The sequence below is a fragment of the Streptococcus mutans genome, from assembly GCF_006739205.1.
GTDB classification, from domain to species: Bacteria; Bacillota; Bacilli; order Lactobacillales; family Streptococcaceae; genus Streptococcus; species Streptococcus mutans.
This window is the reverse complement of the sequence record NZ_AP019720.1, coordinates 1,499,460-1,557,130: the sequence shown is the minus strand read 5'-3', so window position 1 is coordinate 1,557,130 and position 57,671 is coordinate 1,499,460. Positions and strand designations below refer to the sequence as shown.

Here is a 57,671-nt window from a genome sequence, read left to right as displayed (position 1 = left end):
TGCCTTTCAATTCACTATTTAGTTTAGGGCACTTGTCCAATCTTTTGAAACTTATCTGGGTGTTTGGTCAAAATGTTGTTAATATCTTTTTGCTTTTTCCCTTGGTTTTGCAAGTTCTGTTACTCTTTCCAAACTTGAGAAATAAGAAAAAAATCTTGTTATTTAGTTTTTGCCTAAGTCTAAGTATTGAATGCACACAACTGCTTCTTGATTTCTTTTTCGATGTTAATCGTGTTTTTGAAATTGATGATTTATGGACCAATAGTTTAGGTGGTTTATTAGCCTTTTATTGTCACCTTTTTATTCAAAAGAAAATAAGAGCATATTATCAACAGAAATCTCAAAGTGGTAAGGCTTGACCTTTCCGCTTTTTGTATGTAATTTTTTGTAGGTTCAGAAAGTTCATTTTACTTGACTTAGAGTTGGCTTCAAGGTATATAATAAAAGAAATGTAAAAGAAGGTTTCCCTCAGATGAGAGGGAGTTTTTCTTGTCAAAATGAAAGAAAGGACAATAATGTCTGTTATAAAGAATTTATGGTGGTTTTTCAGGCTTGAAAAGCGCCGCTATTTAATTGGAATATCGGCACTGAGTTTGGTCAGTGTGCTCAATCTGATTCCACCCAAAGTGATGGGACATGTTATTGATCATATCACCAATAAGAACTTAAACAAAGAGATGCTTCTATGGGATTTGTTTTACTTGCTTTTATCCGCTTTTGCCATGTACGGCTTACGTTATGTTTGGCGGATTTATATTTTAGGAACATCTTATCGTTTGGGGCAAATTATGCGCTCTCGTCTTTTTGAGCATTTTACTAAAATGTCGCCTTCTTTTTATCAGAAGTACCGCACAGGAGATTTGATGGCGCATGCCACCAATGATATTAATTCCTTGACCAGATTAGCAGGTGGCGGTGTCATGTCAGCAGTTGATGCTTCCATTACTGCTTTGGTGACCTTAATGACCATGTTTTTCAGCATTTCTTGGCAGATGACCTTGGTGGCTATCATTCCTCTGCCTTTAATGGCTTTAGCAACCAGTCGTTTAGGACGTAAAACACATGAAAGTTTTAAACGATCACAAGCTGCCTTTTCAGAACTTAATAATAAGGTTCAAGAAAGTGTTTCAGGTATCAAGGTGACGAAATCATTTGGTTATCAAACCAATGAATTAGCTTCTTTTCAGGAAACAAATGACATGACTTTTGCTAAAAATATGATAACCATGAAGTACGATAGTATGTTTGATCCTCTGGTTCTTTTGTTTGTGGGAGCTTCCTATGCTTTGACGCTGCTCGTTGGTGCTTTTTTTGTTAAAAATGGTCAAGTAACTGTCGGAAGTTTGGTTACTTTTGTGACTTACTTGGATATGCTGGTTTGGCCTTTAATGGCGATTGGTTTTTTGTTTAATATTGTTCAGCGTGGTGCGGTTTCTTATGAACGCATTATGGATTTATTGTCTCAAAAATCAGATATTACAGATCCTAAGCATCCCTTAACAAAGATTGAAAATGGTTCTTTAGAATATGATATTGACCGCTTTGCTTATGAAAAGGAAGCAACACTTAAAGATGTTCATTTTGCCTTGAAAAAAGGTCAGACACTAGGCATTGTTGGTCAGACGGGTTCAGGAAAAACCAGTCTTCTCAAACTTCTTTTGCGAGAATACGATGTTAATCAAGGTACAATCAAGTTAAATGGACATGATATTCGTCAGTATCGTTTGGCTGATTTGCGCAGTTTAATTGGTTATGTTCCACAGGATCAGGTTCTTTTTGCCATGTCTATTTTGGATAATATTCGCTTTGGCGATCCTAATTTAACTTTTACAGCAGTTGAAGGTGCCACTAAGTTATCTCAAGTTTACGATGATATTGTAGCTATGCCGCAGGGTTTTGACACGATTATTGGTGAAAAAGGCGTCTCTTTGTCTGGTGGTCAAAAACAGAGAATTGCCATGAGCCGTGCCATGATTCTAAATCCTGATATCCTTATCTTAGATGATTCTCTGTCGGCAGTTGATGCTAAAACCGAGCATGCTATCATTGAAAATCTAAAAAAAACACGACAGGACAAGACAACCTTGATTACTGCTCATCGCTTAAGTGCTGTTGTGCATGCTGACCTGATTTTAGTGATGCAAGATGGACACATTCAAGAACGCGGTTGTCATGATGAGCTCATTCAGGCAGGCGGCTGGTATGCTAAAACTTATGAATCTCAACAATTAGAAATGAAAGGAGAAATAGATGAAGAATAATGAACACCAAGGCCATGTTTTTTGGCGTCTGATGTCTTATCTTAAGCCCTATAAATGGTTAACTTTCTTCGCCTTGCTTTTCCTTTTGTTAACAACAGTGATTAAAAGTTTCGTCCCCTTAGTGGCCTCTTATTTTATTGATCATTTTTTGACTCATTTCAATCAGACAGCAGCTTCACTTTTGCTGGGCTACTACTTGCTCTATGTTTTGCAGACGATTTTACAATATTTTGGCAATCTTCTTTTTGCGCGTGTTTCTTTTAGTGTTGTTCGCGACATTCGTAGGGATGCCTTTGCCAATATGGAAAGATTGGGAATGGCCTATTTCGATAAAACGCCAGCAGGTTCGATTGTATCGCGCTTAACCAATGATACAGAAAGTATTAGTGACATGTTTTCAGGCATCTTATCTAGTTTTATTTCAGCTATTTTTATTTTTAGTGTTACCCTTTATACCATGTTAATGCTGAATTATCATTTGACCTTTCTGGTCATGCTTTTTTTGCCTTTTATTTTTATTTTGGTCAATCTCTATCGTAAAAAGTCTGTTAAGGTTATTGCTAAAACGAGGAGTTTATTGAGTGATATCAATACCAATTTATCTGAAAGTATTGGAGGTATCAATATTATTCAAGCTTTTGGACAAGAAGAGCGTTTAAAAGCAGAATTTGAGGCAATCAATGAAGAACATTTTCATTATGCCAATCGTTCTATGGCCTTGGACAGTCTTTTCCTACGTCCAGCTATGTCGCTTTTGAAGCTTTTGGCTTATGCTCTTTTGATGGCTTATTTTGGATTTAATTGGCAGACTATTGGTATTTCAGCTGGGATGATGTATGCCTTTATTCAATATGTTAATCGCCTCTTTGACCCTTTAATTGAAGTGACTCAGAATTTCTCGACCTTGCAGACTTCAATGGTATCAGCAGGACGTGTTTTTGATCTGATAGATGAAAGGGATTATGAACCACATCAAGATGATAGTGACATTAGCATTTCAGCTGGTAATATTGAATTTAAGGATGTTTCTTTCTCATATGATGGTCAGCATCAAATTTTAGATCATATTTCTTTTAAAGTCAATCAGGGTCAAACGATTGCTTTTGTTGGTCCAACAGGGTCAGGCAAGTCTTCTATTATTAATGTTTTCATGCGCTTTTATGAATTTCAAAAAGGTCAAGTTACCATTGATGGACATGATATCCGTAACTATAGCCAAGAAGAATTACGCAAAAATGTTGGTCTGGTTTTGCAAGAGCCCTTCCTTTATCATGGGACAATCAAGTCTAATATAAAAATGTATCAGGATTTGACAGATGCGGATATTGAAGCTGCGGCAAAATTTGTGGATGCTGATCAATTTATTCAAAAATTGGCTCATAAATATGAGGAACCTGTTAGTGAAGGTGGTTCAAGTTTTTCAACTGGTCAGCGTCAGCTATTGGCTTTTGCCAGAACGGTAGCAAGTTCGCCTAAAATTTTAATTCTTGATGAAGCGACAGCTAATATTGACTCAGAAACAGAACAATTGGTTCAAAATTCTTTGGCTAAAATGCGTAGAGGACGGACAACCATTGCGATTGCCCATCGTTTATCAACCATTCAAGATGCCAACTGTATTTATGTTCTTGATAAGGGTAAAATTATTGAGTCGGGAACTCATGAGGAACTTCTAGCGAAAAAAGGAACCTATCACAAAATGTATCAACTCCAAGCAGGTATGATGGATTGAATAAGTTTTAACTCATAAAAAAAGTTGGATAATATACGTACACTTATCCAACTTTTTTGTAAATTCTTAGCCTTTATTAACAGCGACCTGCATTCTAATAAATATTTCTCTTTTGTTGTGATTTAAATTAGGATGTTCATAAATGACCTCGCAAATGTAATCTCCCTTAATTTGATAACCCTTATCAACAATCATTTGGTAGAAATCGTCTAATTTTTCAATCTCCTCTTGAAAAGAGGAACAATAAATTGAAGCATAAAAGGCAGAAGGGTAGGTCTTTATTTTAAACTTTTCCACAATATCATTAAAGAACATAAACATTTGATGAGATAACCAATTTTTATTTTTGAAATCTTCTTTCTCAATAATAGAACCAACACGAGAAAAGGTTGAATAAGAGAGATTATTTTTTCTCAAAGCTTGTTTAAATTTTCTTAGATTAAATTCATAAGCTTCATCAGTCATTTGATAAATATTTTCTTTAGTTTCATAAATAATCATTCGTCTAGCTGGTAAAGTCAAAATTTCCAAACCTTGGTTATGCTTTTTATAATCATACATAAAGGCACCTGCTTGATAGGTATTAATTTCTGCTAAGCGCTCTTCCAAACGTTGCTTTTCAAATAAAAGACACTGGCGTCGTTCATTAATGTAATGGTTGAGTTCAGTCAAATTTTCATGTTTAGAAAGTATTCCTTTAATTTCCTCCAGAGAAAAGTCAAGCTGTCTTAAATATTGGATTTCGTCTACTATCTGAGATTGATTGATATGATAATAACGATAATTCGTCTTTTGATCAATGCGATAGGGTTTTAAAAGACCAATTTTATCATAATAACGCAGAGTTTGAATAGGGATGTTATTAATGTAGGAAAAATCTCCAATTTTTAAAATAAACTCCATAACATTTCTCCTTGACTCTATAGTTACTATAGATATTATAATATATTTGTGACATAAATATGGCTGTTTAGTTTATCTTTTATAGAGTTGTTAATCTCCTTGTTTAACTCAAGTTATTCTGCAGTTCATTGCCGATAATGGTATTTTGGGAATTTTAATTTTCAAAGATATTAATTAATGCAGCTATTAGAGAAAATTCTATAGATCTCTTCTTGTTTGATGAAGGAATTTATTTGCCATTAAATTTGCATCTGCCTAGTACTAAAAGACTATAGCAATAAAAGGAGGAACCTCTCATGAGAAATACAAAAATTCGTGCTGTCCAATATGGCTGTGGTAAAATGTCAAAGGTCATTCTTAATTATCTTGTAGATCATGGTGTTGAAATTGTCGGTGCTATTGATAAAAATCCAGCAGTAGTAGGACAGGATATTGGTGATTTTGCTGGCTTTGGTCATAAGACTGGTATTATTATTTCTGATAAGGCTGACCAAGTGTTTGATAACTGTGATGCCGATATCGCTATTGTTACCATTTTTTCTTATATGCCAGAAATGTATGAATTTTATGAAATGGCTATCAAACATGGTGTTAATGTCATTTCAACCTGTGAAGAAGCCATTTATCCTTGGACAACATCCCCTTCTGAGACCAATCGTTTGGATAAGTTGGCTAAAGAGAATCATGTCACTATTATGGGGTCGGGCATGCAGGACATTTACTGGATTAACATGCCTTGTTTAGCAATGGCAGGAATGAATAAGATTAAAAAAGTGAGAGGTGTGGTCAGCTATAATGTTGAAGATTATGGATTGGCACTAGCTGAGGCACACGGCGCTGGTTATGATTTAGAACGTTTTGAACGTGACATTGCTTCTGCGGAAAGTTTACCATCTTATATGTGGAATGCTGCGGAAGCCATCTGCTCGAAAATGAATTGGACCATCCAATCTATTAATCAAAAAGGCGTTCCTTATATTTTAGATGAAGATGTCTATTCTGAAACCTTGGGACGCACTATTCCAGCTGGTCAAGTGACAGGAATGTCGGCAGTCACTAAGGTTCAAACGCATCAAGGCATTGACTTAGAGGTGGAATGTATTGGTAAAGTTTATCGACAAGATGATGGCGATATGTGTGACTGGGAAATTACAGGAGAGCCAGATCTCATCTTCTCAGTTAACAAACCTGATACGGTAGCACTCACATGTGGTACAATTGTCAATCGCATTCCAACTGTTCTTGATGCTCCAGCTGGTTATATCACATCAGAAAAGGCTCGCTTGATAACCTATCCGAGCTATCCTCTTCATACCTATGTTGAAAAATAAATCTAAAAAGGTTATATACTAAAGGAGTAGTAGGTTTCTCGCTTGAAATGATGAGATAAATGGTATGAGAAAGGGAGTGGGACGATAAGGTCGATTTTTAGGAAATCATGATTTGGTTCTACTCCTTTTCTGCTTAACCTAGCCTTCTGCCACTTTGATAATGGGTTCGGCTGAGCTGTACATTTTTAAGTTCTCCAGCAATTGAATCAATAAAGGGTTACTATTATGCTGATCGATGGCAGTTTGATCTTGCCATTCTTCAACCATCACAAATTGATTAGGAGTATCAATTGCTTCATAGAGTTGATAGCTGATGTTGCCGGATTCTGCTCTTGATGAACGAATTAAGGGCAAGGTGTCGGCTAAAAACTCTTCTCTTTTGTCTGCCTTAATAAAAAAGCTTGCATTAATTATTTTCATTGGTTAGTCTCCTTTCTGATGATAACCTAAGACATTTACATTTCTTTTATTATAGCATTTTAAGGTAAATTTTATAATTGAAAGGGGATTAAATTTTCAGATTGAAAACAAGCTCGTTTTTTTATATGAGCAAGTAAAAAAGCCAGATGTTTATCTAGCTTTTGGTATTAGAATTGATTTTAAGAATTAGACAGTTCCTGTTTCAATTTCTTGAGATAGAGATGCAATAGAATGATTTGCTATTTGACTGTCAATCAAATTTTGATAAAAGGCAGCATTGGTTGTTTCAATGTAAGGGGCGAGCCAAAGATAGCCAATACCAAAGGTAAGATTGGCTAAAATGGCCCAGCCAATAAAGCTTAACTGAAGGGCAAAGTATTCCCATTTATGACCGTTCATTAATTGACGGCTTTCAGTAATAGCCTGAGTGACAGTTACTGATTCGCCTTTTTCCAATTTGTCTTTAAGAATATAGTTGGTCATGGAGTAACTGTAAGTTTTAATGATTCCAGGGATAAGAAAGAGCAATGACCATAGGTAAAGCAAAATGACCATAAGCACATTGGTCCAGAGGAACTTCCAAAAGCGTTTTTCTTTTAAAAGATAGGTACTCGCTTCAGTATAAGTTGGACGTCCTCCTCTAAAGAAGTTCAGAAATCCTAAATTAACTCCGATTGTCACCGTGGATGAAACTACCAAAACTAGTAACCACAGAATAATGAGAAGTGGTAATGTTGCAAGAAAAGCAGTTTCCCCTATAGATAGGACAAGAGGGGCAGTCAGAGTAGCATATACGAGGATGCAAGCCAAGTAGATACCCATAACAGCTAAAACCGGCAAAATATATAAGCCAATGGCGTAACCCCAGTTTTCTTGCAGATGTGCTTTAGCTTCTGCTTTTAGCTCAGCTCTTGTTTTTGACATGAAAAATCTCCTTAATAAATAATGATAGCAACTATAACTATAGCATAATTTGAAGTTAAGAACAATTTAATCTATTAAAGAATTGTTTTTTATAACAATGTGTTTTATAGATCCTAAAAATTATCACTTTTCAATATTATAAAAAAGGTTATTTATCTCTCAGATTAGAAGTTGTTGTTATAAGGTCTTAGAAGTTATCGATTGGCTTATTTATTTTGCATCTTAAATGTTTTCAGATTCTAAGTCAAATAGCTTTAAACAGTGTAACAAGGGCAACTCAAACAATGATTTAGGACTTTAGAAAATTTTTCGAGGGAAACTTGACACAAACCAATGATAAAATACGCAAATATGCTTGCAATTCTTTTTTAGAAAGTGTATAATCGTAAGAAATAAATCAGAAAAGTACCAAACCTTTTGTTTTCAGGGAGTCTGTGGGTATTGTGAACAGGCAGCAGAATTTTGGGAAGTGGGCTGATTTTTAGAAAGCGAAGATAAACAATATTCTTCCGGTGAGCACACCTTATCGTGCAACTCCTTGTTAGAGGAGATTAAGATAACGGGGAAAGACTATTGGTTCCCGTTAATTGAGGTGGCACCGTGTTAGCTAGATTTAACGCCCTCACACAGATTTTCTGTGTGAGGTTTTTTGTTATCTTCATTCAATTTTAATGCAGGTGATAATTATGACAAGTATCCAGAATCTGAGAAATCAAATTGATCAGTTAGATCATCAATTATTAGTTCTATTAGCGCAACGTCAGCAAATTGTTGAAAAGATTGGTCAGCTAAAACCTATCAACAGTCAAGCAGCTGTCACTGCTCCTGATCGAGTGAAACAAGTCCTTTTAAATAGACAGCAAGAGGCAGAAAAGCTCGGTCTATCACCAGATGTTGCTCTGGCTATTTGGCAAACGATGATTGAGGCTTTCACAGCTTTAGAGCTAAAGATTAATAGTAATCATGACCTAAATAGAAAGTGAGACTGAATATGAAAAAGAAGATATTGAGTGCTGATATTTTGACCCCAATCCTTGCTTACATGCGTGTACAGGGCGACCATAAGGTGATTTTGGAGTCTATCCCTCGTGAAAAGGAAAATGCGCGTTTTTCAATTGTTGCTTACAATCCTGTTTTTGAAATCAAATTTGAAAATGGGCAATTGACAGAGAATGGCAAAGTTATTGAAAGTGATCCCTTAGATTATCTCAGTCAAATCACTGTCAAATCACAACTGTCTCAAGATTTACCTTTTAATGGTGGCGCTATTGGTTTTGTGGGCTATGACATGGTTGGTCTTTATGAAAATATTGGCAAGATTCCTCAAGATACGATTGGAACACCGGATATGCACTTTTTTGTTTATGAATCTTATCTTATTTTTGATCATAAGAAAGAAAAAATTGTCATTGTTGAAGATAATATTTACAGCGGCAGAGAAGAAGAGGAACAAAAGGCTGCCTTGCAGGAAGTCTTAGCAGATCTTAAAAAACAGGCGGTTGATGAATTTTCGGAACGCGATTTACACACTTTGACTTTTAGGAACCATTTGGAAGAAGCTACTTTTAAAGACATGGTTACCAAAGCAAAAAAATTTATTCGTCAGGGAGATATGTTTCAATGCGTGCTCAGCCAGCGTTTCTCAGCAGATATTAGTGGCAAGCCGCTAGATTTTTATCGTAATTTACGTATTACCAACCCTTCCAATTATCTTTACTTTTATGATTTTGGTGATTATCAGATTATTGGAGCCAGTCCAGAAAGTCTCGTTTCTCTTAAAAATGGTGTGGTTACTACAAATCCTATTGCAGGAACACGTCCTCGTGGTGCCAACGATCAGAAAGACAAAGACTTATCTGAAGAGCTCTTATCAGATGTCAAGGAAGTAGCAGAGCACCGTATGTTGGTAGATTTGGGCCGCAACGATATTGGGAAAATTGCTGAGGTAGGAAGTGTTCAAGTGTCTAAATACATGGAAGTCGAATTTTTTCGCTATGTTATGCATTTAACTAGTGTTGTCAAGGGTAAACTTCTGTCTGGTTTGACTGGTATGGATGCTCTTAAGTCAACATTGCCAGCGGGTACGGTATCAGGAGCACCGAAAATTCGTGCTATGAAGCGCATTTATGAGTTGGAAAAAGAAAAGCGCGGTATCTATGCAGGAGCAATTGGTTATCTGTCAGCAAGCGGAGATATGGACTTTGCCATTGCCATTCGTACCATGATTATCAAAAATCAAAAGGCTTATGTTCAAGCAGGTGCGGGGATTGTCTATGATAGCGTTCCTGAAAATGAATACTACGAAACCATTAATAAGGCCAAAGCAATGACTAGAATAGGAGAGATACAATGATTTTATTAATTGATAATTATGATTCTTTCACTTATAATTTGGCACAATTCATTGGTCATTTTACTGAAGTCAAGGTATTGAGAAATGATGATGCTGATCTTTATGAAACAGCTCAAGAGGCAGATGGTCTTGTCTTTTCACCGGGCCCCGGTTGGCCAGCTGATGCTGGAAGGATGGAAGCCTTGATTAAAGACTTTACAGGGGAAAAACCTATTTTGGGAGTTTGCTTAGGACACCAAGCCATTGCTGAAAGTTTTGGAGGGAAACTGGGATTAGCTCATCAAGTCATGCACGGCAAGCAAAGTCAGATGGCAATCACAAAATCGTCGCCAATTTTTAAAGAATTAGCAGAAAAACTCGAAATCATGCGCTATCATTCTATAGTAGTCGATAAGCTGCCAGAAGATTTTGAAGTAACGTCTAGAACAGTAGATGATGGCGAGATTATGGCTATTCAGCATAAGACGCTTCCGATCTATGGTTTACAATATCATCCAGAATCCATTGGCACACCTGAAGGATTAAAAATGATTGAGAATTTTGTAAGATTAGTCGGTTAGAATGCAGAGAGGACAAATAAATGAAAGACATTTTTGAAAAATTAGCTGCTCAAGAAAATTTAACAGAAGCTGAAATAACAGCAGTTGCTGAAAAAATTTTTAAAGGAGAATTGTCAGAAGCACAAATAGCAGCCTTCTTGATGGCTTTGAAAATCAAGGGGGAAACACCGGAAGAAATTTTAGGTCTCGTTAAAACGATTAAAAAAAATGCAGCTGTTATTCCTAGCCAAACAAGCGATGCTATGGATAATTGTGGTACAGGTGGTGATAAGTCCTTTTCTTTCAATATTTCAACGACTTGTAGCTTTGTCCTCGCTGCTGGTGGCATCCATATTGCTAAGCATGGTAATCGTTCTATTTCTTCAAAATCAGGTTCAGCCGATGTCCTTGAAGAATTGGGAATCAATGTTGTCCTAGCTCCTGAAAAATTGGCCCAAGTTCTAGATGAGACAGGTATTGTCTTTCTCTTTGCTCAAAAGATGCATCCAGCCATGCGTTATATTTCACCGGCTAGACAGGCCTTAGGTATTCCAACGGTCATGAATCTTATTGGGCCACTGACACACCCCATGGATTTGGAAACGCAGCTGTTGGGCCTTTATCAGGCGGACTTACAAGATGATTTAGCTCAAGTTCTTAAACTTCTTGGTCGCAAACGTGCAGTTATTATCACTGGACCAGATAATATGGATGAAGCAGCACTTTATGGTAAAAATCATTATACTCTGTTGGATAATGGTCAGATTTCACAAGGTAGTTTCACTTTTGAAGATTTTGACATGCCAAAAGTTACGCTTGAGGATATCAAGGGTGGTGATGCTAAAGAAAATGCTCAAATCCTTGTTAGTGTTCTCAAAAATGAACCTAGTCCTTATTTAGAGACAACGCTTTTAAATGCTGGTCTTGGTTTTTATGCTAATGGTAAGGTGGATTCGATTAAAGAAGGCATTGACCTAGCACGTGAAGTCATTGCATCAGGCAAGGCTTATGCTAAATTAAAGGCATTACAGGAGGCGCAAGTTGACTAAAGAGTTTTTACCTACTATTTTAAAGCAAAAACAAGAAGAGCTAGCTGGTCTAATTATGGAAGAAGTCAAACCGCTTCGCTTAACCTATCGTCTCTTTGATTTTTTAAAAGAGCATCATGACCAGTTGCAGATTGTTGCTGAAGTTAAAAAAGCTAGTCCCAGTATGGGAGACATCAACTTAGATGTTGACATTGTCAAACAAGCCCAAATGTATGAAGCCGCTGGAGCTGCTATGATTTCTGTTTTGACAGATCAGGTTTTTTTCAAGGGAAATATTGATTTTTTGGCTGAGATATCTGGCAGTGTCAGTATTCCGACCTTGGCTAAAGATTTTATTATTGATGAGAAGCAGATTGTTCGTAGCCGTAATGCTGGTGCGACTGTTATTTTGCTCATTGTGGCCGCTTTACCAGAGAAGAGACTGAAGGAATTGTATGACTTTGCTGCAGGTTTAGGACTAGAAGTTTTAGTGGAGACCCATAATTTGTCTGAATTGGAAATAGCTCATCGTATTGGAGCACAGATTATCGGTGTCAATAATCGTAATCTTGTTACTTTTGAAGTAGATATCAATACCAGCTTGGAGTTATCTACCCATTTCCGAGATGATAAGGTTTATATTTCCGAATCAGGTATTTTTACGGGACAGGACAGTAAACTCGTCGCTCCTTACTTTAATGCTATTCTTGTAGGAACGGCTCTCATGCAGGCAGATAATGTCGCTGATAAAGTAAAGGAGTTGGCTATTGACAAAGGTTAAAATTTGCGGTCTATCAACACAAGAAGCGGTTACAGCAGCTGTTAGTAGTGGTGCAGACTATATCGGTTTTGTTTTTGCCAAAAGTAAACGCCAAGTCAGTCTAGAACAGGCTCAAAAATTAGCTAAAATGATTCCAGAAAAAGTTAAAAAGGTTGGTGTTTTTGTCAGTCCGACTTTGGAGGAATTAAAAATTGCTATAAAGACAGTTCCTCTTGATTTAGTACAGGTTCATGGTGACTATGATGAAGACTTGCAAACTGACTTTTCAGTTCCGCTTATCCGAGCTGTTCAAATTAAAAAAGGTAAAGAAAATTTGACAAGTAAAGCAGATTATCTGCTCTTTGATGCTCCCATAGCTGGCAGTGGTGAAACTTTTGATTGGCAACAGTTGGAGACAGAGCAGTTACAAAAGCCTTTCTTTATTGCAGGTGGACTAACAAGTGATAATGTCAAAGAATGTATTGAACATTTTGCTCCTTATGCTGTTGATGTGTCATCTGGTGTTGAAACAAATGGACGGAAAGATATAGAGAAAATTAAACGATTTATAGAAAGTGTGAAAAAATGACATATAATCAACCTAATAACAACGGTTTTTATGGTAATTTTGGAGGACAATTCATTCCTGAAACGCTGATGACAGCTGTTATTGAATTGAATGAGGCTTATCGTGAAGCCAAAGCTGATCCTAGTTTTCATGAAGAGTTAGATGCTCTCTTAAAAGATTATGTTGGTCGTGAAACTCCCTTGTACTTTGCTAAACGTTTGACGGATTATATTGGTGGTGCCAAAATTTATCTAAAACGTGAAGATCTTAATCATACAGGTGCACACAAAATCAATAATGCACTGGGGCAAGTTCTTTTAGCTAAGCGTATGGGGAAAAATAAGATTATCGCTGAAACAGGTGCAGGACAGCATGGTGTTGCAACAGCAACAGCAGCGGCTCTCTTTGATATGGAATGTACCATTTATATGGGGGAAGAAGATGTGAAACGTCAAGCTCTTAATGTCTTTCGGATGGAGCTATTAGGTGCTAAAGTGCATTCTGTTACGGATGGATCGCGTGTGCTTAAAGATGCAGTCAATGCAGCTTTGCGAGCATGGGTAACCAATATTGAGGATACCCATTATGTTATGGGATCTGCTCTTGGACCAGCTCCTTTCCCAGAAATTGTTCGTGATTTCCAATCGGTTATTGGCAGAGAAGCTAAACGTCAATTTGCGACAGTTTCAAATGGACAGCTGCCAGATGCAGTCTTAGCTTGTATCGGTGGCGGCTCCAATGCAATCGGACTCTTTTATCCTTTTGTCAACGATGAATCAGTTGCCATGTATGGTGCGGAAGCGTCAGGTTTAGGGCTTGATACCGATAAGCATGCGGCAACCTTTGCCAAAGGACGACCAGGTGTTTTACATGGTGCTCTTATGGATGTGCTGCAGGATGAGCATGGACAGATTATGGAAGCTTTCTCGATTTCCGCGGGCCTTGACTATCCAGGTGTTGGTCCTGAACACTGCTATTTCAATGAAATTGGACGTGCAACTTACGATTCTATTACGGATGAAGAAGCTCTGGAATCTTTCAAATTGCTATCTCGTCTGGAAGGCATTATTCCTGCATTAGAATCTAGTCATGCGATTGCTCTGACACAAAAAGTTGCGAAGGAACTAGGAGCGGATAAGTCCATTATTGTTTGCCTCTCAGGACGTGGTGATAAGGATGTGGCTCAGGTTAAAGAACGTCTTAAGCAGGAAGCAAAAGAAGGGAAGTAGATTATGACAAAAACACTGACAAAACATTTACAAGCTATCAAGGCAGAAGGCAAAGGTCTTTTTATTCCTTATATTATGGCTGGGGATCATGATAAAGGTTTAGACGGTCTCTTTGATACCATTTCTTTTTTGGAAGCTCAAGGTGTATCAGCCATTGAAATTGGCATTCCATGGTCGGATCCTGTGGCAGATGGTCCTGTTATTGAATTGGCTGGCCAACGTAGTTTGGTAAAGGGGACATCGCTGGCAAGCATTATTGCTAGGTTACAGGAAAAGAAAACGCAAGTGCCACTTGTTATCATGACTTATTTTAATCCTGTTTTTCAGTATGGTGTTGAAACATTTGTTGCAGATTTGCAAAATACATCTGTCAAAGGATTGATTATTCCCGATTTACCTCATGAACAAGAAAGTTTTATCAAACCTTATCTGGAAAATTTAGATTTAGCTTTAGTTCCTTTAGTCAGCTTGACAACAGGTCTAGAACGTCAAAAGGAACTCATTGAAGATGCTCAAGGATTTGTCTACGCTGTTGCTATTAATGGTGTTACCGGAAAAACAGGGAATTATCGTGATGATTTGGATAAACATTTAAAACATTTGACAGAAATTGCTCAAATCCCTGTTTTAACTGGATTTGGTGTATCAACTTTAGCAGATATTAAGCGCTTTAGCCAAGTATCAGATGGTGTCATTGTTGGTTCAAAAATTGTCAAGGGATTACATGAAGGAATGCAAGAAGAAATAAAAGATTTCATTTATGCAGGAAGCCATTATCAAAAATAATTATTCAATCAGCCAGTCGGGAATGTTGTTTCTCTGATGGGCTGATTTTTTAATCCTTTTCAAAAATCAAAATGGAATGTTGGTGATTTCGCCTTGCCATGTTGTCTGTAATTTATTGTATGTCTTTTTTGATTTTTATTGAGTGTAATCTCATTGCCAATGTAATAAACGTTTGATTTGATTGCCTCCTTTTTGATATTTTGTTTAAAGTCTTTAGAGTTGTGTCCTTACAATCCTTAAATCAAGTGAGAGAAAATGATAATGAGGTGACCCAAGAATAAGAAAGGAACAAAAGCAAAAGGTTCTTTGTGCTTTTGAAAAAGCAGGCTGTAAAGAATTCCTAATAAACTGGCAATCTGAATAATCCAAATAATTTGCTGAAGATTAAGAGAAAGTGCCAAAGTAGCCAGATAGAGGAAATCACCGCTTCCGATATTAATATTTTTGAGGGCAGCAAAAATACCAAATAGAAAAAGAATTAAGCTAATTAGGTTAAGAGGATAGATAAACATTAAGAGAAAAGTAAAGCCTATCCACAGTGTCAAAGGATAAGACTGATCTTGTAAATCATAAAGAGATAAAAGAACTCCCATGAAGAGCAAACATACTTGTGAAGTGGTTAATAAATCAAGAGCAAAACCTGTGCTAATCAGTCCGCAGAGTAATTCTACCAAGGAATAACGCAATGGAATAGGGTAACCGCAAAAGCGACAAGAATTTTTGTTGATGATTCGTGAAAATATTGGGATAAGATCCCTCATGGTTAAGCAGTTATAGCAATTATTGCAATGGCTTCTAGGAAATATAATAGATTTCTGAGGGTAACGATCAACAACTAAGCCAAAGAAAGAGCCAAGAGAAGCTCCCAACATAAAAAATAAAATAAGTTTCATACCTATTTATTCGTTAAAAGAAAACAAAATAATTGCTTTTTATTTAGAATCGTTCTAAAATATAGATTATAAAAAGAATATTTTTTAAGGAGGAATTATTATGACGAATACAATTACTGAAAATATCTACGCTTCTATTATTCATCAAGTGGAGAAAAAAGAAAATTCAGGAAATGAAAAAACCAAGGCTGTACTTAATCAGGCTGTAGCGGATTTATCAAAAGCAGCTTCCATTGTTCACCAAGTCCATTGGTATATGCGTGGTTCAGGCTTCCTTTATCTGCATCCTAAAATGGATGAATTGATGGATGCCTTGAATGGTCATCTTGATGAGATTAGTGAACGCTTGATTACTATCGGTGGCGCTCCGTTTTCAACCTTGAAAGAATTTGATGAGAATTCCAGACTTGAAGAAACAGTTGGTACATGGGATAAATCAATAACTGATCATCTTAAACGCCTTGTTCAAGTTTATGATTACCTTTCAAGTCTTTATCAAGTAGGTCTTGATGTGACAGATGAGGAAGGTGATGCTGTTTCTAATGATATCTTTACAGCAGCTCAAACGGAAGCCCAAAAGACAATCTGGATGTTGCAGGCAGAGCTTGGGCAAGCTCCCGGTTTATAAGTATGTGAAGATAGGAAGTCATTTATTTAGAAAGATTTTCTATGTTAGGTGAAAGTCTGACACTTTTGATATATCCCAGACGTTGGATTAGTTGTCCAGTAATTGAGATATGTCATTTGTTGAAGTCAGGCTTTTTTTATTAAGAAAGAGGCAAGCGCTTGCAAAAAATCTTGAAAACTTTCTGTTTTTTTGGTAGAATTTGAGAGATGAAAACATTATATGATGTGCAGCGGCTGTTAAAACAATTTGGCATCTATGTTTATTTAGGTAAACGTCTTTATGATATTGAAATGATGAAAATTGAGTTAGAAAGACTCTATGATAATGGTTTGATTTCAAAGAGTGATTATCTACATGCTGAATTGATTTTACGCAGGGAGCACAGAATAGAAAAGGAAAGAGAAAATGGCTAAGAAACTTTTAGGGATTGATCTTGGTGGAACAAGTATTAAATTTGGGATTTTAACTTTAGATGGACAAGTTCAGGAGAAATGGGCTATTGAAACCAATATTTTGGAAGATGGGAAACATATTGTTCCAGATATTGTGTCCTCTATCAAGCATCGTTTGGGACTCTATAATTTAACTAAGGAGGATTTTGTTGGTATTGGAATGGGATCTCCTGGAGCTGTGGATCGTAATCTAAAGACTGTTACAGGTGCTTTTAATCTTAATTGGGCTGCTACCCAAGAGGTAGGAACAATAATTGAAGCAGAATTGGGGATACCATTTGCTATTGATAATGATGCTAATGTTGCAGCACTTGGAGAACGCTGGGTTGGTGCGGGTAATAATAATCCTGATGTTGTCTTTGTAACACTTGGTACAGGTGTTGGCGGCGGCATTATTGCTGATGGCAATCTTATTCATGGAGTTGCTGGTGCAGGTGGTGAAATTGGACATATTATTGTTGAGCCGGATACTGGTTTTGAGTGTACCTGTGGCAATAAAGGCTGTCTTGAAACAGTGGCTTCAGCAACAGGTGTCGTCCGTGTTGCACGTCATTTAGCAGAAGAATATGAAGGAATTTCCAGTATTAAAGCGGGCATTGATAATGGTGATGATGTGAGCAGTAAGGATATTTTTGTTGCTGCACAGGCAGGTGATAAATTTGCAAACTCAGTTGTTGAGAAAGTTACTTTCTATCTAGGCCTTGCAACCGCCAATATCAGCAATATCCTTAATCCAAACACAGTTGTCGTTGGAGGTGGAGTATCAGCTGCTGGAGAATTCTTGCGCTCACATATTGAAAGTTATTTTAAATTGTATGCTTTTCCACAAGTGAAGCAATCTACAAAAATTAAAATTGCGGAATTAGGAAATGACGCTGGTATTATTGGGGCAGCCAGTCTTGCACATCAGTTTTTAGAAAGTTAAAGGAAAATTATGTCAATTATCTCTATCATTTCATGGGTTATTATCTTTGCCTTTGTGGCTTGGTTTGTTTGGAATTATTTTCGTGTTCGCCGTGCTGCCCAGTATATCTCAAATGCTGAATTTGAAAGCATGATGAGAGGCGCACAAATTGTTGATTTGCGTTCTCCCAATGAGTTTCGTCGTAAGCATATCTTAGGGGCTCGTAATCTTCCCTCTGAACAATTCAAAGCATCTGTTTCAGCTCTTCGCAAAGATAAACCGGTTTTATTGTATGATAATACTCGTGGACAGCTGGTTGCTCGCGCTGTTTTAACTTTGAAAAAGGCAGGTTATAAAGATCTTTATGTCCTTAAAAATGGTTTAGATAATTGGAATGGAAAAGTAAAAGAGAAGAATTAGTTCTTTTTTGAGATAATGACAGGGATTAGCATGAGCTGTTGTCTTTTGTTTTTGCAATACTGGTTGATTAAGGACTTATTTTATAAATTTGGAGATACCAAGACTGCGACTTTGCTATCTTGGTTTTTCTTTTATATTTTAAAACATTTACATATCTCTCCTGAGTTTTTCCCTAATTTTTATGGTATAATAGATAAGTTGAAATAAATTAATGTAAAATGTAAGAGGAATTATGACAAATTTTAGAGAAGATATTAGAAATGTTGCTATCATTGCCCACGTTGACCATGGGAAAACAACCCTTGTTGATGAGCTCTTAAAACAATCGCATACACTTGATGAGCATAAAAAATTAGAAGAACGTGCGATGGACTCTAATGATCTTGAAAAAGAGCGTGGGATTACTATTCTTGCAAAAAATACTGCTGTTGCCTACAATGGTGTACGTATTAACATTATGGACACACCAGGACATGCGGATTTTGGTGGAGAAGTAGAGCGTATCATGAAAATGGTTGACGGGGTTGTTCTTGTTGTTGATGCTTATGAAGGTACCATGCCGCAAACACGTTTTGTTTTGAAAAAAGCTTTGGAACAAAACTTGGTTCCAATCGTGGTGGTGAATAAGATTGACAAGCCATCAGCTCGTCCGGCAGAAGTTGTTGATGAAGTTCTTGAACTTTTCATTGAACTTGGAGCAGATGATGACCAGTTAGAGTTTCCAGTCGTTTACGCTTCGGCGATTAATGGAACTTCTTCATTATCAGATGAACCAGCGGATCAAGAACATACAATGGCACCCGTTTTTGATACTATTATTGAGCATATTCCAGCACCGATCGATAATTCAGATCAGCCACTTCAATTTCAAGTGTCTCTCCTTGATTATAACGACTTTGTTGGACGTATCGGTATTGGGCGAGTCTTCCGTGGTTCTGTTAAAGTCGGGGATCAAGTGACACTTTCTAAACTTGATGGTACAACAAAGAATTTTCGTGTTACAAAACTTTTCGGTTTCTTCGGCTTGGAACGTCGTGAGATTAAGGAAGCTAAGGCTGGCGATTTGATTGCTGTTTCAGGTATGGAAGATATCTTTGTTGGTGAAACGATTACACCAACTGATGCTGTAGAACCACTTCCTATTCTTCACATTGATGAGCCAACTCTGCAAATGACCTTTTTAGCTAACAATTCCCCTTTTGCAGGTCGTGAAGGTAAATTTGTAACCTCGCGTAAGGTAGAAGAGCGTTTGTTGGCAGAATTGCAAACAGATGTTTCCCTTCGTGTAGAAGCCACTGACTCACCAGATAAATGGACGGTTTCAGGCCGTGGGGAGTTACATCTGTCAATCCTTATTGAAACCATGCGCCGTGAAGGATATGAGCTGCAAGTATCGCGTCCAGAAGTTATTATCAAAGAAATTGATGGCATCAAATGTGAGCCATTTGAACGCGTGCAAATTGACACACCGGAAGAATACCAAGGTGCTGTTATCCAGTCCCTTTCAGAACGTAAAGGTGAAATGCTTGATATGCAAGCAACTGGTAATGGTCAAACGCGCCTTATATTTTTAGCACCAGCTCGAGGACTTATCGGCTACCCAACAGAATTCTTATCCATGACACGAGGTTATGGTATCATGAACCACACTTTTGACAAATATATGCCAGTTATCAATGCTGAAATCGGTGGTCGTCATCGTGGTGCCCTCGTTTCAATTGATACAGGTAAGGCAACGACTTATTCTATTATGTCTATTGAAGAACGTGGAACAATCTTCGTTAACCCAGGTACAGAAGTGTATGAAGGAATGATTATTGGAGAAAATGCACGCGAGAATGATTTGACAGTCAACATTACAAAGGCTAAGCAAATGACTAATGTGCGCTCTGCAACTAAGGATCAGACAGCAGTTATTAAGACGCCGCGTATTTTAACACTCGAAGAATCACTTGAGTTTCTGAATGATGATGAATACATGGAAGTAACACCTGAGTCCATTCGTTTACGTAAACAAATTCTTGATAAGAATGCGCGTGCTAAAGCGGCTAAGAAGAAAAAATCAGCTGAAGATTGAGAAGGCTTAGTAATGAAAAGGAGAAAAAATGTTTTATGCTATCATCGCTATTTTGCTTTTAATGTATTACATTTTTATTGCTCCTAAGACAATTAAAAATACCATGAACATGATTTCCGTGGTGGGAATTATCGCTTTCCTGATGGTCTTAGCAGGCATGACTTTTATTCGGATCATACAGTCACCACCTGAGATTTTTATTGGAATCGGTATGATTATTGTTGGTTATTATGCTTTGAAAGATGTTTTGCATTTACGAACGAGACCTAAAAATAAAAGATAAGAAACGGCGCTGGATCATTTAAATCCAGTGTCATTTTATTTATAATACTAATAACTTAAAAGAAGAAAGTATGATTTAATTTTGTAGGAGTAAGGTATGATTTAATCTATTGTAAAATCTTGAAAAACTCTCCTATTAAAGGTAAAATATTAAAGTATCTAGTTAATGAGAAGGTAAAGAAAGTAACAATGAAACACGTCAAAAATTTTGAAAATAAAAAGGTTTTGGTTCTTGGCTTAGCACGATCAGGTGAAGCTGCGGCACGTCTCTTGGCGAAATTAGGAGCTATTGTAACTGTCAATGATGGTAAGCCTTTTGATGAAAATCCATCAGCGCAGGCACTTTTAGAGGAAGGCATAAAAGTGATTTGCGGCAGTCATCCTTTGGAACTTTTGGATGAAGCATTTGCTTATATGGTTAAAAATCCGGGGATTCCTTATACAAATCCGATGGTGGTTCGTGCGCTTGAAAAAAATATCCCAGTTATAACAGAAGTTGAGTTGGCTTATTTGATTTCTGAAGCTCCGATTATCGGTATTACAGGATCTAATGGTAAAACAACGACCACAACTATGATTGCCGATGTTCTTAATCATGCAGGACAGTCAGCACGACTTTCAGGAAATATTGGATTTCCGGCTAGTGAAGTGGCTCAGCCAGTAACAGAGAAAGATATTTTGGTTATGGAATTGTCTTCTTTTCAATTGATGGGAACGGAAAGTTTTCATCCGCATATGGCAGTGATTACCAATTTGATGCCAACTCATATTGACTATCATGGTTCATTTGAAAATTACATTGAAGCTAAATGGAATATTCAAAAAAATATGACAGAAAAAGATTTTCTTGTTCTTAACTTTAATCAGGATTTGGCCAAGGACTTAGCTAATCAAACGCAGGCAAAGATTATTCCTTTCTCAACTAAGGAGAAAGTAGATGGTGCTTATCTTGATGGCCAAATGCTCTGCTTCAAGGGACAAGCCATTATGTCAGCTTCTGAGCTTGGTGTACCAGGAAGCCATAATGTTGAAAATGCTTTAGCAACAATTGCTGTGGCTAAGTTATCAGGTGTTTCTAATGAAGCCATCAGAGAAACACTTATCCACTTCGGTGGTGTCAAGCATCGCTTGCAGTCTCTGGGGAACATTGCTGGTGTTAAATTTTATAATGATAGTAAGTCAACCAATATTTTAGCCACTCAAAAAGCTTTGTCAGGATTTGATAATAGCAAGGTTATCTTAATTGCTGGTGGTCTCGATCGCGGCAATGAATTTGACGAATTGGTTCCAGATATTAAGGGACTCAAGAAAATGATTATTTTAGGCGAATCTGCTCCCCGCCTTAAACATGCTGCAGTACAAGCTGGTGTCACCTATCTCAATGCCAAAGATGTTGCCCAAGCAACTCGAATTGCTTTTCAGGAAGCTAGTCCTGGAGATGTTGTCCTTCTTAGTCCTGCCAATGCTAGCTGGGATATGTATAAAAATTTTGAAGTTCGTGGAGATGAATTTATCACAACTTTTAAGTCTCTTAAAGGAGAATAGGCATGGCAAAAAAGAAAATTATCTTTACAGGTGGTGGGACAGTCGGTCATGTTACTCTTAATTTACTCCTTATTCCCCGCTTTTTAAAAGATGGCTGGGAAGTGCACTATATTGGTGATAAACATGGCATTGAGCATGAACAAATTGAGCAGTCAGATTTTGATGTCATCTTTCATTCAATTGCAACAGGTAAACTGCGCCGTTACTTTTCTTTGAAAAATGTACTAGATGTTTTCAAGGTTGGTTGGGGTGTTCTGCAGTCTCTTACGATTATGGTGAAGGTTCGTCCACAAGTACTATTTTCTAAAGGTGGGTTTGTTTCAGTTCCTCCTGTTGTAGCCGCTAATCTTTTGAGAATCCCTGTTTTTGTTCATGAATCTGATTTATCAATGGGACTGGCTAACCGAATTGCTTATAAATTTGCCACTACCATGTACACAACGTTTGAACAATCTGATAATTTGACTAAAACAAAACACGTTGGAGCTATTACTAAAGTTAATCAAACTATTTCTAGCAGTGATGATAATACAGAAATTAAAACGATTAAAGAATATTTTGATCCTCGTTTAAAAACTTTGCTGTTTATTGGAGGTTCAGCTGGAGCCAAAGTTTTCAATCAATTTATTTCTGATACACCAGAACTCACTAAGCATTATAATGTTATCAATATTTCTGGCGATAAAACATTAAATAATTTAAGCCAAAATCTTTATCGTGTAGATTACGTGACGGAAATGTATCAGCCCTTGATGGATTTAGCAGATGTTGTTATTACACGCGGTGGTTCCAACACCATCTTTGAGCTGCTTGCTATGGCAAAACTTCATATCATTGTGCCATTAGGAAAAGAAGCTAGTCGTGGTGATCAGCTTGAAAATGCTGCTTATTTTGAGGAAAAAGGTTATGCCCAACAATTATCTGAAGAAAATCTAAACTTTGCAGAACTTGATAAAGTGATCAAAGATTTATTAGAAAATCAAACCGTTTATCAAGATAAAATGACTTCATCAAGTGAGATAAAGACTCCAAATGATTTTTACAATCTTTTGTTAACAGATATAACATCTAAGAGTAAAGGAAAATAATGGCGAAAGATAAAGATACAGAAAAGCAAGAAATTCCTTTGACAGAATGGCAGCAGCGCAATTTGGAATTTCTTAAGAAAAAACAAGAAGAAAAACGCGAAAAAGAAAAACTAAATGAAAAGAAAATGGCTGAAAAAAAGGCTCAGTTTCAAACTGATAAAGAAGCAGACAGTAAGGAAAGTGATAAGCAACCTTCAAGTTTATTTGATGATAAAAAACAAGAAGAGCCTAAAAAAAAGCCAGCTACACCTAAAAAGATAAAAAAAGAAAAGAAAGTGCCAAAACTTCCTCGAAAGGACTACTGGCAGGCTGCTATGGTTATTATCATTTCAAGCATTGTTTTAATTGCCTCCTTATTTATGATTAGTCCTTTGAGTCGTCAAAAGGAGATAACTGTTTCGGGTAATAAAAATGCCATTGAATCTCAGTTAATTGAAGAATTAGGGATTAAGAAATCAGATTATCTAACGACCTTACTTTTTCAGGCCAATCGTTTTGAAAGAAATCTTAAGTCTAAAGATAAATGGGTAAAGGAGGCAAAATTAGTTTATCATTTTCCCAATCATTTTACTTTAAGAGTAAAAGAATATCGTATTATTGCTTATAGACAAACGGATAAAGGCTATGTCCCAATTTTAGAAAATGGTACCCGTGTTGATACCGTTAACGCTTCAGAATTACCTGGTTCATTTGTGACTATTAATTTAGATCAGGAAAAAGAGGTTCGAAAACTGGTTCAAAAATTGGCAAAACTTGATAAATCCTTAGTTGGTAGTATTAAAGTCATTTCTTCTGTTAATTCCAGCTCTACTAAGGATCTGCTTTTATTGGAAATGAAAGATAACAACAGTGTTCGTGTTCCTTTATCAGAAATTGATACAAAATTACCTTATTATTCTAAAATTAAAAAGAATCTTACAGACGGCAGTATTGTTGATATGGAGGTGGGGATTTATAGTACAACTGCAGATATAGAAGCTTCGATTGCAGAACATAAGACAACAGCTACAACAGAATCTTCTGAGAACTCCTCTAATGCTGAAAATACTGATTCAACACAATCTTCAGAAGCAAATTCACAAGAAGGTTCACAATCAGTAACGCAGGCAACCATATCTCAATAATAACAATGAGAGATAGGAAATTAAGTTTCTATAACAAAAAACGTAAAAAGCTTAACATTTTACGTTTTTTTATGGTATAATATTTTCTGAATAATTCTGTTTTTGACAGTTTTTAATAGTAATAGATTGGAAAGATAGAGAGGTCGAGTAAATGGCTAGAGATGGCTTTTTTACAGGATTGGATATAGGAACAAGCTCGATTAAAGTTTTAGTTGCTGAATTTATCAATGGCAGTATGAATGTTATTGGTGTTAGCAATGTCAAAAGTTCGGGTGTAAAAGACGGTATCATTATTGATATAGATACTGCGGCAGAAGCCATTAAATCAGCAATTAAAGAAGCAGAAGAAAAAGCAGGGATGTCAATCAGCAAGGTTAATGTTGGTCTACCGGCAAATCTGTTGCAAATTGAGCCAACACAGGGAATGATTCCTGTTCCTAGTGAATCTAAGGAAATCAAAGATGAAGATGTTGATAGTGTTGTTCGTTCAGCTTTAACAAAGAGCATCACACCAGAACGTGAAGTGATTTCACTTATTCCTGAAGAATTCATTGTGGATGGTTTCCAAGGTATTCGCGATCCTCGCGGAATGATGGGAATTCGTTTAGAAATGCGCGGTCTAATTTATACTGGACCAAGTACTATTTTGCATAATCTTCGTAAAACAGTAGAACGTGCAGGTATTGAAGTTGAAAATATTATTATTTCTCCACTGGCTCTTACCAAGTCAGTTTTGAATGAAGGAGAACGTGAGTTTGGAGCCACCGTCATTGACATGGGAGGCGGTCAAACCACAGTAGCTTCAATGCGAGCACAAGAATTGCAATTCACCAATACTTATGCCGAAGGTGGTGATTATGTTACTAAGGATATTTCTAAAGTCCTTAAAACATCCCACCAAGTGGCTGAGGCACTTAAGTTTAACTTTGGTGAAGCTAATGTAGCTGAAGCGAGTTCAACTGAAACTGTTCAGGTGGAAGTGGTGGGTGAACGTAATCCGGTTGAAATTACTGAACGCTACCTTTCCGAAATTATATCAGCGCGTGTTCGTCACTTGCTAGACCGTATTAAACAAGACTTAGAACGCGGTAGATTATTAGATCTGCCTGGTGGAATTGTTATTGTGGGTGGAGCTGCTATCATGCCTGGGGTTGTAGAAATCGCTCAAGAAATTTTTGGTTCCAATGTTAAACTTCATGTTCCAAACCAAGTCGGCATCAGAAATCCTATGTTTGCTAATATTATTAGCATTGTTGAATACGTAGGAACACTTACTGAAGTTGATATTTTAGCGCAAGGTGCAGTTTCTGGTGATGAAAAATTAAGAAGAAAACCAATTGATATTAAGCCATCAGGTGTTGCACCCAAAACTAGAAGTTTTGCTCAACCGCAAGAGTCGACTACTCTTGAATCACAATTGGAACAATTGCCGCCTCAACAGAAGGAAGCAAATGAGCCAAAACAAAAAGTGGGTGATCGTTTACGTGGTATCTTTGGTAGCATGTTCGACTAAAATTAAAGTGAGGAAAAATTAAAATGGCATTTTCATTTGATGCAGCATCTGTACAAGGTGCAGTAATTAAAGTTATTGGAGTCGGTGGTGGCGGCGGTAACGCTATTAACCGTATGATTGATGAAGGTGTTGCAGGTGTTGAATTCATTGCTGCTAACACTGATATTCAAGCTTTGAGTAGTTCTAAAGCTGAAACAGTTATTCAACTTGGACCTAAATTAACCCGTGGTCTTGGTGCAGGAGGCCAACCTGAAATTGGACGTAAAGCTGCTGAAGAAAGCGAAGAAGCTTTGACAGAAGCACTCACTGGCGCTGATATGGTTTTTATTACTGCTGGTATGGGTGGTGGTTCTGGTACGGGAGCCGCTCCAGTTATTGCTCGAATTGCTAAGGGTTTAGGTTCATTGACAGTTGCTGTCGTCACTCGACCATTTGGTTTTGAAGGCAGTAAACGTGGCAATTATGCAATTGAAGGTATCAATGAACTTAGAGATGAAGTTGATACGCTCCTTATTATTTCAAATAATAATCTACTTGAAATTGTTGACAAGAAAACACCGCTTCTTGAAGCACTCAGTGAAGCTGATAATGTTCTTCGCCAAGGTGTTCAGGGGATTACCGACCTGATTACAAGTCCAGGACTTATTAATCTTGACTTTGCTGATGTTAAAACAGTTATGGCAAGTAAAGGAAATGCTCTGATGGGAATCGGTATCGGTACTGGTGAAGAACGTGTTGTTGAGGCTGCTCGCAAGGCGATCTATTCACCACTTCTTGAGACGACAATTGATGGTGCAGAAGATGTGATTGTCAATGTTACCGGCGGCCTTGATATGACGCTAACAGAAGCTGAAGAGGCTTCTGAAATTGTTAATCAAGCTGCAGGTCATGGCGTTAACATTTGGTTGGGAACATCAATTGATGACAGTATGAAAGATGAAATTCGTGTGACTGTAGTTGCCACTGGTGTTCGGCCAGACAAAGCTGACCAAGTCTCTGGTATTCGCCGTCAAGCTTCATCTTATACACAACCAAGAGCACAACAGCAAGCTCCGTCTTCAAATTCTGCGCAGCCAAATTTTGAACGCCGTCAAAATTTTGATTTTGATTTGAATGAATCACCTGAGATGCCTGCTGCTGAACCGCAGCAAACTCAATCATCATCTGAGCCACAGCAATCAGCTTTTGGCGATTGGAATCTTCGTCGTGAAAATATTGCTCGTCCAACCGAAGGTGAAATTGATAGTCAACTAAAAATGAGTAGTTTTTCCGTTGATTCTGATGATGACGATGAGTTGGAAACACCTCCTTTCTTTAAGAATCGTTAATAATGGATTTACAAGCAAATAAAGAACACGTTTTTCAAGAAGTTGCAGCCTATGCTCAAAAGTCAGGGCGCAGTAAGGACGATGTTACTGTTATTGCAGTTACAAAATATGTAGACAGTGATACAGCTGAAAAACTTGTTGAAGCTGGGGTTAAGCACATTGCTGAAAATCGTGTTGATAAGTTCCTAGATAAATATCGTGCTTTAAAATCTTACGATTTAACTTGGCATCTGATTGGAAGTTTGCAGCGTCGTAAGGTTAAGGATGTGATTAATTTTGTTGACTACTTCCATGCTCTTGATTCTGTAAAATTAGCTGCTGAAATTCAAAAGCGTGCAGACCATCAAATAAAGTGTTTTTTACAAGTCAATATATCTGAAGAAGCAAGCAAACATGGATTCAGACTATCAGAAGTTGACAAGGCGCTTGAAGAAATTCAGCATTTTGATAAGATTAAAGTTATCGGTTTAATGACGATGGCTCCAATAGATGCTTCCGAACAAGAGTTAACTGATATTTTTCAAAAAGCAAATGCGTTGAGAAAGAACTTAAAAGAAAGAAAACTGAAGAATATGCCTTTCGATGATTTGAGTATGGGGATGAGTGGCGATTTTCCGATTGCTATTCGAAATGGCTCAACCTTTGTCAGAATTGGCAGTGCATTCTTTAAATGAAATGGAGATATATATGGCACTTAGAGACAGCTTTAACAAAATTATTTCCTACTTTGATACTGATGAGGTCAGTGAAGTAGAAGAGCCTGCTGTTGCGTCTGTTAAACGGCAGCAAGATGCAGCTCAACCTGCTAGTCAGCAGCAAAAAGCTCAAAGTCACCAATACCACCAATCAGCCTCCAGACCAAGTCAGCAGCAAGTACAGTCTGGACAGAATCGTCGTTCTGGAGAGGAAAATATTCATTCACTTCCAACACGTCGCCAATCTCATAATCAACAGCCTGCCCAAGAAAAGACAACAATCGCTCTTAAGCTTCCTCGTAAATATGAAGATGCTGAAGAGATTGTTGATTTGCTGATTAGAAATGAATGTGTTTTGATTGATTTCCAATATATGTTGGAAGCACAAGCACGTCGTTGCTTAGATTTTATTGATGGTGCGAGTAAAGTCTTAGCAGGAAACTTGCAAAAGGTTGGGGCTTCAATGTATCTTTTAACGCCAATTAATGTTATTGTTGATGCTGAGGAAATGACTCTTGCCGCAAATGGACAAGATGTTAGTTTTAACTATGATATGAAGAGACGTTAATGGTTATGGCATATGTTGTGCTTATTCTAGCAAGAGTAGTTGATATTTATTCCTTTTTGCTAGTAATTTATGCTCTCTTGTCTTGGTTTCCTAATGCTTATGATACTTGGCTTGGAAAACTTTTGGTTGATATTGTGGAGCCAATTATAAAGCCTTTTAGACGTTTTGATTTTCAATTTGCTGGATTAGATTTTAAGATTATTGTTATTCTTTTGCTTTTGCAGTTATTAAAACGATTCTTATTTCTTTTGCTTATTTAAAAAATGATGACAAAGCAAGATATTTACCAACATTTTAGAGCAGAAGAGCAGGAAGTAATTGAAAAAACGTATGATCTGATCAAACAGATAGAGGATACTTATAGCTTTTGTGTCACAGAATTCTTAAATCCTAGACAGATTACAGTGATGAAAAGTATCTTAGGTCAAACAAAACTACAGGTTTATCAGAGTTCTGATTTTATCTCTTCTGAAAATGCTCGTTTGTTAATAGCACCAGCTTATTATGAGTTAAATATAGCAGACTTTCATATTAGTTTGTTAGAGATTAACTATAATAGTAAGTTTAATCAGCTAACACATTCTCAGATTTTGGGAACCCTGATTAATAGATTGGGTATTGAACGTTATCTTTTAGGTGATATTATTGTTCAAGAAAATCGTGCTCAGGTTTTTATCGAAAAAACAATGGTCTCCTACCTTAACGCACAGGTTACTAAAATAGGAAAAGCCGCAGTTGTTTTTGAAGAAATCCCTTTTGAAAGACAAATAACAAGCCAATCTCATATTAGAGAAATGAATGTCTTGGTATCAAGTATGCGTCTGGATAAAATTATTGCAGCCGTTTTAAAATTATCAAGAAGAAAAGCAAATCAATTAATTGAAAGCGAAAAAGTCAAATTAAATTACTTAGTTCAACCAAAAGTCTCTCACTTGATTGACATTGGTGATTTAATTAGTGTTAGAGGTTATGGCAGATTTACTATCAGTAGAGACAACGGCCTTTCAAAAGGCGGAAAGCATAAATTAATAATTGATCGAATCACACATAAATAAGGAGAATAGAATGGCAATTACAGCACTTGAAATTAAAGATAAAACATTTGGGACAAAAATGTTTGGTTACAATACTCAGGAAGTGGAAGAATTCTTGGATATTGTAGTTGATGACTATGAAGAGTTGGTACGTACTAATCGTGAGAAAGATAATCGTATCAAAGAGTTGGAAGATAAATTGGGCTATTTTGATGAAATGAAAGAATCTCTTAGTCAATCGGTTATTTTGGCTCAAGAAACAGCTGAAAAAGTGAAATTATCAGCCAATACTGAATCAACTAACATTCTTAACAAAGCCACTTATGAGTCGCAACAATTAGTTGATGCAGCTAAATCAAAAGCTAATCAGATTCTTCGCGATGCAACAGATGAAGCTAAACGTATTGCAGTTGAAACAGAAGAATTAAAGCGTCAAAGTCGTGTCTTCCATCAACACCTTTTATCTGTAGTAGAAGGTCAGTTAACACTTGCAAATTCTCCTGAATGGACAGAGTTACTTCAACCAACTGCTGTTTATTTACAGAATTCAGATGCTGCTTTCAAAGAAGTCGTAGAGCAAGTTTTAGGTGAACATGTTCCAGATGCTGCTGATACTGAACCTATTGAGGTGACACGTCAATTTACTCCAGAGGAAATGGAAGAATTGCATCGTCGTGTTTCTGAAAGTAATAAAGAACTGGAAGAGACAAAAGCTGGTCAGTCTACAGTTGATGATCAACAGCCTCTTATTATCGAGGCAGCTGATGAAACAAAAGTAAATGAGTCAGCGGATGAGCAACCAAATTTGAATGAAACACAGACTTTTAAATTAAATATTAACGAATAACAAAAACACAAGCTTAATTAATAGATTTAGCGAATAGGTGATGGTGTAAGATCTATGCTCCCTTAATTGAAGCTTATCATTTTGTTTGTTTCTATCTGATTTTCTAGGATAGAAGGTGGCTAGATTCACCTTACGAATCTAAAGAGGGAAATTCCAATAAGTTTTCCTTATCCTGCGTTAGTTACTCTTGGTAGGTTTGCCATCTTGAGTCACTGCTTGGGCTAAGAAAAATTTTTTAGAACTTTCTGAATTAAGGTGGTACCACGAGCTTTCGTCCTTTGATGAAAGTTCTTTTTTATTGATTTAAGTCTATGGTAATTTTTTGGAGAGAAATATACTTATTGCCTTTCCTTTTATCTTAAGGAAATGTAATAAGTTAGCAGTTAGTCTAATGATTTTCTGTTATTTAACAAATTAAGTTTTTTTATCCGTAAGTATAGTGAATGAGACCCCCTCATTCCTCATTCCTAATTCCAAAGCAAAACGTAATTATATTATAAGGAGTTGTCATGAAATTAAAAGAAACGCTTAATCTCGGAAAAACAGCATTCCCAATGCGTGCAGGCCTTCCTAATAAAGAACCACAATGGCAAAAACAGTGGGATGAAGCTAATATTTATGCTAAACGTCAAGAATTAAATGCAAATAAACCAGCTTTTTTCCTGCATGATGGGCCACCCTATGCCAATGGAAATATCCATGTAGGACATGCTCTTAATAAAATTTCAAAGGATATTATTATTCGTTCCAAATCAATGTCTGGTTTTCGAGCACCTTATATTCCGGGTTGGGATACACACGGTTTACCTATTGAACAAGTCCTTGCTAAAAAGGGTGTTAAACGTAAAGAAATTGACTTAGCAGACTATTTAGACATGTGTCGTCAGTATGCTTTGAGTCAAGTTGATAAGCAGCGTCAGGACTTTAAACGCTTAGGTGTTTCAGGAGATTGGGAGAATCCTTATATCACACTTGTTCCTAAGTATGAAGCTGCTCAAATTCGTGTCTTTGGTGCTATGGCTGACAAAGGCTATATTTATCATGGAGCTAAACCGGTTTATTGGTCTTGGTCTTCTGAATCAGCTCTTGCAGAAGCAGAGATTGAGTATCATGATATTGATTCAACTTCTCTTTACTATGCTAATCGTGTTAAAGATGGTAAAGATATTCTAGATACAGATACTTATATTGTTGTCTGGACAACAACACCATTTACCATTACAGCTTCTCGTGGTTTGACGGTCGGTCCGGATATAGATTATGTAGTTGTTAAACCAGCTAATGACGAACGTAAATTTCTCGTAGCACAAGCTCTTCTTTCAGAATTAGCAGAACGTTTTGCTTGGGACAACCCTCAGGTATTAGCAACTCATAAAGGTATTGAGCTCGACCGCATTGTGACAATTCATCCATGGGATGATAATGTAGAAGAATTAGTCATGAATGGGGATCATGTTACCCTTGATTCTGGTACGGGGATTGTTCATACAGCACCGGGATTTGGTGAGGATGACTATAATGTGGGAGTCAAATATGGTTTAGATGTTGTTGTTACTGTCAACGAACGTGGTATCATGATGGAAAATGCCGGTCCTGATTTTGAAGGACAATTCTATGACAAAGTTTTGCCAACAGTGAAAGAAAAGTTGGGTGATTTGCTTTTAGCATCAGAAGTTATCACGCATTCTTATCCTTTTGACTGGCGAACAAAAAAACCAATTATTTGGCGTGCAGTCCCACAATGGTTTGCCTCTGTTTCAAAATTCCGTCAAGACATTCTTGATGAAATTGATAAGGTTCATTTTTATCCTGCTTGGGGTAAAACGAGACTTTATAATATGATTCGTGATCGTGGCGATTGGGTTATTTCACGCCAACGTGCTTGGGGTGTTCCGCTTCCAATTTTCTACGCAGAAGATGGCACTGCCATTATGACTAAAGAAGTGACAGACCATGTTGCCAATTTGTTTGAAGAACACGGCTCAGTCATTTGGTGGCAACGTGAGGCCAAAGATCTTCTCCCTGAAGGTTTTACTCATCCAGGCTCTCCAAATGGTGAATTTACTAAAGAAAATGACATTATGGATGTTTGGTTTGATTCGGGATCATCTTGGAATGGTGTTCTAAATACACGTGAAGACTTAGGCTATCCTGCAGACCTCTATCTTGAAGGCTCTGATCAATATCGTGGTTGGTTCAATTCATCACTGATCACTTCTGTAGCTGTTAACGGTCATGCGCCTTATAAATCCGTCTTGTCTCAAGGTTTTGTTCTGGATGGCAAGGGTGAGAAGATGTCTAAATCAAAAGGAAACATTATTTCGCCAAATGATGTTGCCAAACAATATGGTGCTGAAATTCTTCGCCTTTGGGTAGCTTCTGTCGACACCGATAGTGATGTTCGTGTATCTATGGAAATTTTAGGTCAGGTTTCGGAAACTTATCGTAAAATCCGTAATACCCTTCGCTTTTTGATTGCTAATACCACTGATTTTAATCCTTATATTAATAAGATTGCCTTTGAGAATCTTCGTTCTGTTGATAAATATATGTTAATCAAATTTAATCAGTTAGTTTCAGTAATTAATCGGGCTTACAGCCATTATGATTTCATGACTATCTATAAGGCTGTTGTTAATTTTGTGACTGTTGATTTATCAGCATTTTACCTCGATTTTGCTAAAGATGTTGTTTATATTGAAGCAGCAGACGATTTAGCTCGTCGTCAAATGCAAACGGTCTTTTACGAAATCTTGGTAAATATTACTAAGCTATTGACGCCGATTTTACCGCATACGAGTGAAGAAATTTGGTCTTATTTAGAGCATGAAGAAGAAGCATTTGTACAGTTAGCAGAAATGCCTGAAGTGCAAGAATTTGCCAACCAAGACGAAATTTTGGATACATGGAGTGCTTTTATGTCTCTGCGTGATCAAGCACAAAAAGCACTTGAAGAAGCTCGTAATGCTAAAATTATTGGTAAATCATTAGAAGCTCATTTGACTGTCTATGCTAGTGAAGAAGTTAAAACGCTTCTGACTGCTCTTGATAGCAACATTGCCCAACTGCTTATTGTGTCACAATTGACAGTAACTCAAGAACAAGCACCGAAAAATGCACTTGTCTTTGAAGATGTAGCCTTTAGTGTGGAACATGCTCGGGGGCATGTTTGTGACCGTTGTCGTCGCATTGATGAAACTGTCAAAGAACGTCCTTATCATGTTACAATTTGTAATCATTGTGCAGCTATTGTAGAAAATCATTTTCCTGAAGCTGTTAGGCAAGGATTTGAAAGCAAATAAAAAGACTGAGCTCTTTCGTTCTCAAAAATTTGAGAATGATGAGTTCAAGTCTTTTTTGCTTTCTAGCTCAATTAATACCCTTAAAAATCAAAAGTTTGCTACTAATGTTCCTTAGCTTTGCTGGCCTTTATTCTACCTTAAAAGGGTCTGTGAGACCTTTTAAGCTTGTTTGTAGTTGGGGCTGTGACGAAGAAAAGGTAAAATCGCTCCATTTCATTAGCTGTCTGCCTAGCCTGTTGATTTTTATTGAGTATAAAGCAGACAGATAAGATAAAACAAACTATTTCAGACTGAAGACAAATCTATTTTTCAACGTAAAAAATTTTTAAGCCCTGCAAATTTCAATTTTAATTTTCCTTATTTGTGAGCGAAGCGAGCTTTAAACGAGATTTTCTGCTGTGATAAAAGTGCCTGAAACTTTAATGTTTCAGGCACTCGGAAGATTTGAGACCTTAGGCTCAAATCTTAACTGACCACGGGCTGCGGATTGTGGCAAAAAGATGAGTCCTCCTAGAATCTTAATGATTCCGCGTCGTATCCCTATTTTGCCTTTATCCGCTTAACGCCCTTTGTATCTTGGTTTTAGGTGTGGAATTCCGAAGGCTGAAATAGTCATAAAGCTATTTCAGGTTGGGACATAAGGAAACGAAAGTTTCCTCATCGCTACCGTCCGTATCAATCACCTAAGGAAAGTCTTAAAAGAAGATCTTTTCTTTCTATATTCTCACTATTTAACTATTAATATTAGAATGAAGCTGTGCTAAGTTTCAGATGATTTCTAATCAGCTATTGGAATGGAAATCTCAATTAGGTTTGCAGTATGCAGTGTTTTTAATTGATCTAATAAAATAATATTTTTATTAATTTTACGCTTGAGGAAAAATTCTCGAATGGTTTCAATTTCATTATCTTTGATAGCACGATGTTTGTTTGAAATTAAAAGTTCATAATGTTTAGGCGCTTGAGTGAAAATAACGTCGGTATTGCCAGCTGAATAAGTTTCAACGAGTGTAGCATCAGTATGTTTTAGTTGATTTTTAACTAAATGTTGATGACTGCTAGTCGTATTGATTAATCTCATGTTTTTCCTCCTGTATCCATTCATAATAATATTATAGCATTAATTTTACGGAAATGCTGTCCTAATTTAGTTTTTCTCTTGGTCTTTTTGCCAGCAATCAATTCCCCATTTATGACTACCTCGTTTTAATTTACTTTTTGCTTCCTCAATAGAAAACCATGCTAAGTGGTTAAAATCTTCTAGCGGATTGCCAACCTGTGTAAACTGAGTGACTTCATAAAGGTAGGCAGGATTGTAAAAATAGGTCTCACGATGACTAGAGTAGAAATATTCGTCAGCCTGACCATAATAATGGCCAATATCAGCCGTAAAACCTAGTTCTTCAATGAGTTCTCGCTCTAAAGCTGTTAAGTGATTCTCACCTGCTTCAATTTCACCACCGGGTAGAAACCAAGATCCATTGGGTGCCTGTACTAAAATGATTTTAGTCTTGTCTTTATTTGGAATAACAGCATAAACACCATAGCGCGTCTTGTAATCAACATTTTCTAATTTATCACCAAAGGTTGGATGGTTTGTCATATTATCTCCTTCAATTGTTAACCAGTCAGATTCGCTTTTTATTATACTAAAAAATACCATATTTGCCCAATTATTGAAAAAAAGAAAAAATCAGGAAAGACCTGATTTCTTTAATCTGAAGTTGCTTTGGTAACCGTTTCGACTTTGTTAGAAGCCCTGATAACAATTTTGCCGTTGCTTGTCATAATAGCTTTTAGTTCTTTTTGATCAGGATGCTCTAAGTAGAAATCCGTAATAGCATCTTCAATATGTTCTTGGATAGTACGACGCAGCGGTCTTGCTCCCATTTTAGGATCATAACCGAGATCAACCAATTTTTCTTTAACTTTATCAGTTACATCAAGGTGAATAGCATTAACAGCTAAACGTTGATTAACGTCATCCAGCATGAGAGAAACAATTTGAAGAAGATTATCCTTGCTTAAAGCCTGAAATTCGATGATACCATCAAAACGGTTCATAAATTCAGGGCTAAAGAAGTTACCCAATTCGCCTAGAACAGAATTAGTACGGCCTTCTCGACTGGCACCAAAACCAACATTAGCTTCAGATTTCCCTGTACCAGCATTTGAGGTCATGATAATAATAGTATCCTTAAAGCTGACAGTGCGTCCTTGTCCATCCGTTAGACGGCCATCATCAAGCACTTGTAAGAACATATGCATGACATCTGGATGAGCTTTTTCAACTTCATCGAGTAAGATCAATGAATAAGGATTGCGACGAACTTTTTCGGTTAACTGACCAGCTTCTTCATAACCGACATATCCCGGAGGTGCACCAACAAGTTTAGCCACAGCATGTTTTTCCATGTATTCACTCATATCGAAACGAATCATACTATCTTCAGAACCAAAAAGCTCAATAGCTAATTGTTTAGAGAGTTCCGTTTTACCAACACCAGTAGGGCCGACAAAAAGGAAAGAACCAATTGGCCGATTTGGAGTGCCTAGTCCAACACGATTGCGGCGAATAGCTTTAGCAATTTTATCAACAGCAGCATCCTGTCCAATAACACGCGTTTTAAGATCGTCAGCGAGATGAATTAATTGTGATTGTTCCTTTTCTTTTAATTCACCAACAGGAATATTGGTCTTTTGCTCGACAATTACTTCAATATTTTTTTCTGTAATAACAGGAGTATTCTCCTTATCAAGTTTAGCGGATTGCATTTCCTTGTATTTGGCAATTTGATCACGGAAGTAAGCTGCTTTTTCATAATCTTCATCACGGGTTGCTTGAGCTTTTAGATTTTCGGCTTCAATCAAGCGGTGATCAATTTCTTTAGGATCTACAAAGTTAAGTGTTAAATTCATTTTAGAGCCAGCTTCATCTAGAAGATCAATAGCCTTATCAGGTAAAAAACGATCCTGAATGTAACGATTTGAAAGATTTGCAGCAGCTTCAATCGCTTCATCTGTATACTTTACATGATGGTAATCTTCATATTTGGGCTGAATACCTTTAAGAATCGTTATGGTTTCTGCAACACTAGGTTCATCAACTTTTACGGGTTGCATTCGACGTTCCAAAGCGGCATCTTTTTCAATAATCCGATATTCATTGAGTGTTGTAGCACCAACAAGTTGAAGCTCACCGCGTGCCAAAGCGGGTTTTAAAATATTTCCGGCGTCCATATTGCCATCGCCAGCAGAACCAGCACCAACAATTTCATGAATTTCATCAATGAAAAGAATAACATCTTGACGTTGACGGATTTCTTCCATTAGCTTTTGCATCCGTTCTTCAAATTGGCCTCGAATACCAGTACCTTGAACAAGGCTGACGACGTCCAGACGAATGACATTTTTTCCATGTAATTTTTGTGGAACATCACCATCAACAATTTTTTGCGCCAGTCCTTCGACAACAGCAGTTTTACCGACACCCGGTTCTCCAATAAGAACAGGATTATTCTTTGTGCGACGGTTGAGAATTTCGATAACCCTTGTGATTTCTTCATCACGGCCAATAACAGGATCAATTTCACCCTTGCGCGCAATATCTGTTAAATTAATACCAAACTCTTCAAGCAACCCATTTGGCTTTTGGGAGGCCTGTTGCTGAGGTCCGCCGGGACGGCGATTATTGCCTCCGTTACCATTGCCGCCGCCAGCTTGTGTTGGCGGTGTGTTTGGCAGATCTTGATTATTAAAGGCACGAAAATTATTCAAATCGCCAAAGAAATCATCAAAGAAAGGATTGATGGATGACGAATTTTGTTGCGAAAGATGATTTAAAGGTCCATTTTCAGGATCTGTTTTCATAATTTGATAACAATTTTGACAAAGGTCAATCTGCTTTTGCTGACCATTAACATTAGCATATAGATGAATAGTCGCTTCATTTAATTTACAATTTTGACAGAGCATAATATGAATACCCCTTTCGTCATAGAATACAAGATTTGCTCATTAAAGAAATGGTCAATAATGGTCAAACTTTATACGTTAATTATAGCATCATTCGCTTATAAATCAAGTAAAAAGATTGGAAGTTAAAAAATTGATATGATTTGGCTATCATTTTGTAATATCGAATGGATTAGAGCTAATTTAGTTAAAGCTGTTCTTGACAAATATGAATAAAAATGTAAAAATAGAGTATAAAAATTCAAGGAGATGAATCATGACAAAAGCAAAATCATTTTTAAAGGAAATAGATTACAGTAAGAAAGAGATAGAAGACTTCATTTATCTTGCTATGCAATTTAAAAAATTAAAAAAAGAACGCATTCCACACCGATATTTGGATGGACTCAATATTGCTTTAATTTTTGAAAAAACCTCTACAAGAACAAGGAGTGCTTTTACTGTTGCTGGACAAGATCTGGGAATGAATGTGTCTTATTTAGGAAAAGATGACATTCAATTAGGGAAAAAAGAGTCTCTTGTTGATACGGCTAAAGTTTTAGGAACCATGTTTGATGGTATTGAGTACCGTGGGTTTAAGCAAGAAAGTGTTGAGCTCTTAGCGGAATTTTCTGGTGTGCCTGTTTGGAATGGACTAACAGATACTTGGCATCCCACACAGATGATTGCTGATTTTATGACTGTAAAAGAACATTTTGGGAAATTTGAAGATCTGACCTTAGCTTATCTAGGAGATGGCCGCAATAATGTTGCCAATTCTTTACTTGTGACGTCGGCTATTTTGGGGATTAATGTTAAAATCATAGCGCCTAAAGAGCTGCAGCCTGAGTCAGAAATTGTAGCTTTGGCTAAAAAGCATCAGACAGAAGGGCTAATTACAATTACTGATGACACTGCAGCTGTTGCCGATACTGATATTCTCTACACAGATGTCTGGGTATCCATGGGAGAAGAGGTTGATTTTAAGGAAAGGATCGATTTATTACTGCCTTATCAGATCAATCAAGCTCTGCTTAATAGGGTTAGAAAGCCCAATGCTCTTGTTTTGCATTGCTTACCGGCCTTTCACGATCTCAATACTGAAATTGGCCGAGAAATTTACGAGCGGTACGGTTATAAAGAACTTGAAATGACAGATGCTGTATTTCAAAAGCATAGCCAGACTATTTTTCAAGAGGCAGAAAATCGTTTACATTCAATTAAAGCAATTATGTATCACTCCTTAAAAAATATCTAAAAATCAACTATTTTACTGTTTTTTTAGCTTATTTGTGTTAAAATGAAAAGAGTTAAAAAACGAATAGGAGAATATCATGGAATCACACTTGGTGAGAATTATTAATCGTTTGGAATTAATGACGACTGACAGCAATAATTTGAAACGTCATTTTGAACGTGATGGTGCTGTTGTTGCAGAGGTTTCCTTTAATAATGATCCAGAAAACGGTCCTGTCTTTACTTTGCGGGATGTTGCTGCGCATGAGACTTATACTTTTGATAGTATTGACCTCATTGCAATGGAAATCTACGATTTACTTTATTAATAGTTATTCAAAAAAGGGGTCTGGAACAAAAGAGTTCTGGACTCCTTTTTAAAGTTCAGTACAAGAGCTTTCTTTTTGGTGTTGTTGATTAAATAATAGTTTTTAGGGGACTTGTTGTTTGTCTGATTTTGCTCTTGTAAATTGTTAAAAGGTAACTTGTATTTTTATTCAAATTGTAATATAATATGTCATATCATTTTAGAGGAGTAACTCATGGATTTTTCATTTTTATCTAAATATTGGGCTTATTTTAATTATGGTGTTCTTGTAACCATCATGATTTCAGCCTGTGTTGTCTTTTTTGGGACGATTATTGGTGTTCTTGTGGCTTTGATTAAACGCAGTCGTATCAAGGTTTTAGATTGGCTGGTTTCCTTTTACGTGTGGATTTTTCGTGGTACTCCTATGGTTGTGCAAATTATGATTTCTTTTGTCCTTTTGCATTTTACCAATATGCCAATTGTTAAATTTGGTGTTTTAGATTTGGATTTTTCCCGTCTTTTGCCAGGGATTATTGTCCTGTCACTTAATAGTGGGGCCTATATTTCAGAAGTTGTTCGTGCAGGAATTGAAGCAGTGCCTAAAGGACAATTAGAAGCCGCTTATTCTTTAGGAATTAAGCCGGTAAATGCCATGCGCTATGTCATCTTGCCGCAAGCTTTCAAAAATATTTTGCCTGCTTTGGGGAATGAATTTATCACAATTATCAAAGACAGCTCTCTTTTACAAACGATTGGGGTTATGGAACTATGGAATGGCGCTCAATCAGTCGTAACGGCAACCTATCTGCCTTTGACCCCACTTTTATTTGGTGCCTTTTATTATTTGATGGTGACAACCTTGATGTCGGCACTTGTTAAATTACTTGAAAATCGTTTTGGTAAAGGAGATGCCAGCTAATGTCAGAAACACTTATCAGTATTAAAAATTTACATAAATATTTTGGTAAAAATGAGGTACTCAAGGGAATTGACCTTGATATCAAACAAGGAGAAGTTCTTGTTATTATTGGACCATCAGGATCAGGAAAGTCAACTTTTTTACGGACAATGAATCTTTTGGAAGTACCAACCAAAGGGAGCATTACGTTTGAAGGTGTTGATATTACCGATAAATCCAATGATATTTTCAAAATGCGTGAAAAGATGGGAATGGTTTTCCAACAATTTAATCTTTTCCCTAATATGACTGTTTTGGAAAATATTACGCTTTCTCCTATTAAAACCAAAGGGCTTAGTAAGGCAGAAGCAGAAGAAAAGGCTTATCAGCTTTTGGATAAGGTAGGTTTGCGTGATAAGGCAGCAGCCTATCCGCAAAGTCTATCAGGTGGACAGCAACAGCGGATCGCTATTGCGCGTGGCTTGGCTATGGATCCAGACGTACTTCTTTTTGATGAGCCAACATCAGCTCTTGATCCAGAAATGGTCGGCGAAGTGTTAAGTGTTATGCAAGACCTTGCTAAATCAGGGATGACCATGGCTATTGTCACCCATGAAATGGGCTTTGCACATGAAGTGGCTGATCGTGTGATTTTCATGGATGATGGTATTATTGTTGAAGAGGGAGCTCCTGAAGAAGTTTTTAAAAATGCCAAAGAAGAAAGGACCAGGGATTTCCTTGGAAAAGTGTTATAAAAGAAAAAAGCTGAGAGTTGTACTCCGCATAGTAATCTAAAAAGATTCAGCGGTGAGTACACTCAGCTTCTTTTTTATAATGTTTCTCATTTACCTTTTTTACAGAATTCTATCAGAAAATAGAGAAAATTATGATATACTAAGTTTATAAACCATTCATTCTATCAAAACTGTGAGAGGAGGTCAAAGAATTTGATTCTGCAGGATGCAAGAATAGATGTTCCTTATACTGTTGTCAGTATCAATTTGCCTGAAGATAGTGTGAGACATCTTTCCAATCTCGGTTTAAAAGTAGGCAGCCGTCTTGAATTGATTTCAAAAACGAAATCCAGTGCTATCGTTATGCTGAAATCCAGTCGTTTAGCTTTTGATGATTCAATTTTAAGTAAGATTGATGTTAGCGAAAGTCAGGAAACGGTTGAAACATTGCCTTTATCTGAGTTAGAAGTAGGTCAATTTGCATATATTGACAATATCTTTGCTGTTAATGAAGCTAAGCGCCGCCTTATGGATATGGGGTTGACGCGTCATACAAAGATTTATTTGAGGAAGGTAGCTCCTTTAGGAGATCCAATAGAAATCAGTTTACGTGGTTATGAGTTGACCTTGAGAAAATCTGAAGCACAGATGATTAGTGTTGTTAAGATAGACAATCAGGAGGAAAAATGACAGAAATTGCTTTGATTGGGAATCCCAATAGCGGAAAGACAAGTTTATTTAACCTTTTAACAGGGACAAGTCAGCGTGTTGGAAATTGGCCTGGTGTAACCGTTGAGCGTAAGAGCGGTAATGTCAAAAAGCTCAAAGAGATTAGTGTTCAGGACTTACCAGGTATTTATTCCATGTCTCCGTACAGTCCTGAAGAAAAAGTAGCGCGTGATTATCTGCTGAGTAATCATGCAGACAGCATTTTAAACGTGGTTGATGCCACGAATCTGGAACGCAACCTTTACCTAACGACGCAGTTAATTGAGACAGGAATTCCTGTAACGATTGCGCTTAATATGAGCGATGTGTTAAAAAATCAAGGAAAATCTATTAATAGTGATAAATTGGCTTATCAGATGGGAGTGCCAGTTGTTGCGACCAGTGCTTTGAAAAATACAGGCGTTGACAAGGCTGTTAAAAAAGCCAGTCAAACAACTAAGGACAGTGTTGATAGTGTTCAATATCCAACTTACGATGCCAAATTTGAAGCGGCGATTGCCCAAATTATTGAGGTTCTCGGTCAGACAGTACCAGAACGTTCTAGCCGTTTTTATGCCATCAAATTATTTGAGCGCGACCGTTTGGTTGAAGAGGAATTAGATTTATCTCCCTTTCAAAAGAAGGAAATTAAAGACATCATTCAAATCACCGAGGAAGTCTTCACAGAAGATTCAGAGTCCATCGTGATTAATCAGCGTTATGCTTTCATTGAACGTGTGAGCCAAATGGCACAAAGTCAAGATAATGATTTTAAGATGTCTGCTTCTGATAAAATTGATAAAATTGTGACTAATCGTGTTTTGGCTCTGCCCATTTTTGCGGTCGTTATGTTCTTAGTTTATTACTTGTCCATTCAAACAGTGGGAACAATGGGGACGGATTGGGTTAATGATGTTCTTTTTGGTAAATACGTACCTGAATTTATAACAGGTATTTTAGAAACTTTGAAGGTGCAGGCTTGGCTACAATCATTGATTATTGATGGGGTTGTTGCTGGTGTTGGAACAGTTCTTGGCTTTTTACCGCAAATTTTTGTCCTCTTTATTTGTCTGGGAATTCTAGAAGATATTGGTTATATGAGTCGAATTGCTTTTGTTATGGATCGGATTTTCAGACGTTTCGGACTTTCAGGAAAATCCTTTATTCCTATGCTTATTTCAACGGGGTGTGGTGTTCCGGGAATTATGGCCAGTCGAACCATTGAGAATGAACGTGATCGCCGTATTACCATTATGACAACGACTTTTATGCCTTGTTCAGCTAAGCTGTCCGTCATTGCCTTAATTGCGGGAGCCTTTTTCCCTCATAATCCTTGGATAGCTCCAAGTGCTTATTTCATGGGAATGATTGCTATTATTTTATCAGGTATTGCCCTTAAGAAAACTAGTTTTTTAGGCGGTTATACGAGTCCTTTTATCATGGAATTACCAAGTTATCATCTACCAAAGGTTGATGCTGTTTTGCGCTATGCTTTTGGTAAGGCTATGAGTTTTGTTAAGCGTGCTGGAACGATTATCTTTAGTTTAACCGTTTTAATCTGGTTTATGAGTTCCTATAATTTTACTTTGCATTCAGTTGATACGGAAAACAGTATTTTGGCTAGTCTTGGTCGTCTCTTGGCTTGGATCTTTACACCGCTTGGTTTTGGAAATTGGAAGGCGACTGTTGCTGCTCTAACTGGTCTTGCAGCTAAGGAAACAGTAGTTGCAACTTTTGGAATTCTCTACAATAATCCCGATGCAACAGAAACAACGCATTCACTATGGGTTAGCCTTCAGGGGGATTATACAGCTTTGGCAGCCTATTCATTTTTGACCTTCAATTTGCTTTGTGCGCCTTGTTTTGCCTCAATCGGAGCTATCAAACGCGAAATGGGGAATCTGAAGTGGACTTTAGTGGCTATTGCTTATCAAACGGGTCTGGCTTATCTTGTTAGCTTAATTATTTACCAGCTTGGTTTAGTCGCTTTTTATGGCAAGCCAGTGACGCTTTGGACAGGTTTAGCTCTTGTTTTATTGCTTGTGATGCTTTACTTTATTGTTAGAAAACCACGTCAGGTCAAAGAAAAAGTGATTACCTTAGATAATTTAAGTTTAAGTCATAACTAATAGAAAGGAAGAATGACTATGTCAACCTTTATTATTGCTATCTTAATTGCAGCTGGAGCTTTCTTAGGAATTCGTCATTATATTAAGCAGAAAGGTTCTTGTGGCGATTGTGACTGTGCCTGCCCTGTTAAAGATGAGATGAAAAAATCAAGCAAGACACATTAAGACAAAGCTTCATATTTTGAACTGATTATAATATTTAAATATAGAAAAAAAGGTGTAGCAGCGTGTTATCTGCTCGCCTTTTTTGGTATAATAAAAGCAGTATCTTTTCAGGAGATGAGAATGACAGAAATTATTGATGGTAAAGCCTTGGCACAAAAGCTGCAATTGCATTTAGCCAATAAAGTTGAACAGATGAAAGAAAAACATGGGCTTGTTCCCGGTCTTGTGGTGATTTTAGTAGGTGATAATCCTGCCAGTCAAGTCTATGTGCGTAATAAAGAGCGCTCAGCTATCAAGGCGGGATTTAAAAGTGAAACCATACGCCTATCTGACTCTATTAGTGAAGAAGAATTAATTGAGATTATTGAAGGTTATAATCAAGATCCTTCCTTCCATGGTATTCTGGTTCAATTGCCGCTGCCGGCTCACATTAATGATAAGAAAATCATTTTAGCCATTGATCCTCATAAGGATGTAGATGGCTTTCATCCTATGAATACTGGTCATTTGTGGAGCGGTCGTTCCATGATGGTACCTTGTACCCCCGCTGGTATTATGGAAATGCTGAGTGCCTATCACGTTGATCTTGAAGGGAAGCATGCAGTTATTATTGGTCGTTCCAATATCGTTGGGAAGCCAATGGCGCAGTTATTGCTCGAAAAAAATGCAACAGTTACCCTGACCCATTCTAGAACGAAACATTTATCAGAAGTCACACGCTGTGCGGATGTGCTTATTGTTGCTATTGGTCAAGGAAATTTTGTCACTGAGGAATTTGTCAAAGAAGGTGCTGTTGTCATTGATGTTGGCATGAACCGTGACAAAAATGGAAAACTTATCGGCGATGTTAACTTTGACCACGTCGCTCAAAAAGCCAGCCTCATTACTCCTGTTCCGGGTGGTGTCGGTCCTATGACCATCACCATGCTTTTGGAACAAACCTATCAAGCAGCTTTAAGAAGTGTGACCAAATGATTATTGATGATCTTTTAACGAAAAAAATAATTAAACCACGTCCTCTTAACAGTCACAAGGGGACTTTTGGCCGTGTCCTTTTGATTGGCGGCAACTACCCTTACGGTGGTGCTATCATCATGGCTGCCCTTGCTTGTGTCAATAGCGGAGCTGGTTTGGTGATGGTTGCGACCCATAAGGACAATATCACAGCTCTGCACAGCCATTTACCCGAAGCTATGGCTTTTGATATGGTTGAAAAAGATCGTTTGTCAGAGCAAATAACAGCAGCAGATGTGGTTCTTATGGGACCGGGCTTGGCAGAAGATGACTTGGCTCAAACAACCTTTGATGTGGTTTGGCAGGCTATCAAACCAAAACAGATCCTGATTATTGATGGCTCTGCTATAAATCTATTAGCCAAAAGAAAACCAGCTATTTGGCCAATCAAGCAAATAATCCTAACACCCCATCAAAAAGAATGGGAAAGATTGTCTGGACTGACTATTCCAGAACAGATAGAAGCAGCAACACAAACAGCACTAGCTCATTTTCCAAAAGAAACCATCCTAGTCGCAAAATCCCATCAGACCAAGATTTATCAAGGACAAAAAATCGGACATATCCAAGTTGGCGGTCCCTATCAAGCGACTGGCGGTATGGGAGATACCTTGGCTGGAATGATTGCAGGCTTTGTTGCTCAATTTCACACAGACCGCTTTGAGGTTGCCGCAGCCGCTGTTTTCCTCCACTCCTACATAGCAGACCAATTGAGCAAAGAGGCCTACGTCGTCCTACCAACCAGAATCAGTGCGGAGATAACAAGAGTGATGAAGGAGATGAGTGAGTGATATGACGAAAATAGTATTAAACGATATTTTTAAATTTGATGAATTGCCTTTCCTCACCTATTAAATCTTCAGAACAAGAAGTAATCTATCAAGCTTAAAAGCTAAATTAGACAAAGGATATCAAGATATTTTAGATGGTAATATGATAGATGCTAAAGAGGTCTTTGCTGAATACGATTTATAAGCTTAATTGACAATTATGTGAGGTAGAATTTTATTAATTAAATGAATTTTTTTGTTTTCCTTTCATACCCCTACTTTTAAAAAGCCTTTCGCGGAATCATCCGTGAGAGGCTTTTGTCTTATCGATAGCAGTTTTAATTTTTAGTGCACTAATCCTATCATGTAGCTAAAGATAGGAATAACCAAGTCAACGACGAGGCCGATGACAACAACTGCGATGGCAGCCATGGCACCTTGTAGTTCTCCTAATTCTAGAGCAAAGGCTGCACCAACTGTATGACCAGATGTTCCTAAACCTAAGCCAACACCGATTTCACTCTTATTGAGGTGGAAGAAAGCAACTAATTTTTTGCCTAAAGCATAGATGATAACGGCGTTTAGGATACAAGCCATGGCAGTGATGGCAGTATTGCCGCCGATAGCGTGAGCAATAGGGAGGGCAATGGCTGTTGTTGCTGCCTGCGGCAGCATAGAAGCAGTGCTAGCTTGGCTTAAACCAATAGCTTTTGAAATAGCAACAATGATGACTAAGGAAACGACCATACCGATAATCAAACTGCTGATGATTTCCTTCCAATATTTTTTGACAGCGTCATTTTTCTTATAAAGTGGAACGGCAAAGGCAATGGTTGCGGGATTAAGGAACCAGAAAATCAAATCTCCGCCGGGTTTATAAGCTTGAGTATATAAGGTTTTAACATCAGTTCCCAATCCTTTTGCCAATAAAACAAGTACGATAATGCCTGCAACCATAGCAAAGAAAAGGGGTTGTAAGAGAAAGAAGCCTTTACTCTTTTTGAATAAATCTTGCCCGATCGTATAAAGGATTAATGAAAAACAAATACCAAAAATAGGTGATTTTAACAGTGCCATCTTATTTTCCCTCTACTTTCTTGCTAAATTTCTTTTCAAAGCTATGAGCAATCCATTTTTCCCACAGACTTGCCACATTCACCTTTTTAATGGACAGAATGATAGAAGTGATATAGGTGACAATGACTAGCATGAGAATGGTCGATAGGCTAATAACAGCGACCAACTGCAATCCTTCAGCTTTGAGAATATTTAAATTGGCTGCTAGGGAAATACCTGATGGGACAAACATAAAGCCAATCATACTAATTAATAAGGAACCCAAGGAATCAACCCATTCAATTTTGATAATATGGCTGCACAAGAGGACATACATGAGAATTAAACCAATAACGGTGGTTGGAATCGGTAAGGCTTTAGGCAATAATTCTGAAATAAGCTGAGAAACGAGCAGAATAGCAGCATAGATAGACATTTGAATAAACATAGGTGCTGATTTTGATTGTGTTACTTTACTAGTGTGTTTCATAATACGAACGACTCCTTCCTTTCTTGACAATGTTATTGTAGCTCATTTTGTGTAAAACGTTTTCAAAATTGTCCCCGATTGCAAAAAAAAGAAGCTGAATTGCAATATCCAACTTCTTAATGCCAATGTAAAATTGTCAAATGAAAATTTTGAGGAGTTAATGAAACTAGTTCATTTATAAGGTCAAATGAGCATTCAATTCTTTCATATAGGAACGCCCGACTGGGAATTTTTCACCATTGACCATCACCAGTAAGAGCGTATGGTTAAACCAAGGCTGAATTTCCTGAATCATTTCCAGATTAACAACTGTATTGCGATGAATCTGCAGGAAATAATTGGTCTTGGCGCGAGTTTTAAACCAATTCAATGTTTTCTTGATGGTGTAGCTCGTGTTTTTGGTACTGACGGTCAGTTCTCCATCTTCAATGCTAGCGGCCACAATGTCTGGCATCTTAAGGACAATGCTTCTATCTGCTAAAGTCAGTGTTAACAGTTCCATACCTTTCTTTTCTGTCGTAGCTGTTTCATCTATTGTAGATAAGTGTTGTATTTTCTTAACTTTAGCCAAAGCTTTATCCACACGCCCCTGCTCAAAAGGCTTCAAAATATAGTCAGCAGCATTGCTTTCAAAAGCTTTAACGGCATAATGATCATAGGCTGTCGCAAAGACGACAAGTGGAGGATGTGCCAATTGCTCTAATTGGTTGGCCAAGGTAAAACCATTTTCCTCGCTGAGTGAAATATCAAGAAAAATTAAATCAATCTGCTGGCGAAAGAGAATTTTTTCAGCACTGCTAATATCTTCAGCTTCAAAAATATCAGGATGATCAAGTTCCTTACTCTGCTGAATTAAAAAAGTTAACTCTTGTCTTGCCAACATTTCATCATCAAGAATTAAAATGTTCATCTTTATCTCCTTTTTGATAAGGAATCTCATACCAGACGGTTGTTCCTTGATCTGTACTGTCAAAGTGTAACTGACTAGCACTGCCATAAAGTAAATTTAGGCGATTGTTTAAATTAACAAGGGCTGTTCCTGTTCCCTTGCTTTCAGATACAGTTTCCTGTCCTAATTTGTCAATCATATTAGGAGAAATACCCTGACCATTATCGCTAACGGCCACCTTGTAAAACTCTCCCTGATCTGTTATGGAAATACAAATATGATTGTCTTTCTTGCGTTCTTTAAAAGCATGACGTACTGCATTTTCAACCAAAACCTGCAAACCAAAAGGAGGCAGGGTCATTTTAGTTGAAACAGTAATATGATAATTCAGTTGATATTTATCAGGAAAGCGCAGCTTTTCAAGATTCATATAAGCATCAACGTGCGCTTTTTCCTGTTCTAAAGTGATTTCTCTATCTTGTCCGCCTTGTAAACTGGTTCGGAAAAAAGTACTTAATTGCATGAGAGCATATCGAGCTTTGTTGGCATCAAGACGAATCAAAGCACTGATGGTGTTTATGGCATTGAAGAAGAAATGAGGATTAATCTGGGACTGCAAGGCCTTGATTTCTGCAATATTAGCCAACTTATTTTGTTCCTCGGCAATACCGATGGCCAATTGTCCAGAAAAAATTTGTGCGAGACCTAGGGCAAGATTTTCTTCGACTTCGGTCATCTTCTTATCACCAGAAAAGTACATTTTTAAGGCCCCAACTGTCTCATTATTGATCTTGAGCGGAACGACGATGGCTGAATTGAGGAGACAGCTTTGGTCTGGACAGGCAATGGCTGTTTTATCTAAGGCAATTTGTGGCTGACCGTTTAAAATAACACTTTTTGAGAGATCTGTTTTGACCGCTTGTCCGGCAATATGATGATCTTGACCAACGCCGATATGAGCTAGGACATTGGTTCGATCAGTCAGACCAACGGCATCAAAATTAGTATGCTGCTTAATGATATTACACACTTTAGTAGCTGATTGCTGACTCAGTCCCTGTCTTAAATAAGGCAGGGTTTGCTGCGTCAAATCTAAAACATCCCGAGTCTGAACAGCTCTCAGCTGTCTTTCATTGGATAAGTAGGTCTTGAGAATAGCTAGAAATAAGGTCGAACCTAGACTGTTAAGCAACATCATAGGAATGAAAATCAGTTTAACCAAATCCCAGCCAGTAAAGAAACCGACAAAGAGCATTTGAATACTTTCAGCAATAATACTGATAACAATGACCTGCGAAGTAGATGGATAAAGGTTGTTAGTTTTTAATTGATCACCCAGTCGACCACTAATATATCCTACCAAAGCAGAACTGACAATGTAAAAAGCACCAGAAAAATTCCCTTGGAAGAAACGATGGACACCACCAATGAAACCCACAACAGTTCCAACTAAAGGACCGCCGACTAAGCTAGCCGTTGTGATAACCAAAGTTCTCGTATTAGCTAGAGAATCTGAATGAGAAATAGTCGTTAGAATAGGACGTTCCACCAAACTTTTATCGCTAGTGATTTCAATTCCTGTCATATTGGAAATGATGACGAAAATACCAAAAATGATAATAAGAACCAGCTTTTCACGCTTAGAACGTTCTTCAATCAACTGTCGAAAATAGCTGTTATTGACTAGTAAAAATGCCAGAATCATGATAATACCAAGTCTCTGAAATAATAATATCATTAACATATTGTGCTTCTCCTATTATTGAAATCTAATACGGACAGTTACTTATTAGCAAAAAAAGCTCTTTTTCGAAATATTTTTTTGATGACGTCTGTTTCTAGTTTTCTATTGTAAACGTTTTATTTTAGATTTTCAAGCTTGCTTATTTTTAAAAGTTACTGGTTAGATTGCCATGAAAAGGTTAGGTTGTATATATCATCAATTTATATTTTTCTGTCATTCTCCATTCTTATGAGGAGATAAATGAACTGCTGCTCTCATTTTTCTATTTCAAAAGGAAGTATAAATTTTCATTTTTTGGTATAATAATAACAGCTATATTAACGGAAAAGGAGCCAAGATAAAGACAGGCGAAAGATCAAGAAAAACGGTCATTTGTTTTAGACTTTGGAACAGGATTCCAAGAATACCTTTTTCCTTTGTCTTTGGTCTTTATATGATATTTATGTCAGATTATTTATCAGTATCCTCTTTAACCAAATATTTAAAATTAAAATTTGATCGCGATCCTTATTTGGAACGAGTTTATCTGACAGGTCAGGTTTCTAATTTCAGAAGACGTCCCAATCATCAGTATTTCTCCCTTAAAGATGAGAAAGCTGTCATTCAGGCGACCATGTGGAGCGGTATTTATAGGAAATTGGGCTTTGAGCTCGAAGAAGGCATGAAAATCAATGTTATTGGTCGTGTGCAACTGTATGAACCTAGTGGTTCTTATTCCATCATCATTGAAAAGGCAGAGCCAGATGGTATCGGTGCACTGGCTATTCAGTTTGAACAACTTAAGAAAAAACTGGCTGAGGCTGGCTATTTTGACGATAGGCATAAACAAAGACTGTCGCAGTTTGTTAAAAAGATTGGTGTTGTCACCAGTCCTAGTGGAGCGGTTATTAGAGATATTATCACAACAGTCTCGCGTCGTTTTCCCGGTGTAGATATTTTACTTTTTCCAACTAAAGTTCAAGGTGAAGGGGCAGCACAGGAAGTGGCTGACAACATTCGTTTGGCTAATGAACGTACTGATTTAGACCTGCTCATTGTTGGTCGTGGTGGGGGTTCTATTGAAGATCTCTGGGCTTTTAATGAGGAGATTGTAGTGCAGGCCATTTTTGAATCGCATCTGCCCATTATTTCCAGCGTTGGACATGAGACGGATACAACCTTGGCTGATTTTGCGGCAGATCGCAGAGCAGCAACGCCAACAGCAGCAGCTGAATTGGCAACACCTGTGACCAAGGCTGATTTATTAGCTTTTCTTAAAGAAAGACAGATGAGATCTTATCAGACTGTTATGCGTCTGATTAGACAAAAGGATGAACAAGTTAAGAAACTGCAAAGATCAGTTATTTTCAGACAGCCTGAAAGACTCTATGATGCTTATGTTCAAAAATTGGATCATTTAAGAACACATTTGTTGACCAAGGTGCGGCAGGTTTATGATGTTTATGATAGCAAGGAACATTTGCTGAGACAAAGATTGTTGTCCCTTAATTTATCAGGGTGTATTCAGCGCTATCAAGCACAATTAAAACAAGATCAGCGTTTATTGTTAAGCCACATGAGCAGCCAATATGATAGTAAATTAGCCCGTTTTGAAAAAGCACAAGATGCGCTTTTGTCACTGGATACGACTCGGATTGTGGCGCGTGGCTATGCTATTGTTCAAAAAGATAATCACATTATTCAATCAACCCAACAGATCAAAAAAGGAGATCGCTTGCATCTTGAAATGAAAGATGGGCAGGTCCAAGTGGAGGTAGAAAATGTCAAACAAGAAGAAAACATTTGAAGAAAATTTACAGGATTTAGAAGAAATTGTGAACCAGTTAGAAACCGGTGAAATTCCTCTTGAAGAAGCTATTACTCAATTCCAAAAAGGAATGGCGCTTTCTAAAGATTTGCAGAAAACCTTGGAGTCTGCTGAAAAGACCTTGGTCAAAGTCATGCAGGCTGATGGCAGTGAAGCAGAAATGGACGAATTGTGAAAGATAAGATTAAATACATTAATCAGGCTATTAGGCATTATTATGCGCAAACTCATGTGTCTCAGGATTTGGTTGAAGCGGTCTTGTATTCTGTTGCTGCAGGCGGTAAACGGATTCGTCCTCTCTTACTATTGGAAATCTTGCAAGGCTTTGGTTTGGTACTTACAGAAGCTCACTATCAGGTGGCAGCAAGTCTAGAGATGATTCATACCGGCAGCCTCGTTCATGATGACCTGCCTGCTATGGATAATGATGATTATAGGCGGGGACAGCTGACCAATCATAAGAAATTTGGTGAAGCGACAGCCATCTTGGCAGGTGACAGTCTTTTTCTAGACCCTTTTGGTTTGCTGGCCAAGGCGGACTTAAGGGCTGATATCAAGATAAAGTTAGTAGCAGAATTGTCAGATGCTGCAGGAAGCTATGGTATGGTCGGTGGGCAAATGTTGGATATTAAGGGTGAACATGTTCAACTCAATTTAGACCAACTGGCTCAAATTCATGCCAATAAGACAGGAAAACTCTTGACTTTTCCTTTTGTAGCCGCAGGAATAATAGCAGAATTATCAGAAAAAGCCCTTGCTCGGCTCCGTCAGGTGGGTGAATTAGTTGGTTTGGCTTTTCAAGTACGTGATGATATTTTAGATGTGACAGCTAGTTTTTCAGAACTTGGTAAGACCCCACAAAAGGATATCGAAGCTGATAAATCAACCTATCCCAGTCTTTTGGGCTTGGACAAGTCCTATGCCATTTTGGAAGATTCTCTCAATCAAGCGCAAGTTATTTTCCAAAAATTAGCTTTAGAGGAACAATTTAATGCTACTGGAATTGAAACAATAATAGAAAGGTTGCGTCTCCATGCCTAAGGAAAGAGTGGATGTTCTAGCCTATAAACAAGGACTGTTTAACACAAGAGAACAAGCCAAGCGAGGTGTTATGGCAGGTTTGGTTGTCAATGTCATCAATGGAGAACGTTATGATAAACCCGGCGAGAAAATTGATGAAGCGACTGAGTTAAAGTTAAAGGGAGACAAATTAAAATATGTCAGTCGCGGCGGTTTGAAATTGGAAAAAGCATTAAAAGTTTTTGTCATTTCAGTAGATGGACAGATAACTTTGGACATTGGCGCTTCAACGGGTGGTTTTACAGACGTCATGCTGCAAAATGGTGCTCAATTAGTCTATGCTGTTGATGTTGGAACCAATCAGTTGGTGTGGAAATTACGTCAAGACGAACGCGTCTGCAGCATGGAACAGTACAATTTCCGCTATGCAGAGCCTAGCGATTTTGAACGAGGACAGCCAACTTTTGCTTCCATTGATGTGAGTTTTATTTCACTCAATTTAATATTACCAGCCTTATCTAAGATTTTAACAGATGGTGGTCAAGTTGTTGCTTTAATTAAACCGCAGTTTGAGGCAGGTCGTGAACAGATTGGTAAACATGGTATTGTTAAGGACAAGTCAGTCCACGAAACTGTTTTGGAGACAGTAACAACTTTTGCGACAAATTACGGATTCACAGTTAAAGAACTTGATTTTTCTCCCATTCAGGGCGGTCATGGTAATATTGAATTTTTAGCCTACTTAGAAAAATCAGCTCAAGCCCAAAATCAAGTCTTGACTAAGATTAAATCGATTGTTGAACAAGCACATAAGGAATTTAAAAAGAATGAAGAAACGTGAACGATTAGAATTAATTAAAAAAATTGTTTTAGAAAATGAAATTGAAACACAAAAAGAATTGGTCAAACTTTTAGAGAACGAAGGCTTACAAGCAACGCAAGCGACAATTTCCCGTGATATTAATGAGGTCGGTATCATTAAAGTACCAGCTTCAAATGGTCGCTATATTTATGGCCTTTCTAAGGAAATAAGCAAAAAAGAAGAGTCAACACCAAAACCAGCTGAAAAAGCAGTTAAGTTTATTTCAGATCAGGTGGCAGGTTTAGAGCATCTCATTCATATTGATGTTGTTCCTGGAAATAGCTATTTATTGAAACGTTTTTTACTAGAGAGATTTGAAGGACTTATTTTTAGCTTGCTGGCAGATGATGACAGTTTGCTTTTGATTGTTAAAAATGCTAAAGATAGTGATAGAATTCGTCAAGAAATCAAATCTTGGATGGCCAATTAAATCATAAGGAGTGGGTATGCTTTTAGAAATTGCCATTAAAAATTTTGCTATTATTGAAGAAATCTCACTCAATTTTGAAAAGGGAATGACTGTTCTGACCGGTGAAACAGGTGCAGGGAAGTCTATTGTCATTGATGCCATGAATATGATGCTAGGCAGTAGAGCCAGCATAGATGTTATTCGTCATGGCAGTCCTAAAGCAGAGATTGAGGGTTTTTTCTCTGTGGATAAAAATCCTTCTTTAGAGCAGTTACTGGCTGATCAGGGAATTGCTTTTTCAGATGAGCTAATCATTCGCCGTGAGATTTTACAAAATGGGCGCAGTATTAGTCGTATCAATGGTCAAATGGTTAATCTGGCAACTCTGCGTGCCGTTGGGCAGTATTTAGTTGATATTCATGGACAGCATGATCAAGAAGAACTGATGCGGCCGCAAAAGCATATTCAGTTGTTGGATGAATTTGGTGATGAGGTATTTCAGGTAAGCAAGCAGCATTATCAGGACTTATTTGATCGCTATCGGAACTTACGTAAGCGCGTCTTGAATAAACGTAAGAATGAGCAAGAACATCAAGCACGTATTGAAATGCTGGAGTATCAGATAGGAGAGATTGAAGCAGCAAACTTACAATCTGGTGAGGATACCAAGCTCTTAAAACAACGTGATAAACTTATGAATCATAAGCTTATTGTTGATACCTTAACCAATGCTTATGTTTTACTTGATAATGAAGATTTTTCGAGTTTGACCAATGTTCGTTCAGCTATGAATGATTTGCAGAGTTTGGAAGAATATGATGCTGAGTACAAGGATTTATCCAATAATCTCAGCGAATCTTACTATATTTTAGAAGATGTTAGCAAACGTCTAGAGACCATACTGGATCATATGGATTTTGATGCCAATACTTTGGTTAAACTTGAAGCACGTCTTGATGTTATCAACACCATCACGCGTAAGTATGGTGGTTCAGTTGATGATGTTTTGGCTTATTTTGACAATATCAGTAAGGAATACAATCATTTGACGGGAAATGACCTTGCTTTTGATGATATGGAAAGAGAACTAAAAGTTTTGGAGCGCTCACTATTAGAAGCAGCAGCTCAATTGAGTCAAAAACGCCATGCCATTGCGGAAACCTTGTCTCAGGAGATTAAGCAGGAACTAAAAGATCTCTACATGGATAAGGCTGATTTTAAAGTTGTTTTTACTAAAGGAAAATTTAATCGCGAGGGAAATGAAACAGTCGCTTTTCATATTTCGACTAATCCTGGCGAAGACTTTAAGCCTTTGGTCAAAGTCGCTTCTGGTGGAGAGCTGTCTCGCCTCATGTTAGCCATTAAGTCAGCTTTTTCACGTCGTGAAGATAAGACTAGCATTGTTTTTGATGAAGTTGATACAGGTGTTTCAGGACGTGTCGCGCAGGCTATTGCTCAAAAAATTTACAAAATAGGCAATCACGGTCAAGTTTTAGCTATTTCCCATATCCCGCAAGTCATTGCCATCAGTGATTATCAGTACTTTATTGAAAAACAAAGCAGCAAAGCCACAACTGTCTCAACGGTTCGCCTTTTAAATCAAGAGGAAAGAATTGAAGAAATCGCTAAGATGTTGGCAGGGGATAATGTGACCCAAGCTGCGCGCCAGCAAGCTAAAGAACTATTAAAAAAATAAGAGATTGGTATAGAAAGTATTTTAATAAATATGCTCTTACTTCAATCTTTTTGTTTTGATTTGGACTATTGCTTCTAGTAGAAAACTATTTTAAACTATCTTAAAGTTTAACAGCAAAGTAATTTTAATCCTTTCTGTCTTTTAAAATTTTCCCTAAATCTTGATTATTTGGTATAATAACAATACTAATATAAATTTAGAAAAGAAATGAAGCAGGATAAGAAATGAGTAAAATTAAAATTGTAACTGATTCTTCTATTACAATCGAGCCCGATTTAGTTGAAGCATTGGATATCACTGTTGTTCCTTTAACCGTTATGGTTGACGGCATTGTTTATTCTGATAACGATCTTAAGGAAGATGGGAAATTTCTTTCTTTAATGCGAAACAGTAAGTCACTCCCTAAAACAAGCCAACCACCTGTTGGTCTGTTCGCAGAAACTTATGAAAAGCTTATTAAAGAGGGGGCGGAACAAATTGTTGCTATTCATATTACCCATTCCTTATCTGGAACACTTGAGGCCTCACGTCAAGGAGCTAATATTGCTGGAGCAGATGTCACTGTATTAGACTCTTCCTTTACAGATCAAGCCATGAAATTTCAAGTTATTGCGGCTGCTAAACTAGCTCAAAAGGGTAGCAGTCTAGAAGAAATTTTGGCAAGGGTTGAAGAAGTAAAAAAGAAAACCGAACTTTTTATTGGTGTCTCAACCTTAGAAAATCTGGTTAAAGGTGGACGAATTGGCCGTGTGACAGGCTTAATCAGTTCTCTTCTCAATATCAGAGTTGTTATGGAACTGAAAAACCATGCTCTTAATCCTATTGCGAAAGGACGCGGTAATAAAACGTTTAACAAGTGGCTGGATAATTTGATTGCGACTATCAAAGACCGCAAAATTGCTGAGATCGGCATTTCCTATGCTGGGACTTCAGATTTTGCTAATGGTCTTAAAGACAAGTTACAAGCTTATGTTGAGAAAGATATTGCTGTTTTAGAAACGGGGTCAATTATTCAGACTCATACAGGTGAAGGTGCTTTTGCAGTAATGGTGCATTATGAGTAAAAAAATTCCTAAAGGACCTGCTTTCTTTCTTGCAAATCTTCTTATTTTTAGCTTATTATTTTATTTTTTTATTCCAACAGCGAAGTTATCTTTTAAAAATAGCGATCAGAAATCTTCATTAAACAAATCCAAAGCGACATCTTTTCACTATATTGCTATCGGTGACTCTTTGACACAAGGAGTCGGTGATACGACTGATCAAGGCGGCTTTATTCCCCTTTTATCGCAAGAGTTGAAATCAAATTATCACTATAATGTTTTAAGCAGTAATTATGGTGTTTCAGGCAATACAAGCCAGCAAATTTTGATACGGATGCGAAAAGAGAGAAAAATTCAAAAAAGTTTGAATAAGGCTAATTTAATGACCTTAACAGTTGGTGGAAATGATGTTATGACTGTTGTTCGAAAGGGATTAACAAACTTAAAAGTATCTTCTTTTAGGCAGCCAGCTAAAACTTATCAGAAGCATTTGCGAAAAATTATCCAGATGGCTAGAAGAAGGAATAAGGATCTCCCCATTTATATCATTGGTATTTACAATCCTTATTATTTAAATTTCCCTAATATGACGCAAATGCAGGATATTATTGACAATTGGAATAAGGGAACGCAAAAGGTTGTCGCAGAGTATAGAAACGTTTATTTTGTTCCCATAAACGATTTACTTTATAAAGGTGTTAATGGGGAGCAAAAGGCTGTTGGAACATCTGACAGTGAGGCAGAGTCAGGAGAAGTAACCAATGATGCCCTTTCTGAAGGAGATCGTTTCCATCCTAATAATGTTGGTTATCAAATCATGTCAAAAGCAATAATGGAGAAAATCAGTGAAACAAAGAAGAACTGGAAATAAAAAAAATTGGTGGAAATGGGCTTTTCTGCTTTTATTAGCACTCAATATTGCTTTTTGGGGAGTGATTATCAGTCGTGTTTTGAGCGGTTACCATTCTAATACAATAACAAGTCAAACAGTAAAAAATCCTGTTAAGGTTGGAACAATTACGACAACTAAAGAACAATTGAATCAGACCTTGGCAAGTTATTTGAATGATTATCAGTCTAAGGGTATGACCTACAGTGTTCAACTGACTTCAACAAACATTGAATTTCAAGGAACTTATAAACTTCTAGGTTATAACGTACCTCTTTATATCTATTTTGAACCTTATCAGTTAAAAAGCGGAG

The 57,671-nt window shown here is 37.3% G+C and carries 58 protein-coding genes (2 of these 58 cut by a window edge); 47 read left to right on the top strand and 11 right to left on the bottom strand.

Annotated features, from left to right (window positions below):
* From FNL60_RS07875 to FNL60_RS07865, 3 genes are all read left to right on the top strand, one after another.
* Positions 1–359, top strand: partial view of a VanZ family protein gene (locus FNL60_RS07875; RefSeq protein WP_002262043.1) — the 3' portion only. 178 nt of this gene lie to the left of the window's left edge; only the last 359 of its 537 coding nucleotides appear in the window; the start codon falls outside the window, past its left edge; the stop codon is at positions 357–359.
* A 138-nt stretch (positions 360–497) separates the two neighbouring features.
* On the top strand, positions 498–2,261 hold the full coding sequence (locus FNL60_RS07870; RefSeq protein WP_018110167.1) for an ABC transporter ATP-binding protein: 1,764 nt from the start codon (positions 498–500) through the stop codon (positions 2,259–2,261).
* Positions 2,251–3,993 carry an ABC transporter ATP-binding protein gene (locus FNL60_RS07865; protein WP_002280347.1) on the top strand — a complete coding sequence of 581 codons (1,743 nt, stop codon included), beginning with the start codon at positions 2,251–2,253 and terminating at the stop codon, positions 3,991–3,993. The genes FNL60_RS07870 and FNL60_RS07865 overlap by 11 nt, the downstream gene beginning before the upstream one ends.
* Positions 3,994–4,059: 66 nt before the next feature.
* Here FNL60_RS07865 and FNL60_RS07860 read toward each other — a convergent pair whose 3' ends face one another.
* A complete protein-coding gene (locus FNL60_RS07860; RefSeq protein WP_002280346.1) occupies positions 4,060–4,896 on the bottom strand; it encodes a MerR family transcriptional regulator in 837 nt (278 codons plus the stop codon).
* A 296-nt stretch (positions 4,897–5,192) separates the two neighbouring features.
* Between FNL60_RS07860 and FNL60_RS07855 the strand changes: the two genes are divergently transcribed.
* A complete protein-coding gene (locus FNL60_RS07855) occupies positions 5,193–6,227 on the top strand; it encodes an NAD(P)H-dependent amine dehydrogenase family protein (RefSeq protein WP_002280345.1) in 1,035 nt (344 codons plus the stop codon).
* Positions 6,228–6,365: 138 nt separating this feature from the next.
* Here FNL60_RS07855 and FNL60_RS07850 read toward each other — a convergent pair whose 3' ends face one another.
* Both FNL60_RS07850 and FNL60_RS07845 read right to left on the bottom strand, forming a co-directional pair.
* A complete protein-coding gene (locus FNL60_RS07850) occupies positions 6,366–6,647 on the bottom strand; it encodes a putative quinol monooxygenase (protein WP_002268852.1) in 282 nt (93 codons plus the stop codon).
* A gap of 186 nt (positions 6,648–6,833) precedes the next feature.
* On the bottom strand, positions 6,834–7,571 hold the full coding sequence (locus tag FNL60_RS07845) for a DUF975 family protein (protein ID WP_002280344.1): 738 nt from the start codon (positions 7,569–7,571) through the stop codon (positions 6,834–6,836).
* A gap of 671 nt (positions 7,572–8,242) precedes the next feature.
* Here FNL60_RS07845 and FNL60_RS07840 point away from each other — a divergent pair.
* From FNL60_RS07840 to trpA, 8 genes are read left to right on the top strand one after another with little or no spacing between them, the layout of a single operon-like run.
* Positions 8,243–8,554 (top strand): chorismate mutase, encoded by a 312-nt coding sequence (locus FNL60_RS07840; protein ID WP_011074524.1) that lies wholly within the window; start codon positions 8,243–8,245, stop codon positions 8,552–8,554.
* A gap of 8 nt (positions 8,555–8,562) precedes the next feature.
* Positions 8,563–9,924: an anthranilate synthase component I gene (gene trpE / locus FNL60_RS07835; RefSeq protein ID WP_002267345.1), complete on the top strand. Its 1,362-nt coding sequence runs from the start codon at positions 8,563–8,565 to the stop codon at positions 9,922–9,924.
* Positions 9,921–10,484, top strand: a complete 564-nt coding sequence (locus FNL60_RS07830; protein ID WP_002264433.1) for an aminodeoxychorismate/anthranilate synthase component II — start codon at positions 9,921–9,923, stop codon at positions 10,482–10,484. Before trpE ends, FNL60_RS07830 begins: the two co-directional genes overlap by 4 nt.
* Before the next feature lie 20 nt (positions 10,485–10,504).
* Complete coding sequence (trpD, locus tag FNL60_RS07825; RefSeq protein WP_002262053.1) at positions 10,505–11,512, top strand: anthranilate phosphoribosyltransferase; 1,008 nt, start codon at positions 10,505–10,507, stop codon at positions 11,510–11,512.
* Entirely contained in the window at positions 11,505–12,272 is a 768-nt protein-coding gene (gene trpC, locus FNL60_RS07820; protein ID WP_002267346.1) for an indole-3-glycerol phosphate synthase TrpC, read from the top strand. Before trpD ends, trpC begins: the two co-directional genes overlap by 8 nt.
* On the top strand, positions 12,259–12,840 hold the full coding sequence (locus FNL60_RS07815) for a phosphoribosylanthranilate isomerase (RefSeq protein WP_002262055.1): 582 nt from the start codon (positions 12,259–12,261) through the stop codon (positions 12,838–12,840). Before trpC ends, FNL60_RS07815 begins: the two co-directional genes overlap by 14 nt.
* On the top strand, positions 12,837–14,048 hold the full coding sequence (gene trpB / locus FNL60_RS07810) for a tryptophan synthase subunit beta (protein ID WP_002267347.1): 1,212 nt from the start codon (positions 12,837–12,839) through the stop codon (positions 14,046–14,048). The genes FNL60_RS07815 and trpB overlap by 4 nt, the downstream gene beginning before the upstream one ends.
* 3 nt (positions 14,049–14,051) lie before the next feature.
* Entirely contained in the window at positions 14,052–14,834 is a 783-nt protein-coding gene (gene trpA, locus FNL60_RS07805) for a tryptophan synthase subunit alpha (protein WP_002280343.1), read from the top strand.
* Between the two features lie 236 nt (positions 14,835–15,070).
* On the opposite strand, the gene FNL60_RS07800 is transcribed toward trpA, so the two are convergent.
* Positions 15,071–15,727, bottom strand: coding sequence for a prepilin peptidase (locus tag FNL60_RS07800; RefSeq protein WP_002280342.1), 657 nt, complete (start codon positions 15,725–15,727; stop codon positions 15,071–15,073).
* A gap of 100 nt (positions 15,728–15,827) precedes the next feature.
* Between FNL60_RS07800 and dpr the strand changes: the two genes are divergently transcribed.
* The 17 genes from dpr (at position 15,828) to ileS (ending at position 33,534) form a co-directional block, all read left to right on the top strand.
* Positions 15,828–16,355 (top strand): DNA starvation/stationary phase protection protein, encoded by a 528-nt coding sequence (gene dpr / locus FNL60_RS07795; RefSeq protein ID WP_002266317.1) that lies wholly within the window; start codon positions 15,828–15,830, stop codon positions 16,353–16,355.
* A 206-nt stretch (positions 16,356–16,561) separates the two neighbouring features.
* Positions 16,562–16,768 carry a YqgQ family protein gene (locus FNL60_RS07790; RefSeq protein ID WP_002262060.1) on the top strand — a complete coding sequence of 69 codons (207 nt, stop codon included), beginning with the start codon at positions 16,562–16,564 and terminating at the stop codon, positions 16,766–16,768.
* Positions 16,761–17,732: an ROK family glucokinase gene (locus tag FNL60_RS07785; RefSeq protein WP_002268147.1), complete on the top strand. Its 972-nt coding sequence runs from the start codon at positions 16,761–16,763 to the stop codon at positions 17,730–17,732. The genes FNL60_RS07790 and FNL60_RS07785 overlap by 8 nt, the downstream gene beginning before the upstream one ends.
* Positions 17,733–17,741: 9 nt before the next feature.
* Complete coding sequence (locus FNL60_RS07780; RefSeq protein ID WP_002262062.1) at positions 17,742–18,131, top strand: rhodanese-like domain-containing protein; 390 nt, start codon at positions 17,742–17,744, stop codon at positions 18,129–18,131.
* Between the two features lie 232 nt (positions 18,132–18,363).
* Positions 18,364–20,208: a translational GTPase TypA gene (typA, locus tag FNL60_RS07770; RefSeq protein WP_002262063.1), complete on the top strand. Its 1,845-nt coding sequence runs from the start codon at positions 18,364–18,366 to the stop codon at positions 20,206–20,208.
* A gap of 28 nt (positions 20,209–20,236) precedes the next feature.
* Positions 20,237–20,491, top strand: a complete 255-nt coding sequence (locus FNL60_RS07765) for a DUF3165 family protein (RefSeq protein ID WP_002262064.1) — start codon at positions 20,237–20,239, stop codon at positions 20,489–20,491.
* A 188-nt stretch (positions 20,492–20,679) separates the two neighbouring features.
* Complete coding sequence (gene murD / locus FNL60_RS07760; RefSeq protein WP_002270156.1) at positions 20,680–22,035, top strand: UDP-N-acetylmuramoyl-L-alanine--D-glutamate ligase; 1,356 nt, start codon at positions 20,680–20,682, stop codon at positions 22,033–22,035.
* Positions 22,036–22,037: 2 nt separating this feature from the next.
* Positions 22,038–23,123 carry a UDP-N-acetylglucosamine--N-acetylmuramyl-(pentapeptide) pyrophosphoryl-undecaprenol N-acetylglucosamine transferase gene (locus FNL60_RS07755; protein WP_002262066.1) on the top strand — a complete coding sequence of 362 codons (1,086 nt, stop codon included), beginning with the start codon at positions 22,038–22,040 and terminating at the stop codon, positions 23,121–23,123.
* Complete coding sequence (locus tag FNL60_RS07750; protein WP_002280341.1) at positions 23,123–24,247, top strand: cell division protein FtsQ/DivIB; 1,125 nt, start codon at positions 23,123–23,125, stop codon at positions 24,245–24,247. The genes FNL60_RS07755 and FNL60_RS07750 overlap by 1 nt, the downstream gene beginning before the upstream one ends.
* 151 nt (positions 24,248–24,398) lie before the next feature.
* On the top strand, positions 24,399–25,760 hold the full coding sequence (gene ftsA, locus FNL60_RS07745) for a cell division protein FtsA (RefSeq protein WP_002264446.1): 1,362 nt from the start codon (positions 24,399–24,401) through the stop codon (positions 25,758–25,760).
* Positions 25,761–25,783: 23 nt separating this feature from the next.
* On the top strand, positions 25,784–27,088 hold the full coding sequence (gene ftsZ, locus FNL60_RS07740; RefSeq protein ID WP_002280340.1) for a cell division protein FtsZ: 1,305 nt from the start codon (positions 25,784–25,786) through the stop codon (positions 27,086–27,088).
* Positions 27,089–27,090: 2 nt separating this feature from the next.
* Positions 27,091–27,762, top strand: a complete 672-nt coding sequence (locus FNL60_RS07735) for a YggS family pyridoxal phosphate-dependent enzyme (RefSeq protein WP_002262070.1) — start codon at positions 27,091–27,093, stop codon at positions 27,760–27,762.
* A gap of 13 nt (positions 27,763–27,775) precedes the next feature.
* Entirely contained in the window at positions 27,776–28,351 is a 576-nt protein-coding gene (locus FNL60_RS07730) for a cell division protein SepF (protein WP_002262071.1), read from the top strand.
* Positions 28,351–28,611, top strand: coding sequence for a YggT family protein (locus FNL60_RS07725; protein WP_002267354.1), 261 nt, complete (start codon positions 28,351–28,353; stop codon positions 28,609–28,611). Before FNL60_RS07730 ends, FNL60_RS07725 begins: the two co-directional genes overlap by 1 nt.
* Before the next feature lie 3 nt (positions 28,612–28,614).
* Positions 28,615–29,406 (top strand): YlmH family RNA-binding protein, encoded by a 792-nt coding sequence (locus FNL60_RS07720; protein ID WP_018110166.1) that lies wholly within the window; start codon positions 28,615–28,617, stop codon positions 29,404–29,406.
* Positions 29,407–29,416: 10 nt separating this feature from the next.
* Entirely contained in the window at positions 29,417–30,232 is an 816-nt protein-coding gene (locus FNL60_RS07715) for a DivIVA domain-containing protein (RefSeq protein WP_002262074.1), read from the top strand.
* A 509-nt stretch (positions 30,233–30,741) separates the two neighbouring features.
* Positions 30,742–33,534 (top strand): isoleucine--tRNA ligase, encoded by a 2,793-nt coding sequence (gene ileS, locus FNL60_RS07710; RefSeq protein ID WP_002271247.1) that lies wholly within the window; start codon positions 30,742–30,744, stop codon positions 33,532–33,534.
* Positions 33,535–34,312: 778 nt separating this feature from the next.
* Here ileS and FNL60_RS07705 read toward each other — a convergent pair.
* From FNL60_RS07705 to FNL60_RS07695, 3 genes are all read right to left on the bottom strand, one after another.
* Entirely contained in the window at positions 34,313–34,615 is a 303-nt protein-coding gene (locus FNL60_RS07705; protein ID WP_002263571.1) for a DUF1827 family protein, read from the bottom strand.
* 66 nt (positions 34,616–34,681) lie between these two features.
* Complete coding sequence (locus FNL60_RS07700; RefSeq protein WP_002263570.1) at positions 34,682–35,137, bottom strand: NUDIX hydrolase; 456 nt, start codon at positions 35,135–35,137, stop codon at positions 34,682–34,684.
* Positions 35,138–35,247: 110 nt separating this feature from the next.
* Entirely contained in the window at positions 35,248–37,509 is a 2,262-nt protein-coding gene (locus tag FNL60_RS07695) for an ATP-dependent Clp protease ATP-binding subunit (RefSeq protein WP_002266431.1), read from the bottom strand.
* A gap of 256 nt (positions 37,510–37,765) precedes the next feature.
* Between FNL60_RS07695 and argF the strand changes: the two genes are divergently transcribed.
* The 9 genes from argF to FNL60_RS07650 all read left to right on the top strand — a co-directional run bounded on the left by argF (position 37,766) and on the right by FNL60_RS07650 (position 45,473).
* Complete coding sequence (gene argF / locus FNL60_RS07690) at positions 37,766–38,746, top strand: ornithine carbamoyltransferase (RefSeq protein ID WP_002280388.1); 981 nt, start codon at positions 37,766–37,768, stop codon at positions 38,744–38,746.
* A 76-nt stretch (positions 38,747–38,822) separates the two neighbouring features.
* On the top strand, positions 38,823–39,053 hold the full coding sequence (locus tag FNL60_RS07685) for a YkuJ family protein (protein WP_002263567.1): 231 nt from the start codon (positions 38,823–38,825) through the stop codon (positions 39,051–39,053).
* 213 nt (positions 39,054–39,266) lie between these two features.
* A complete protein-coding gene (locus FNL60_RS07680) occupies positions 39,267–39,953 on the top strand; it encodes an amino acid ABC transporter permease (protein WP_002263566.1) in 687 nt (228 codons plus the stop codon).
* The gene (locus tag FNL60_RS07675; protein WP_002264702.1) at positions 39,953–40,687 is read left to right on the top strand and encodes an amino acid ABC transporter ATP-binding protein; all 735 of its coding nucleotides are present in this window, start codon (positions 39,953–39,955) and stop codon (positions 40,685–40,687) included. Before FNL60_RS07680 ends, FNL60_RS07675 begins: the two co-directional genes overlap by 1 nt.
* A gap of 192 nt (positions 40,688–40,879) precedes the next feature.
* On the top strand, positions 40,880–41,356 hold the full coding sequence (locus FNL60_RS07670) for a ferrous iron transport protein A (protein WP_002263564.1): 477 nt from the start codon (positions 40,880–40,882) through the stop codon (positions 41,354–41,356).
* Positions 41,353–43,503, top strand: coding sequence for a ferrous iron transport protein B (gene feoB / locus FNL60_RS07665; RefSeq protein WP_002280389.1), 2,151 nt, complete (start codon positions 41,353–41,355; stop codon positions 43,501–43,503). Before FNL60_RS07670 ends, feoB begins: the two co-directional genes overlap by 4 nt.
* A gap of 18 nt (positions 43,504–43,521) precedes the next feature.
* Complete coding sequence (locus tag FNL60_RS07660; protein WP_002264704.1) at positions 43,522–43,668, top strand: FeoB-associated Cys-rich membrane protein; 147 nt, start codon at positions 43,522–43,524, stop codon at positions 43,666–43,668.
* A gap of 120 nt (positions 43,669–43,788) precedes the next feature.
* Positions 43,789–44,643 (top strand): bifunctional methylenetetrahydrofolate dehydrogenase/methenyltetrahydrofolate cyclohydrolase, encoded by an 855-nt coding sequence (locus FNL60_RS07655; RefSeq protein WP_002264705.1) that lies wholly within the window; start codon positions 43,789–43,791, stop codon positions 44,641–44,643.
* Positions 44,640–45,473 carry an NAD(P)H-hydrate dehydratase gene (locus FNL60_RS07650; RefSeq protein ID WP_002280390.1) on the top strand — a complete coding sequence of 278 codons (834 nt, stop codon included), beginning with the start codon at positions 44,640–44,642 and terminating at the stop codon, positions 45,471–45,473. Before FNL60_RS07655 ends, FNL60_RS07650 begins: the two co-directional genes overlap by 4 nt.
* 324 nt (positions 45,474–45,797) lie before the next feature.
* On the opposite strand, the gene lrgB is transcribed toward FNL60_RS07650, so the two are convergent.
* The 4 genes from lrgB to lytS form a co-directional block, all read right to left on the bottom strand.
* The gene (lrgB, locus tag FNL60_RS07645) at positions 45,798–46,529 is read right to left on the bottom strand and encodes an antiholin-like protein LrgB (RefSeq protein ID WP_002264707.1); all 732 of its coding nucleotides are present in this window, start codon (positions 46,527–46,529) and stop codon (positions 45,798–45,800) included.
* A 1-nt stretch (position 46,530) separates the two neighbouring features.
* Positions 46,531–46,998 carry a holin-like protein LrgA gene (gene lrgA, locus FNL60_RS07640; protein ID WP_002270862.1) on the bottom strand — a complete coding sequence of 156 codons (468 nt, stop codon included), beginning with the start codon at positions 46,996–46,998 and terminating at the stop codon, positions 46,531–46,533.
* Positions 46,999–47,173: 175 nt separating this feature from the next.
* Complete coding sequence (gene lytR / locus FNL60_RS07635) at positions 47,174–47,908, bottom strand: two-component system response regulator LytR (RefSeq protein ID WP_002262110.1); 735 nt, start codon at positions 47,906–47,908, stop codon at positions 47,174–47,176.
* Positions 47,889–49,631 carry a two-component system sensor histidine kinase LytS gene (gene lytS, locus FNL60_RS07630; RefSeq protein ID WP_002267218.1) on the bottom strand — a complete coding sequence of 581 codons (1,743 nt, stop codon included), beginning with the start codon at positions 49,629–49,631 and terminating at the stop codon, positions 47,889–47,891. The genes lytR and lytS overlap by 20 nt, the downstream gene beginning before the upstream one ends.
* A 442-nt stretch (positions 49,632–50,073) precedes the next feature.
* Here lytS and xseA point away from each other — a divergent pair, with 442 nt between their 5' ends.
* From xseA to FNL60_RS07585, 9 genes are all read left to right on the top strand, one after another.
* Positions 50,074–51,417 carry an exodeoxyribonuclease VII large subunit gene (gene xseA / locus FNL60_RS07625; RefSeq protein ID WP_002264710.1) on the top strand — a complete coding sequence of 448 codons (1,344 nt, stop codon included), beginning with the start codon at positions 50,074–50,076 and terminating at the stop codon, positions 51,415–51,417.
* The gene (locus FNL60_RS07620; protein WP_002262107.1) at positions 51,392–51,613 is read left to right on the top strand and encodes an exodeoxyribonuclease VII small subunit; all 222 of its coding nucleotides are present in this window, start codon (positions 51,392–51,394) and stop codon (positions 51,611–51,613) included. The genes xseA and FNL60_RS07620 overlap by 26 nt, the downstream gene beginning before the upstream one ends.
* Positions 51,610–52,479, top strand: coding sequence for a polyprenyl synthetase family protein (locus FNL60_RS07615; RefSeq protein ID WP_002280391.1), 870 nt, complete (start codon positions 51,610–51,612; stop codon positions 52,477–52,479). The genes FNL60_RS07620 and FNL60_RS07615 overlap by 4 nt, the downstream gene beginning before the upstream one ends.
* Complete coding sequence (locus tag FNL60_RS07610; protein WP_002262105.1) at positions 52,472–53,299, top strand: TlyA family rRNA (cytidine-2'-O)-methyltransferase; 828 nt, start codon at positions 52,472–52,474, stop codon at positions 53,297–53,299. Before FNL60_RS07615 ends, FNL60_RS07610 begins: the two co-directional genes overlap by 8 nt.
* A complete protein-coding gene (locus tag FNL60_RS07605) occupies positions 53,286–53,750 on the top strand; it encodes an arginine repressor (protein ID WP_002264713.1) in 465 nt (154 codons plus the stop codon). Before FNL60_RS07610 ends, FNL60_RS07605 begins: the two co-directional genes overlap by 14 nt.
* Positions 53,751–53,766: 16 nt before the next feature.
* Complete coding sequence (gene recN / locus FNL60_RS07600) at positions 53,767–55,425, top strand: DNA repair protein RecN (RefSeq protein ID WP_002280392.1); 1,659 nt, start codon at positions 53,767–53,769, stop codon at positions 55,423–55,425.
* A 224-nt stretch (positions 55,426–55,649) separates the two neighbouring features.
* Positions 55,650–56,489, top strand: a complete 840-nt coding sequence (locus FNL60_RS07595) for a DegV family protein (RefSeq protein WP_002268053.1) — start codon at positions 55,650–55,652, stop codon at positions 56,487–56,489.
* Complete coding sequence (locus FNL60_RS07590; RefSeq protein ID WP_002262101.1) at positions 56,482–57,339, top strand: SGNH/GDSL hydrolase family protein; 858 nt, start codon at positions 56,482–56,484, stop codon at positions 57,337–57,339. Before FNL60_RS07595 ends, FNL60_RS07590 begins: the two co-directional genes overlap by 8 nt.
* Positions 57,314–57,671, top strand: the 5' portion of a protein-coding gene (locus FNL60_RS07585; protein WP_002262100.1) for a YpmS family protein. Its footprint extends 242 nt past the window's final position; only the first 358 of its 600 coding nucleotides appear in the window; its start codon is at positions 57,314–57,316; the stop codon falls past the right edge of the window. Before FNL60_RS07590 ends, FNL60_RS07585 begins: the two co-directional genes overlap by 26 nt.

Excerpts from the sequence above, each read along its gene's own strand:
- FNL60_RS07725 (WP_002267354.1), top strand. The coding sequence starts at position 28,351 with ATGGTTATGGCATATGTTGTGCTTATTCTAGCAAGAGTAGTTGATATT.
- FNL60_RS07855 (WP_002280345.1), top strand. The coding sequence starts at position 5,193 with ATGAGAAATACAAAAATTCGTGCTGTCCAATATGGCTGTGGTAAAATG.
- dpr (WP_002266317.1), top strand. The coding sequence starts at position 15,828 with ATGACGAATACAATTACTGAAAATATCTACGCTTCTATTATTCATCAA.
- FNL60_RS07735 (WP_002262070.1), top strand. The coding sequence starts at position 27,091 with ATGGATTTACAAGCAAATAAAGAACACGTTTTTCAAGAAGTTGCAGCC.
- trpA (WP_002280343.1), top strand. The coding sequence starts at position 14,052 with ATGACAAAAACACTGACAAAACATTTACAAGCTATCAAGGCAGAAGGC.
- FNL60_RS07755 (WP_002262066.1), top strand. The coding sequence starts at position 22,038 with ATGGCAAAAAAGAAAATTATCTTTACAGGTGGTGGGACAGTCGGTCAT.
- trpE (WP_002267345.1), top strand. The coding sequence starts at position 8,563 with ATGAAAAAGAAGATATTGAGTGCTGATATTTTGACCCCAATCCTTGCT.
- FNL60_RS07610 (WP_002262105.1), top strand. The coding sequence starts at position 52,472 with ATGCCTAAGGAAAGAGTGGATGTTCTAGCCTATAAACAAGGACTGTTT.
- FNL60_RS07850 (WP_002268852.1), bottom strand. The coding sequence starts at position 6,647 with ATGAAAATAATTAATGCAAGCTTTTTTATTAAGGCAGACAAAAGAGAA.
- FNL60_RS07780 (WP_002262062.1), top strand. The coding sequence starts at position 17,742 with ATGTCAATTATCTCTATCATTTCATGGGTTATTATCTTTGCCTTTGTG.
- FNL60_RS07830 (WP_002264433.1), top strand. The coding sequence starts at position 9,921 with ATGATTTTATTAATTGATAATTATGATTCTTTCACTTATAATTTGGCA.
- trpD (WP_002262053.1), top strand. The coding sequence starts at position 10,505 with ATGAAAGACATTTTTGAAAAATTAGCTGCTCAAGAAAATTTAACAGAA.
- trpB (WP_002267347.1), top strand. The coding sequence starts at position 12,837 with ATGACATATAATCAACCTAATAACAACGGTTTTTATGGTAATTTTGGA.
- argF (WP_002280388.1), top strand. The coding sequence starts at position 37,766 with ATGACAAAAGCAAAATCATTTTTAAAGGAAATAGATTACAGTAAGAAA.
- feoB (WP_002280389.1), top strand. The coding sequence starts at position 41,353 with ATGACAGAAATTGCTTTGATTGGGAATCCCAATAGCGGAAAGACAAGT.
- FNL60_RS07590 (WP_002262101.1), top strand. The coding sequence starts at position 56,482 with ATGAGTAAAAAAATTCCTAAAGGACCTGCTTTCTTTCTTGCAAATCTT.
- lytR (WP_002262110.1), bottom strand. The coding sequence starts at position 47,908 with ATGAACATTTTAATTCTTGATGATGAAATGTTGGCAAGACAAGAGTTA.
- FNL60_RS07595 (WP_002268053.1), top strand. The coding sequence starts at position 55,650 with ATGAGTAAAATTAAAATTGTAACTGATTCTTCTATTACAATCGAGCCC.
- ileS (WP_002271247.1), top strand. The coding sequence starts at position 30,742 with ATGAAATTAAAAGAAACGCTTAATCTCGGAAAAACAGCATTCCCAATG.
- xseA (WP_002264710.1), top strand. The coding sequence starts at position 50,074 with ATGTCAGATTATTTATCAGTATCCTCTTTAACCAAATATTTAAAATTA.
- FNL60_RS07685 (WP_002263567.1), top strand. The coding sequence starts at position 38,823 with ATGGAATCACACTTGGTGAGAATTATTAATCGTTTGGAATTAATGACG.
- FNL60_RS07620 (WP_002262107.1), top strand. The coding sequence starts at position 51,392 with ATGTCAAACAAGAAGAAAACATTTGAAGAAAATTTACAGGATTTAGAA.
- FNL60_RS07695 (WP_002266431.1), bottom strand. The coding sequence starts at position 37,509 with ATGCTCTGTCAAAATTGTAAATTAAATGAAGCGACTATTCATCTATAT.
- FNL60_RS07785 (WP_002268147.1), top strand. The coding sequence starts at position 16,761 with ATGGCTAAGAAACTTTTAGGGATTGATCTTGGTGGAACAAGTATTAAA.
- lrgB (WP_002264707.1), bottom strand. The coding sequence starts at position 46,529 with ATGGCACTGTTAAAATCACCTATTTTTGGTATTTGTTTTTCATTAATC.
- recN (WP_002280392.1), top strand. The coding sequence starts at position 53,767 with ATGCTTTTAGAAATTGCCATTAAAAATTTTGCTATTATTGAAGAAATC.
- FNL60_RS07845 (WP_002280344.1), bottom strand. The coding sequence starts at position 7,571 with ATGTCAAAAACAAGAGCTGAGCTAAAAGCAGAAGCTAAAGCACATCTG.
- typA (WP_002262063.1), top strand. The coding sequence starts at position 18,364 with ATGACAAATTTTAGAGAAGATATTAGAAATGTTGCTATCATTGCCCAC.
- FNL60_RS07860 (WP_002280346.1), bottom strand. The coding sequence starts at position 4,896 with ATGGAGTTTATTTTAAAAATTGGAGATTTTTCCTACATTAATAACATC.
- FNL60_RS07700 (WP_002263570.1), bottom strand. The coding sequence starts at position 35,137 with ATGACAAACCATCCAACCTTTGGTGATAAATTAGAAAATGTTGATTAC.
- FNL60_RS07675 (WP_002264702.1), top strand. The coding sequence starts at position 39,953 with ATGTCAGAAACACTTATCAGTATTAAAAATTTACATAAATATTTTGGT.
- FNL60_RS07720 (WP_018110166.1), top strand. The coding sequence starts at position 28,615 with ATGATGACAAAGCAAGATATTTACCAACATTTTAGAGCAGAAGAGCAG.
- FNL60_RS07605 (WP_002264713.1), top strand. The coding sequence starts at position 53,286 with ATGAAGAAACGTGAACGATTAGAATTAATTAAAAAAATTGTTTTAGAA.
- ftsZ (WP_002280340.1), top strand. The coding sequence starts at position 25,784 with ATGGCATTTTCATTTGATGCAGCATCTGTACAAGGTGCAGTAATTAAA.
- FNL60_RS07800 (WP_002280342.1), bottom strand. The coding sequence starts at position 15,727 with ATGAAACTTATTTTATTTTTTATGTTGGGAGCTTCTCTTGGCTCTTTC.
- FNL60_RS07650 (WP_002280390.1), top strand. The coding sequence starts at position 44,640 with ATGATTATTGATGATCTTTTAACGAAAAAAATAATTAAACCACGTCCT.
- lrgA (WP_002270862.1), bottom strand. The coding sequence starts at position 46,998 with ATGAAACACACTAGTAAAGTAACACAATCAAAATCAGCACCTATGTTT.
- FNL60_RS07790 (WP_002262060.1), top strand. The coding sequence starts at position 16,562 with ATGAAAACATTATATGATGTGCAGCGGCTGTTAAAACAATTTGGCATC.
- FNL60_RS07660 (WP_002264704.1), top strand. The coding sequence starts at position 43,522 with ATGTCAACCTTTATTATTGCTATCTTAATTGCAGCTGGAGCTTTCTTA.
- FNL60_RS07715 (WP_002262074.1), top strand. The coding sequence starts at position 29,417 with ATGGCAATTACAGCACTTGAAATTAAAGATAAAACATTTGGGACAAAA.
- FNL60_RS07655 (WP_002264705.1), top strand. The coding sequence starts at position 43,789 with ATGACAGAAATTATTGATGGTAAAGCCTTGGCACAAAAGCTGCAATTG.
- FNL60_RS07865 (WP_002280347.1), top strand. The coding sequence starts at position 2,251 with ATGAAGAATAATGAACACCAAGGCCATGTTTTTTGGCGTCTGATGTCT.
- FNL60_RS07750 (WP_002280341.1), top strand. The coding sequence starts at position 23,123 with ATGGCGAAAGATAAAGATACAGAAAAGCAAGAAATTCCTTTGACAGAA.
- FNL60_RS07705 (WP_002263571.1), bottom strand. The coding sequence starts at position 34,615 with ATGAGATTAATCAATACGACTAGCAGTCATCAACATTTAGTTAAAAAT.
- ftsA (WP_002264446.1), top strand. The coding sequence starts at position 24,399 with ATGGCTAGAGATGGCTTTTTTACAGGATTGGATATAGGAACAAGCTCG.
- FNL60_RS07840 (WP_011074524.1), top strand. The coding sequence starts at position 8,243 with ATGCAGGTGATAATTATGACAAGTATCCAGAATCTGAGAAATCAAATT.
- FNL60_RS07680 (WP_002263566.1), top strand. The coding sequence starts at position 39,267 with ATGGATTTTTCATTTTTATCTAAATATTGGGCTTATTTTAATTATGGT.
- FNL60_RS07730 (WP_002262071.1), top strand. The coding sequence starts at position 27,776 with ATGGCACTTAGAGACAGCTTTAACAAAATTATTTCCTACTTTGATACT.
- lytS (WP_002267218.1), bottom strand. The coding sequence starts at position 49,631 with ATGTTAATGATATTATTATTTCAGAGACTTGGTATTATCATGATTCTG.
- FNL60_RS07765 (WP_002262064.1), top strand. The coding sequence starts at position 20,237 with ATGTTTTATGCTATCATCGCTATTTTGCTTTTAATGTATTACATTTTT.
- murD (WP_002270156.1), top strand. The coding sequence starts at position 20,680 with ATGAAACACGTCAAAAATTTTGAAAATAAAAAGGTTTTGGTTCTTGGC.
- FNL60_RS07870 (WP_018110167.1), top strand. The coding sequence starts at position 498 with ATGAAAGAAAGGACAATAATGTCTGTTATAAAGAATTTATGGTGGTTT.